This is a genomic window from Streptomyces sp. NPDC040610, assembly GCF_055594065.1.
In genome coordinates, this window is sequence record NZ_JBVIXA010000005.1 from 142,880 (window position 1) to 198,936 (window position 56,057).

The 56,057-nt window shown below is 73.1% G+C and carries 49 protein-coding genes (1 of these 49 cut by a window edge); 30 read left to right on the top strand and 19 right to left on the bottom strand.

Annotated elements, in window-relative coordinates:
* The 3 genes from ACZ6AA_RS19410 to ACZ6AA_RS19420 all read right to left on the bottom strand — a co-directional run.
* A partial coding sequence (locus ACZ6AA_RS19410) for a tetratricopeptide repeat protein (RefSeq protein ID WP_471459086.1) occupies positions 1-1,682 on the bottom strand: 1,682 nt, incomplete at its 3' end.
* A gap of 46 nt (positions 1,683-1,728) precedes the next feature.
* Positions 1,729-3,537, bottom strand: coding sequence for a tetratricopeptide repeat protein (locus tag ACZ6AA_RS19415; protein ID WP_471459088.1), 1,809 nt, complete (start codon positions 3,535-3,537; stop codon positions 1,729-1,731).
* 67 nt (positions 3,538-3,604) lie between these two features.
* Positions 3,605-4,444, bottom strand: coding sequence for an SDR family oxidoreductase (locus ACZ6AA_RS19420; protein WP_471459090.1), 840 nt, complete (start codon positions 4,442-4,444; stop codon positions 3,605-3,607).
* Between the two features lie 168 nt (positions 4,445-4,612).
* Between ACZ6AA_RS19420 and ACZ6AA_RS19425 the strand changes: the two genes are divergently transcribed.
* On the top strand, positions 4,613-5,278 hold the full coding sequence (locus tag ACZ6AA_RS19425) for a TetR/AcrR family transcriptional regulator (RefSeq protein ID WP_468457296.1): 666 nt from the start codon (positions 4,613-4,615) through the stop codon (positions 5,276-5,278).
* On the opposite strand, the gene ACZ6AA_RS19430 is transcribed toward ACZ6AA_RS19425, so the two are convergent.
* Complete coding sequence (locus ACZ6AA_RS19430; protein WP_471459092.1) at positions 5,247-5,861, bottom strand: hypothetical protein; 615 nt, start codon at positions 5,859-5,861, stop codon at positions 5,247-5,249. The two genes, ACZ6AA_RS19425 and ACZ6AA_RS19430, sit on opposite strands and share 32 nt — an antisense overlap.
* Before the next feature lie 217 nt (positions 5,862-6,078).
* Between ACZ6AA_RS19430 and ACZ6AA_RS19435 the strand changes: the two genes are divergently transcribed.
* Positions 6,079-6,552: a profilin gene (locus ACZ6AA_RS19435; RefSeq protein WP_471459094.1), complete on the top strand. Its 474-nt coding sequence runs from the start codon at positions 6,079-6,081 to the stop codon at positions 6,550-6,552.
* On the opposite strand, the gene ACZ6AA_RS19440 is transcribed toward ACZ6AA_RS19435, so the two are convergent.
* A complete protein-coding gene (locus ACZ6AA_RS19440; RefSeq protein ID WP_471459096.1) occupies positions 6,549-7,568 on the bottom strand; it encodes an AraC family transcriptional regulator in 1,020 nt (339 codons plus the stop codon). The two genes, ACZ6AA_RS19435 and ACZ6AA_RS19440, sit on opposite strands and share 4 nt — an antisense overlap.
* A gap of 135 nt (positions 7,569-7,703) precedes the next feature.
* Between ACZ6AA_RS19440 and ACZ6AA_RS19445 the strand changes: the two genes are divergently transcribed.
* Together ACZ6AA_RS19445 and ACZ6AA_RS19450 are read left to right on the top strand one after the other, a co-directional pair.
* Positions 7,704-8,618: an MBL fold metallo-hydrolase gene (locus ACZ6AA_RS19445; protein WP_471459098.1), complete on the top strand. Its 915-nt coding sequence runs from the start codon at positions 7,704-7,706 to the stop codon at positions 8,616-8,618.
* A 226-nt stretch (positions 8,619-8,844) separates the two neighbouring features.
* The gene (locus tag ACZ6AA_RS19450; RefSeq protein ID WP_471459100.1) at positions 8,845-10,056 is read left to right on the top strand and encodes a serine hydrolase domain-containing protein; all 1,212 of its coding nucleotides are present in this window, start codon (positions 8,845-8,847) and stop codon (positions 10,054-10,056) included.
* Positions 10,057-10,122: 66 nt separating this feature from the next.
* On the opposite strand, the gene ACZ6AA_RS19455 is transcribed toward ACZ6AA_RS19450, so the two are convergent.
* Positions 10,123-10,794 (bottom strand): GDSL-type esterase/lipase family protein, encoded by a 672-nt coding sequence (locus ACZ6AA_RS19455; RefSeq protein ID WP_468457286.1) that lies wholly within the window; start codon positions 10,792-10,794, stop codon positions 10,123-10,125.
* Between the two features lie 111 nt (positions 10,795-10,905).
* Between ACZ6AA_RS19455 and ACZ6AA_RS19460 the strand changes: the two genes are divergently transcribed.
* On the top strand, positions 10,906-11,943 hold the full coding sequence (locus tag ACZ6AA_RS19460) for an SdiA-regulated/phytase-like domain-containing protein (protein WP_471459102.1): 1,038 nt from the start codon (positions 10,906-10,908) through the stop codon (positions 11,941-11,943).
* Positions 11,944-11,972: 29 nt separating this feature from the next.
* On the opposite strand, the gene ACZ6AA_RS19465 is transcribed toward ACZ6AA_RS19460, so the two are convergent.
* The gene (locus ACZ6AA_RS19465) at positions 11,973-12,734 is read right to left on the bottom strand and encodes a TetR/AcrR family transcriptional regulator (protein WP_468457282.1); all 762 of its coding nucleotides are present in this window, start codon (positions 12,732-12,734) and stop codon (positions 11,973-11,975) included.
* A gap of 101 nt (positions 12,735-12,835) precedes the next feature.
* Here ACZ6AA_RS19465 and ACZ6AA_RS19470 point away from each other — a divergent pair, with 101 nt between their 5' ends.
* Positions 12,836-13,924 carry an ATP-binding cassette domain-containing protein gene (locus ACZ6AA_RS19470; protein WP_468457280.1) on the top strand — a complete coding sequence of 363 codons (1,089 nt, stop codon included), beginning with the start codon at positions 12,836-12,838 and terminating at the stop codon, positions 13,922-13,924.
* Positions 13,921-14,814, top strand: coding sequence for an ABC transporter permease (locus ACZ6AA_RS19475; RefSeq protein WP_468457278.1), 894 nt, complete (start codon positions 13,921-13,923; stop codon positions 14,812-14,814). Before ACZ6AA_RS19470 ends, ACZ6AA_RS19475 begins: the two co-directional genes overlap by 4 nt.
* 122 nt (positions 14,815-14,936) lie before the next feature.
* Here ACZ6AA_RS19475 and serC read toward each other — a convergent pair whose 3' ends face one another.
* On the bottom strand, positions 14,937-16,055 hold the full coding sequence (gene serC / locus ACZ6AA_RS19480) for a phosphoserine transaminase (protein ID WP_468481293.1): 1,119 nt from the start codon (positions 16,053-16,055) through the stop codon (positions 14,937-14,939).
* A gap of 224 nt (positions 16,056-16,279) precedes the next feature.
* Between serC and ACZ6AA_RS19485 the strand changes: the two genes are divergently transcribed.
* The 13 genes from ACZ6AA_RS19485 to ACZ6AA_RS19545 all read left to right on the top strand — a co-directional run bounded on the left by ACZ6AA_RS19485 (position 16,280) and on the right by ACZ6AA_RS19545 (position 31,507).
* Positions 16,280-19,120, top strand: coding sequence for an FAD-binding and (Fe-S)-binding domain-containing protein (locus tag ACZ6AA_RS19485; RefSeq protein ID WP_471459105.1), 2,841 nt, complete (start codon positions 16,280-16,282; stop codon positions 19,118-19,120).
* A gap of 206 nt (positions 19,121-19,326) precedes the next feature.
* Positions 19,327-20,247, top strand: coding sequence for an EamA family transporter (locus ACZ6AA_RS19490; RefSeq protein ID WP_468481428.1), 921 nt, complete (start codon positions 19,327-19,329; stop codon positions 20,245-20,247).
* A 54-nt stretch (positions 20,248-20,301) separates the two neighbouring features.
* Positions 20,302-21,504, top strand: coding sequence for a helix-turn-helix domain-containing protein (locus tag ACZ6AA_RS19495; RefSeq protein WP_468457273.1), 1,203 nt, complete (start codon positions 20,302-20,304; stop codon positions 21,502-21,504).
* 94 nt (positions 21,505-21,598) lie between these two features.
* Complete coding sequence (locus ACZ6AA_RS19500) at positions 21,599-22,105, top strand: recombinase family protein (RefSeq protein ID WP_471459107.1); 507 nt, start codon at positions 21,599-21,601, stop codon at positions 22,103-22,105.
* On the top strand, positions 22,102-22,566 hold the full coding sequence (locus ACZ6AA_RS19505) for a hypothetical protein (protein ID WP_468457269.1): 465 nt from the start codon (positions 22,102-22,104) through the stop codon (positions 22,564-22,566). The genes ACZ6AA_RS19500 and ACZ6AA_RS19505 overlap by 4 nt, the downstream gene beginning before the upstream one ends.
* Positions 22,563-22,763, top strand: coding sequence for a hypothetical protein (locus ACZ6AA_RS19510; protein WP_468457267.1), 201 nt, complete (start codon positions 22,563-22,565; stop codon positions 22,761-22,763). The genes ACZ6AA_RS19505 and ACZ6AA_RS19510 overlap by 4 nt, the downstream gene beginning before the upstream one ends.
* A 97-nt stretch (positions 22,764-22,860) precedes the next feature.
* The gene (locus tag ACZ6AA_RS19515) at positions 22,861-23,667 is read left to right on the top strand and encodes a TIGR03084 family metal-binding protein (protein WP_468457265.1); all 807 of its coding nucleotides are present in this window, start codon (positions 22,861-22,863) and stop codon (positions 23,665-23,667) included.
* Positions 23,664-25,391, top strand: a complete 1,728-nt coding sequence (locus tag ACZ6AA_RS19520; RefSeq protein WP_471459109.1) for an acyclic terpene utilization AtuA family protein — start codon at positions 23,664-23,666, stop codon at positions 25,389-25,391. The genes ACZ6AA_RS19515 and ACZ6AA_RS19520 overlap by 4 nt, the downstream gene beginning before the upstream one ends.
* Positions 25,388-26,989, top strand: coding sequence for an acyl-CoA carboxylase subunit beta (locus tag ACZ6AA_RS19525; protein ID WP_471459111.1), 1,602 nt, complete (start codon positions 25,388-25,390; stop codon positions 26,987-26,989). Before ACZ6AA_RS19520 ends, ACZ6AA_RS19525 begins: the two co-directional genes overlap by 4 nt.
* A gap of 21 nt (positions 26,990-27,010) precedes the next feature.
* On the top strand, positions 27,011-28,885 hold the full coding sequence (locus ACZ6AA_RS19530; RefSeq protein WP_471459112.1) for an acetyl/propionyl/methylcrotonyl-CoA carboxylase subunit alpha: 1,875 nt from the start codon (positions 27,011-27,013) through the stop codon (positions 28,883-28,885).
* A gap of 91 nt (positions 28,886-28,976) precedes the next feature.
* A complete protein-coding gene (locus ACZ6AA_RS19535) occupies positions 28,977-30,140 on the top strand; it encodes an acyl-CoA dehydrogenase family protein (protein ID WP_471459114.1) in 1,164 nt (387 codons plus the stop codon).
* Positions 30,141-30,149: 9 nt separating this feature from the next.
* Positions 30,150-30,911: an enoyl-CoA hydratase family protein gene (locus ACZ6AA_RS19540; RefSeq protein WP_471459116.1), complete on the top strand. Its 762-nt coding sequence runs from the start codon at positions 30,150-30,152 to the stop codon at positions 30,909-30,911.
* Positions 30,899-31,507 carry a TetR/AcrR family transcriptional regulator gene (locus tag ACZ6AA_RS19545; RefSeq protein ID WP_468457253.1) on the top strand — a complete coding sequence of 203 codons (609 nt, stop codon included), beginning with the start codon at positions 30,899-30,901 and terminating at the stop codon, positions 31,505-31,507. The genes ACZ6AA_RS19540 and ACZ6AA_RS19545 overlap by 13 nt, the downstream gene beginning before the upstream one ends.
* A gap of 152 nt (positions 31,508-31,659) precedes the next feature.
* Here ACZ6AA_RS19545 and ACZ6AA_RS19550 read toward each other — a convergent pair whose 3' ends face one another.
* Complete coding sequence (locus ACZ6AA_RS19550) at positions 31,660-32,760, bottom strand: citrate synthase 2 (RefSeq protein ID WP_468457251.1); 1,101 nt, start codon at positions 32,758-32,760, stop codon at positions 31,660-31,662.
* 363 nt (positions 32,761-33,123) lie between these two features.
* On the opposite strand from ACZ6AA_RS19550, the gene pdxH reads away from it, so the two are divergent.
* Entirely contained in the window at positions 33,124-33,771 is a 648-nt protein-coding gene (gene pdxH / locus ACZ6AA_RS19555; RefSeq protein ID WP_471459442.1) for a pyridoxamine 5'-phosphate oxidase, read from the top strand.
* Between the two features lie 102 nt (positions 33,772-33,873).
* Here the strand turns inward: pdxH and ACZ6AA_RS19560 are convergent, their stop codons facing one another.
* The gene (locus tag ACZ6AA_RS19560) at positions 33,874-34,740 is read right to left on the bottom strand and encodes an alpha/beta fold hydrolase (protein ID WP_468457536.1); all 867 of its coding nucleotides are present in this window, start codon (positions 34,738-34,740) and stop codon (positions 33,874-33,876) included.
* A 550-nt stretch (positions 34,741-35,290) separates the two neighbouring features.
* Positions 35,291-35,983, bottom strand: coding sequence for a metal-dependent transcriptional regulator (locus ACZ6AA_RS19565; RefSeq protein WP_030361523.1), 693 nt, complete (start codon positions 35,981-35,983; stop codon positions 35,291-35,293).
* Between the two features lie 191 nt (positions 35,984-36,174).
* Here ACZ6AA_RS19565 and ACZ6AA_RS19570 point away from each other — a divergent pair, with 191 nt between their 5' ends.
* Positions 36,175-36,981: an SIS domain-containing protein gene (locus ACZ6AA_RS19570; protein ID WP_468457534.1), complete on the top strand. Its 807-nt coding sequence runs from the start codon at positions 36,175-36,177 to the stop codon at positions 36,979-36,981.
* Here the strand turns inward: ACZ6AA_RS19570 and ACZ6AA_RS19575 are convergent.
* Both ACZ6AA_RS19575 and ACZ6AA_RS19580 read right to left on the bottom strand, forming a co-directional pair.
* Positions 36,969-38,276: a sensor histidine kinase gene (locus ACZ6AA_RS19575; RefSeq protein ID WP_468457532.1), complete on the bottom strand. Its 1,308-nt coding sequence runs from the start codon at positions 38,274-38,276 to the stop codon at positions 36,969-36,971. The two genes, ACZ6AA_RS19570 and ACZ6AA_RS19575, sit on opposite strands and share 13 nt — an antisense overlap.
* Before the next feature lie 122 nt (positions 38,277-38,398).
* The gene (locus ACZ6AA_RS19580; protein ID WP_468457249.1) at positions 38,399-39,067 is read right to left on the bottom strand and encodes a response regulator transcription factor; all 669 of its coding nucleotides are present in this window, start codon (positions 39,065-39,067) and stop codon (positions 38,399-38,401) included.
* 126 nt (positions 39,068-39,193) lie between these two features.
* Between ACZ6AA_RS19580 and ACZ6AA_RS19585 the strand changes: the two genes are divergently transcribed.
* The 4 genes from ACZ6AA_RS19585 to ACZ6AA_RS19600 are packed head-to-tail and all read left to right on the top strand — an operon-like array spanning position 39,194 to position 42,823.
* Positions 39,194-39,709 carry a hypothetical protein gene (locus ACZ6AA_RS19585; protein WP_468481301.1) on the top strand — a complete coding sequence of 172 codons (516 nt, stop codon included), beginning with the start codon at positions 39,194-39,196 and terminating at the stop codon, positions 39,707-39,709.
* Positions 39,706-40,773 (top strand): peptidoglycan-binding protein, encoded by a 1,068-nt coding sequence (locus tag ACZ6AA_RS19590; protein ID WP_471459120.1) that lies wholly within the window; start codon positions 39,706-39,708, stop codon positions 40,771-40,773. The genes ACZ6AA_RS19585 and ACZ6AA_RS19590 overlap by 4 nt, the downstream gene beginning before the upstream one ends.
* Positions 40,770-41,612, top strand: a complete 843-nt coding sequence (locus ACZ6AA_RS19595) for an ABC transporter ATP-binding protein (protein ID WP_471459122.1) — start codon at positions 40,770-40,772, stop codon at positions 41,610-41,612. Before ACZ6AA_RS19590 ends, ACZ6AA_RS19595 begins: the two co-directional genes overlap by 4 nt.
* Positions 41,609-42,823 carry an ABC transporter permease gene (locus tag ACZ6AA_RS19600; RefSeq protein WP_468481303.1) on the top strand — a complete coding sequence of 405 codons (1,215 nt, stop codon included), beginning with the start codon at positions 41,609-41,611 and terminating at the stop codon, positions 42,821-42,823. Before ACZ6AA_RS19595 ends, ACZ6AA_RS19600 begins: the two co-directional genes overlap by 4 nt.
* Before the next feature lie 351 nt (positions 42,824-43,174).
* Here ACZ6AA_RS19600 and ACZ6AA_RS19605 read toward each other — a convergent pair whose 3' ends face one another.
* The 4 genes from ACZ6AA_RS19605 to ACZ6AA_RS19620 form a co-directional block, all read right to left on the bottom strand.
* A complete protein-coding gene (locus tag ACZ6AA_RS19605) occupies positions 43,175-44,539 on the bottom strand; it encodes a PAS domain-containing protein (protein ID WP_468457240.1) in 1,365 nt (454 codons plus the stop codon).
* A gap of 444 nt (positions 44,540-44,983) precedes the next feature.
* Positions 44,984-46,594: a transporter gene (locus ACZ6AA_RS19610; RefSeq protein ID WP_471459125.1), complete on the bottom strand. Its 1,611-nt coding sequence runs from the start codon at positions 46,592-46,594 to the stop codon at positions 44,984-44,986.
* A complete protein-coding gene (locus ACZ6AA_RS19615; protein WP_468457236.1) occupies positions 46,591-47,382 on the bottom strand; it encodes an ABC transporter ATP-binding protein in 792 nt (263 codons plus the stop codon). The genes ACZ6AA_RS19610 and ACZ6AA_RS19615 overlap by 4 nt, the downstream gene beginning before the upstream one ends.
* Before the next feature lie 100 nt (positions 47,383-47,482).
* Complete coding sequence (locus ACZ6AA_RS19620) at positions 47,483-48,169, bottom strand: bifunctional DNA primase/polymerase (RefSeq protein WP_468457235.1); 687 nt, start codon at positions 48,167-48,169, stop codon at positions 47,483-47,485.
* 400 nt (positions 48,170-48,569) lie between these two features.
* Here ACZ6AA_RS19620 and ACZ6AA_RS19625 point away from each other — a divergent pair, with 400 nt between their 5' ends.
* Together ACZ6AA_RS19625 and ACZ6AA_RS19630 are read left to right on the top strand one after the other, a co-directional pair.
* On the top strand, positions 48,570-49,958 hold the full coding sequence (locus ACZ6AA_RS19625; RefSeq protein WP_380846090.1) for a transcriptional regulator: 1,389 nt from the start codon (positions 48,570-48,572) through the stop codon (positions 49,956-49,958).
* A gap of 246 nt (positions 49,959-50,204) precedes the next feature.
* Positions 50,205-52,304 (top strand): DNA polymerase III subunit gamma/tau domain-containing protein, encoded by a 2,100-nt coding sequence (locus tag ACZ6AA_RS19630; protein ID WP_471459128.1) that lies wholly within the window; start codon positions 50,205-50,207, stop codon positions 52,302-52,304.
* A gap of 82 nt (positions 52,305-52,386) precedes the next feature.
* Here the strand turns inward: ACZ6AA_RS19630 and ACZ6AA_RS19635 are convergent, their stop codons facing one another.
* Positions 52,387-53,823, bottom strand: a complete 1,437-nt coding sequence (locus ACZ6AA_RS19635; RefSeq protein WP_471459130.1) for an ABC transporter substrate-binding protein — start codon at positions 53,821-53,823, stop codon at positions 52,387-52,389.
* 118 nt (positions 53,824-53,941) lie between these two features.
* On the opposite strand from ACZ6AA_RS19635, the gene ACZ6AA_RS19640 reads away from it, so the two are divergent.
* Positions 53,942-54,442 (top strand): SCO4402 family protein, encoded by a 501-nt coding sequence (locus ACZ6AA_RS19640; RefSeq protein ID WP_468457229.1) that lies wholly within the window; start codon positions 53,942-53,944, stop codon positions 54,440-54,442.
* A 137-nt stretch (positions 54,443-54,579) separates the two neighbouring features.
* Positions 54,580-55,473, top strand: a complete 894-nt coding sequence (gene purU, locus ACZ6AA_RS19645; RefSeq protein ID WP_468457227.1) for a formyltetrahydrofolate deformylase — start codon at positions 54,580-54,582, stop codon at positions 55,471-55,473.
* Positions 55,474-55,690: 217 nt separating this feature from the next.
* Here purU and ACZ6AA_RS19650 read toward each other — a convergent pair whose 3' ends face one another.
* Positions 55,691-56,057, bottom strand: partial view of an MDMPI N domain containing protein gene (locus ACZ6AA_RS19650; RefSeq protein ID WP_471459132.1) — the final stretch only. It continues 1,145 nt past the right edge of the window; 367 of the gene's 1,512 nt are visible here — the last part of the coding sequence; its start codon lies beyond the right edge, outside the window; it ends in the stop codon at positions 55,691-55,693.

Consider the following 56,057-nt stretch of genomic DNA (forward strand, 5'->3'; position numbering starts at 1 on the left):
AAGAGGGCTTCGGCTTCTTCGGTGTGGCCGGTCTGGTGCAGGAGGATGGCCAGGTTGTTCGTGGCTTCGGGGTGGCCTGTGTCGTGGGCTTGGCGGAAGAGGGCTTCGGCTTCTTCGGTGTGGCCGGTCTGGTGCAGGAGGATGGCCAGGTTGTTCGTGGCTTCGGGGTGGCCTGTGTCGTGGGCTTGGCGGTAGAGGGCTTCGGCTTCCTCGGTGCGACCGGTTTCCTCCAAGAGGATGGCAAGGTTGTTCGTGGCCTCGAGGTTGCCCCTGTCGTGGGCTTGGCGGAAGAGGGCTTCGGCTTCCTCGGTGCGGCCGGTTTCCTCCAGCAGGATGGCGAGGTTGCTCGTGGCGCCGGGGTGGCCTGTGTCGTGGGCTTGGCGGTAGAGGGGTTCGGCTTCATTGGTGCGGCCGGTCTGGTGCAGGATGAGGGCGAGGTTGTTCGCAGCTAGGCTGTCGCCCTTGTCGGCCAGTGGTCGCATAGCTGCCTCCGCGACGTGGAGTACGCCACCTTCGTAGGCGCTCCCCGCGACGGCGAAGCGTTCGTCATCGTCAGCCACGTGCGCGAGCGCCACCTCCCGTACCCACTCCGGCACCGCCGACTCCACCCCGTCCACGAGATAGTCGAACGCCGACCACCACCCCTCCCTCACCGGCACCAGCGGACTCGTCACCCCCAGCCGCACCCGAGAAGCCCACGCGAACGCCTCCTCAAGCCCTTCCGGCCGCAGCACCGAACCGCCCGCATCCGCCAGGCACCGCTCGTGCACCTCCACCAGCAGCCCCCGCGAGTACGGCCCCCGCAATCCCGCCCGGTACAAATCAACGGCGGCCGTCACGAGTGCCGCCCCACGCGCATGGCCGCCACCCGCCCGCCGAGCGCGCCGCCACTCCCGCAACAACACCGGCCCGGCGGCCATGTACTCGGCGATCCCGTACGTCCCGTGGTGCACAACGGCATCCGCGATCCGCGAGTCGTCGCACTCCCCGGCGCGGGCCAACTCGCCCTCACTCCACAGCCGGTCCAGATCCACGACCTCCGCCATGCGTAGCACCCGCGCCCCAAGCCCTGCCCAGCTCTGCGCGACGCCACCGTCATCTCCGCCGACGCTGAACGTTTCGTACGGCTTCAGCCGCATCGTCGCCACCACCGGCACCCGCAGCCGTACGAACTCCGCGAGCACCTCGGGCTCAAGCCCCTCCGGCCCCAGGTACTGCTCCAAGTCGTCCAGCCACACCACACACCGCAGGCCCCTGTGGCACTCCAGCACCTCCGGAGCAGGCCGCAGCCTCGCCCCCACCGGGGGCGCCAACACCCGGTACGCGCCCAGCAGTTCCCGTACCGCCTCGAACGCCGCCCGCGTCTTCCCGGCCGTGGAGTCGCCCACCACCAGCACGAGGCCGCCCTCCTCGGCCGCCTCCCGGATCCGCTCCCGCAGTTCGGCGTCGACGTCCCGCTCGACGTACGGCGGGAGCTTGCTGCCGTCCTCGCCGGGCCGCGCCCGATGCGCCCCGGCCGTGAGGGCGTCCCAGTCGCGGGCGAGCGGCCAGCGGTCGGGGTCCTGCAAGTACGGCTGCTGAGGCGCCCCCGCCCGTTCCCCGCCGAACGTGACGGACCCGATCGACTGCGCCTGGATGACGTCGCGCTGCTCGCCGCCGGAGATGTGGTTGTCGCCCGTCATGCCTACCTACGGTAGTCGGGGGTGACTGGGGCCGTGGGGTGCGTGGTCAGTCCGGGAGGTCGTCGGGCGCGGTCTCGCGGCGGATGGTTTCCGCCTCCCGGGTGTGGCCGAATTCGTCGAGCAGGAGCACGAGGTTGTGCGTGGCCTCGGGGTGGCCCCTGTCGTGGGCGTGGCGGTAGAAGGTCTCGGCTTCGTCGATGCGGTCGAGTTCGTCGAGGAGGACGGCGAGGTTGAAGGTCGCGTCGAGGTGGCCGTGGGTGTGGGCGTGGCGGAGCAGGGACTCGGCTTCCTCGGGGCGGTCGGACTGCTTCAGGAGGATGGCGAGGTTGTTCGTGGCGGCGAGGTGGCCCTTGGCGTGGGCGTGGCGGTAGACGGCTTCGGCTTCCTCGGGGCGGTCGTTTTCGTCGAGGAAGACGGCGAGGTTGAAGGTGCCGTCGAGGTGGCCGTGGGAGTGGGCGTGGCGGTAGAGCGCCTCGGCCTCTTCGGTGCGGCCGACGTCGGCCAGGAGGTGGGCGAGGTTGTTCGTGGCGTCGAGCTGGCCGTTGTCGTGGGCGTGGCGGTAGAGGGCCTCGGCTTCCTCGACGCGCCCGGCCTTGGCCGAGAGCAGGGCGAGGTTGAACGTGGCTGTCAGGTTGCCGCCGTCCGCCAGGGGGCGCACGGCGGCTTCGGCGACACGGAGTGCGTCGGCTCTGTACGCGCTGGTCGCGATGGCGTAGCGGTCGTCGTCGTCCGCCGCGTGTGCGAGTGCCGTCTCCCGGATCCAGTCCGGTACGGGCGACTCCGCGCCGTCGACGAGGTAGTCGAACGCCGACCACCGGCCCTCGGCCACCGGCACCAGGGGACTCGTCACGCCGAGCCGCACCCGGGCGGCCCACGCGAAGGCGTCGTCGAGGCCTTCCGGCCGCAGTACGGACCCGCCCGCGTCGGCCAGGCAGCGCTCGTGGACCTCCACAAGGAGCCCCCGGGAGTACGGTCCGCGCAGCCCCGCCCGTGACAGGTCGACGGCCGCCGTCACGAGTGCGGCGCCGCGCGCATGGCCGCCGCCCGCCCGCTGGGCCCGGCGCCATTCCCGTAGCAGCACCGGTCCGGCGGCGATGTATTCGGCGATCCCGTAGGTTCCGTGGTGGGCGACTGCGTCCGCGATCCGCGCGTCGTCGCAGGCCCCGGCGCGGGACAGCTCGCCCGCACTCCACAGGCGGTCCAGGTCCACGACCTCCGCCGTGCGCAGGACCCGCGAACTCAGCCCCGCCCAGCGCCGTTCGTCGGTGCCGTCGTCGGTGTCCGCGCTGAACGTCTCGTACGGCTTGAGTCGCATCGTCGCGATGACGGGGACGCGTAGGCGTACGAACTCCGCGAGCAGCTCCGGCTCCAGGCCGTCCGGCCCGAGGTACTGCTCAAGGTCGTCCAGCCACACCACGCACCGCCGGTGCGCGCAGGCCTCGACGGCGTCCGGGGCGGGTCGGAGACCCGCGCCCGCCGGGGGCGCCAACACCCGGTGCTCGGGGAGCAGTTCGCGTACGGCCTCGAAGGCGGCGCGGGTCTTTCCAGCGGTGGAGTCGCCCACCACCAGGACGAGGCCCCCGTCCTCGGCCGCCTCCCGGATCCGCTCCCGCAGCTCGGCGTCGACGTCCCGGGCCACGTATGGGGGCAGTTTGCTGCCGTCCTCGCCGGGCCGCGCCCGATGCGCCCCGGCCGTGAGGGCGTCCCACTCCCGGGCGAGCGGCCAGCGGTCCGGGTCCTGCAAGTACCGCTGCGGCGGCGGCCCCGCCCGCTCCGTACCGAACGTGACGGACCCGATCGACTGCGCCTGGATGACATCGCGCTGCTCGCCGCCGGAGATGTGGTTGCCCGCCATGCCTCCCTACGGTAGTCCGGCCCCCCGCCCCAACCACCATGTCCCACAACAGACTAGAACGCTCTATTCAGTTGATCGCGAAGTCGGCGACATGATCGGCGGCCCATGTCGTGAACGGGCGCGCCGGGTGGCCCGTCAGCTCCTCCACCGTGGAGGTCAGAGCGACCGGCTTGCCGTCGTTGGACTCCCACCAGTTCAGGAGGGCGTCGGCGTACCTGGCGGGGATGTAGTCCGCCATTTCCTGCTTCCACTCCTCGCGGGTGACCTGCTTGATCGTGGCCGGGCTGCCCGTGACCGCGGCGAGTCGGTCGATCTGCTCGCTGAACGAGAGCGACTCGGGGCCACTCAGAGTGAACGTGCCGCCGTGGTGGCGGAGTTCCCGGATGACGGCCCGGGCCGCCTCCGCCACGTCCAGCTCGTGGATCGGGTCGCTGTGCGCGTCCGGGAACGGCAGGCTCACCGGGCGGCCGGCCTTGATGGGCCACGCCCAGGCTCCGGCGTTCGACGCGAACGAACCCGGGCGCAGGATCGTCGTCGTGATCGGCGAGGCCAACAGGGCGTTCTCCACCGTGAGATGGGACGCGGCCAGCGGGTCGTCCTCGGGGGCCGGGCCCAGCACGCTCGATGAGGACAGCAGCACGATGTGCTCGACTCCGGCCCGTCGGGCGTGGTCGACGAAGTCGGTGATGCGGTCGGGGGAGGCGTAGAGGAAGACGGTCTTGATGCCCGCCAGGGCCGCGGGGAAGTCGGCCGGGTCGGTGAGCGCCAGGCGCGTGGTGGGCACGCCGGGGGGTGGGGCGAGGTCGTCGGGGTGCGCCGAGGCCAGGCGAAGGGGGAGGCCTTCGGCGTGGAGGAGGGCGGCGAGGTGGGTGGCTACCGCGCCGCGGGCTCCGGTGATGAGGATCATGGGGTTTGGGGTCCTTTCGTGTACCGCCGCTACCAGGAGAAACGGCGAACGATTCCGCAGCGAACGATTCCCGTTCGTAACGAACGGCGTTCGCTCGGGCTCCTCCTCAAGCTAGGTAACGAACGCTGTTCGTGTCAAACGCCGTTCGCCCCGGGCTACGCTTCCCTCATGACCACCCCGCCGATCAGCCGCCGCGCGCGCCCCGCCAAGGCCCCCCTCAGCCGCGACGTCATCGTGCGGACCGGCCTGGAGATCCTGGACCGGGACGGCCTGGACGCCCTGACGATGCGCCGCGTCGCCAAGGAACTGGACACCGGCCCGGCCTCGCTCTACGTCTACGTGGCCAACCGCGACGACCTCATGACGGCGATGCTCGACGCGGCCCTCGCGCAGGTGCCCCTCACGTCGGAGGGCGCCTGGCAGGAGCGGCTTCGTACGCTGATGACCGCCGCGACGGAGGCGATGAGCCGCCACGAGGGCCTGGCCGCCGTCGCCCTCGGAGCGATCCCCACCGGCGACAACGCCCTCCTCGTCCTGGACCGCATGCTCGCCCTGCTCAAGGAGGGCGGCCTCGACGACGTCACAGCCGCCTGGGCCGTGGACCTGCTCTTCCTCCACATCGCCGCGGCGGCGGCCGAGCAGGCCGCGTACAACACCAAGGACACCGACGAGGAGGACACCATCACCGCGGCCGACCGCCGCTACGCCTCCCTCCCCGCCGACAAGTACCCCATGATCACCGGACTCCGCGAGGCCCTGTTCGCCCCCGGCGACCGCGACACGTGGCACCTGAACGTCCTGATCAACGGCATCCTTCACACGCCTGCCCGCTGAGCGCGCGCGTCCTCGCGAGCCGGGACGGGGCGCCGCCGCGCCGACGGCGGTAGTACGCGATGGCGAGGGCGATGACGATGGGCCCCCACACGGCGGTCGGTGCGACGCACACCTGGGCGAGCGTGTGCCAGGCGCTGTTGGAGTACTCGACGGTCTCGACGACGCCGAACACGGTGAGCCTGCGGCGGCCGCCGATCGGCACGTCGGTGAACAACGCGCTGAGGATCAGACCGCCGACGACAGCGGGGACGACGGCAGCCAGCGGCCGCACACGCCTGCCGCCGATGACCGGTATCCAGTCGGGTGCCACCTCACCCCACCCCCGCACCAGCCCGATGGCCAGGATCGCGGTCACCTCCGTGAGCACACTGAGCGCCAACACGTACGGAACACTCACCCAGTACGACGGCATGCCCTGCTCCTGCACCTGCCCCATCTCGAAGTGCACGGCGAACGGCAACCGCCACAGACACGACGGCAGCAGAAGCAGCGGCAGCGCGTACGCCAACCGCATCGCCCAACGCGGAACCGGCCGCTCGGTGTCACTGACCGGCGGGGCTGTGTGAAAGATCTTCGGTGCCATGGATCAAGCGTCGCGGGGCAGTTGGGACGGGGGATCAGCCGCACGGCTGGAACTCCTCCACCGTTTGGGGGAGGCGCCCATCGGCCCAGGGCGAACCGGCACTGCCGTGGCCGGGATCTCCATATCGGAACTCGGGCCGCGGACACTACGTTTCCCGGGAGAGATCCTCTCGGGGGACGCCGTCAGAAGCAGTGGAACGGTCGGCTAGGAGGCACCTGTGCGTGAGCGCTGGCAGAAGTATCTGGGGCAAGGGGACGACTTCGGGGATCAGTACCAGCGGCCCGGTGGGCAGTGGTCCGCGAAGCCCGGTGACGAGTGGCAGCAGTACATGGACTACTACCTGATGGGCAGCGGCGCCTTCGCCAGCGGCGTCATCCTCGACTTGGAAGGAAAGACCCTCGCCACCTCCTACGACATCCAGGTCACGGAGAAGGAGGGCTGTCTCCTGGGCGCCCTCGTCGACGAGCCGGAGAACCTGGGCTCCCGGTCGGTGCGAATAGGCGGCCACGAGTACGCCAACCTCGGGCACGAAGTCCGTACGCTCCATGGCTCGAACGGCTTCAACGGCTTTCTCGCCGCCAAGTCCAAGACCGCCCTCGTCGCCTGCCTCTATGTGGAAGGGCAGCCCCGCAGCGACGCCTCCAACGTCCTGGAGAAGTTCGTGGACTTCTTGGTGAAGAAGGGACTCTAAGGGCTCTCGCGGCAGGGTGTGGTGCCGGGCGTGCTCGCGCGCTTCCGGTACCGCCCCGGCGTTACCCCGAACTCCCTGCTGAACGCGTGCGACAGCGCGTACGGCGAGCCGTAGCCCACCCGGCGCGCGATCGCGTCCAAGGGCACCTCGCTGTCCCGCAGCAGCGCCGCTGCCCGCGTCATCCGCCACCAACTCAGGTACGCCATCGGCGGGCGGCCGACCAAGCCCGTGAACTTGCGGGCCAGCGTGGCCCGGGAGACGCCCGCGCCGGCCGCCAGGGCGTCGTTCGTCCAGGGGTGGGCCGGGTCCCTGTGCAGCAGGCGCAGGGCCGTCGCCACCGCCGGGTCGCCGAGTGCGCACGCCCAGCCCGGCGTCCCCGCCTCCGCACGGTCGGCCAGCCACGCCCGGATCAGGTAGACGAGGAGCAGGTCGAGGAGGCCCGGTACGGCGATGTCCGCGCCGGGGCGGGTGCCCGTCGTCTCGTGCGCCAACAGGCCCAGCGCCGCGTGCAGTTCGGGGTGGCGGTCCGGGGCCGCCGGGAGGTGGACCACGTCGGGCAGCTCGGCCAGGAGGGGGTGGGCGCGGGCCTGGTCCAGGCGGTATTTGCCGCACATCAGCTCTGCGGTGGGGGTGTGGGGTTCGAGGGTGTCGGGGTCGGAGGTGTCGGGGCCGGGGGTGTCGGGGGCAAAGGTCCCGGTTCCGGGGGCGCGCTGCTGACGCTGGGCCGACCAGCTCTCGAAGTCCACCGCCCGCCTCGCCGCCGCGGGCCCCTCCGCCGTCGCGTCCGCGAGCACGTGCTCCGAGCCGTGCGGCAGCAGCACCACATCGCCCCGGCCCAGCGCGACCGGTCGCCGCCCCTCGTCGAGGAGCAGCTGGCAGCCGCCTGCCAGGACCACATGGAAGCCCGCCCCCTCGTACGCGGACAGCCGGGCGCACCAACTCCCCGCCGCCCGCACCCGGTTCGCCGAGGGGGCGCCGACCCGTACCGCCGCGATCGCGTCGCTCACCACGTCCATGCGGTCAGCGTACGCGGAGAGTGAGACGTTCGCGTATTTGGATGAGGTTGTCGCGCATTGAGACGCTCATGAGTGGCTCCTAGCGTGGGGGTGCGGTGGTCGAAGGCCGACCCGAGTCTGATGGAGGGCGGAGTCATGGAGCGGTTCACTTTGGGGGACGTCGAGGTCCTGCGGGTCGAGGAGCTGCGCGGGCGCTTCGGGTCCGGGCGGGTGCTCGTGCCCGACTGCCCGCCCGAGGTGTGGGACGCCCACCGGGAGTGGCTGGAGCCGGACTTCTGGGAGCCCGATGACGACCAGGTCGTGGGCGTCGTACAGACGTGGGTGCTGCGCAGCGAGGGGCGGACGATCCTCGTCGACACGGGCGTCGGCAACGGACGGCGGCGGCCCGGCTCGCCGCACTTCGACCAGCTGGAGACGGACTACCTGGGGCGGCTCGCGGCCGTCGGCGTACGCCCCGAGGACGTGGACGTCGTCGTCAACACCCATCTGCACGGGGATCACGTCGGCTGGAACACGCGGGCGGAGGGCGACAGTTGGGTGCCGACGTTCCCGAACGCCTCGTACCTCATGCCCGCCGCCGACCACGCCTACTTCTCGCCGGAGGGCGCCGCCGGACGCCCCGCGCCGCGCGACGACGCCGGGCGCGCCCGGCGTGATGAGCAGCGGAACATCTTCGCGGACAGCGTGGAGCCGGTGGTCCGGGCCGGGCAGGCCGTCCTGTGGGAGGGCGGCCATCGCATCGACGGCCACCTCACCCTTGAACCCGCCCCCGGTCACACCCCGGGCTCCTCCGTCCTGCGGCTCGCCTCCGGCGCGGACCGGGCCGTCTTCGTGGGCGATCTGCTGCACACGCCGGTGCAGATCCTGGAGCCGGGGTGCAGCAGCTGTCTGTGCGAGGACCCGAAGGGGGCGGCTGTGAGTCGGCGGCGGGTGCTTGAACGGGCTGCTGATGAGCGGGAGTTGTTCGTGCCCGCGCACTTCGGTGGCTCGGGTGTGGCCGAAGTGCGGCGGGAGGGTGGGAAGTTCGGGATTCGAGGGTGGGGGGCGTAGGGCTTGGGGGTGGGAGCGCGGTGGGGGGCGTGGCGCTCAGGGGTGGGGGGCGTGGGCCCCTAGTGTGTTCCCCTGATCGATATCCGGGGGATTCCTGATGGGGCGGGGTGGGCCCGGCTGATGTGCTGGTGCCATGAACCACAGCTCGCTGCGCTTACCTTCCCGCCGTCCCCGTCCCCGTCCCCATCGCGTCCACCGTCCCCGTCGTCTGCCTGTCGCCCTCGGCGTGGCCCTAGGCGCCGTGTGCGCGCTCACCGCCGCCGCGCCGGGCTCCGCCACACCTGCCCCTGCCAAACCGGCACCCGCCCAGGCCCCCGCCGACAAACCGCACCGACCCCCGCCACCGACGCACGCGCCGACCCAAGCGGCCCTCGACCGGATCGTCGCGCAGGGCACGCCCGGCGTCATAGCCCAGGTCCGGGACGGGCGCCGGGTGTGGAACGGCCGTGCCGGGGTCCGCGACCTCACGACCGGGCACCAGCGCGGCAGCCACGAGAAGTTCCGCATCGCCAGCCTGAGCAAGACCTTCACGTCCGTGGTGCTGCTCAAGCTGGAGGCCGAGGGCCGCCTGTCCCTGGACGACAGCGTCGAGAAGTGGCTGCCCGGCGTGGTGCGCGGCAAGGGGTACCGACCGGGGGCCATCACCGTGCGGCACCTCCTGAACCACACGAGCGGGATCTTCGACTACAACATGGACGAAGGCTTCCGCGCCAAGTACGCGGGGGACGCGTTCGACAAGAACCGCCACATCCGGTGGAAGCCCACGCAACTGGTCGACATAGCGCTCGCCCACCCGCCCGACTTCCAGCCGGAGCAGGGCAGCAGGCCGGGTTCCGCCGGGGAGTGGGACTACTCGGACACCAACTACATACTCGCCGGAATGATCATCGAGAGGGCGACGGGCGACACGTACAAGGAGGCGGTCGACCGGCTCGTCATCCACCCGCTCGGCCTGCGCGGCACGAGTGTGCCAGGCCTTTCGCCCAAAGTGCCCCGGCCGCACGCGACGCACTACTCCACGCTCTTCGAGGACCCACCGCACGCGAAGGTGCGCGACGTCACCGAGTTCAGCCCCACGGTGGCCTTCGCCGCCGGGCAGCTCATATCGACCACGGGCGACGTGAACACCTTCATGGCGAAGCTGCTGCGCGGCCGACTCCTGCCGCCCGCCCAGCAGCGGGCCCTGCTCGCCGCCGTCCCCGTCGACGGCGACAAGGGACACGGCGGCCCGGATGACGTCTACGGCCTCGGCATACGTCACTTCAAGCTGAAGGAGGGCTGCTGGGCCTGGGGCCACGGCGGCATGATCCCCGGATCGGCGAGCCGCACGGTGGCGTCGGCGGACGGACGGCATGTGCTGACCCTGAACCGGAACGGGGACTGGGGCGAGCAGAAGGGGGAGGACGCGGTGGTCGAGGCGGAGTTCTGCGGGGGCTGACGGGCCCCGGGCTCCTCGGGTCGGCCGCGCCGGAGGGGCTGCTCCGGAGGCTCATCCAGAGCGGGGCTACTCCGGAGGCCCACCCAGCCCCCACGCCTCCCACATCGCCGCCGCGAACGCCGCAGCCAGCTTGCGCTCGCCGTGCTCGTTGGGGTGGGTGCCGTCGTAGGTGTCGAGGTGGATGTCGTACTCGGGCGGGGGTGAGGCCAGGAGCAGGGCGGAGGCGGAGGTGTCCAGGTCGGCGACGGTCTTGGCGAGGAGTTCGTTGAAGCGGGTGAGCTCGGCGGCGAAGTCGGGGTCGTCCTCGGCGCGGACGTTCGGTATGACGGGGAGGACGGCGAGGGCGACGCGTGGGTTGGCGCGGCGGGCCTCGGCGACGAAGCGGGCCACGTTGGCGGCGGTCTGCTCGGCGTTCGTGTAGAAGCCCAGGTCGATGAGGCCGAGGGAGACGAGGAGGACGTCCGCGCGGTCGGCCTTGACGGCGTCGGCGATCAGCGGGGTCAGGTGCTGCCAGCCCTCGCCCCAGCCCGCCAAGTGGCGGCGGGGGAAGTCGGGTTCGGCGTACTCGTACGACGTGGGGGCCTCGGTCGCCTTGTCGTACAAGGTCTCCCGGGGGCCGACGATCTTGAAGGGGGCGCCGTGGGTGGCGCAGAGGTGGCGCCACATCCAGTAGCGCCAGGTGTGTTCACCGGCGCTTCCGATGGTCATCGAGTCGCCGACGAACATGAACCTGAGCATCCGCTCATCATCGCGGTACCGGGGCGCCTCAGGCCGCCCCGCCGCGTGTGAGGCTGAGCACGCCGCACGGCCCCGGGGCCGGGTGCGCCGCGCGGATGGCACGCTTGGGCCATGCGCTCGCTTCCGTCTGTGGTCCCCGGTGTCGCCACCGCCGCCGTCGCCGTGTCCACGGCGTTCGCCCTCTCGGTCCTCACCGCCCCGGCGGCCCACGCCGACGACGGCAAGGGCGGCAAGGGCAACGACGGGTTCAGCATCAAGGACCCCCGCATCACCGAGTCCAGCGGGCTCGTCGCGTCCCGCGCGCACCCCGGGGTGTACTGGACGCACAACGACCAGGACAAGGGCGCTTTCCTGTACGCGGTCGACAGCGCCACCGGCAAGACCGTGGCCACGGTCACGATGACGGGCGTCGGCAAGCCGCGTGACGTCGAGGCGATCTCGATGGGGCCCGACGGGGATCTGTACGTGGGGGACATCGGGGACAACCTCGGCGGCAAGTGGTCCTTCGTGTGGATCTACAAGCTGCCCGAGCCCAAGGAGCTCAAGGATCAGTCGATCCGGGCGAAGCAGTACGTGGTGAAGTACTCGGACGGGCCGCGTGACGCCGAGTCGATGATGGTCCATCCGAAGACGGGGCGGGTCTACATCGTGGACAAGAAGGAGGACGGCGAGGCCAGCCTCTACCAGGGCCCGCCGCCCGCGCGGATGTCCACGTCCCGGACCAACGTCTTCCAGCGCGTCGCCGACGTCGACCTGTGGGCGACCGACGGCGCCTTCTCGCCCAACGGCAAGCAGCTCGCCCTGCGCGGCTACTTCGGCGGCGTCTCCTACCGCTGGGAGGGCGACGGCAAGATCAAGCGCGAGGGCCGGCTGAGCGTGCCACTGCAGCGCCAGGGCGAGTCGGTGACGTACAGCCCCGACGGTTCCCGTCTCATGTACGGCACCGAGGGCCAGGAGAGCGACGTCGAGCCGAGGGACGTCGAGGGGGCGGGGTCCCCCGGCGGATCGTCGTCCAACGGGGGAGGCGCCGACGGTGACGACGACGGGGGTGTGTTCGGCGGCGGGTACAAGGGCGGGGCCCTCGCCATCGCCGCCGTCCTGGTGGCGGTGTTCGGGCTGAAGCGGCTGTTCGGGAAGAAGGGGAGCTAGCTCCGGACGGGCCCCCGGCGCGGCGTCGGCTAACCCGCGGCCTCCCGCTTGCGGCGTTCCACCAGTACCTCCAGGCCGTCCAGGATTCGTTGGAGGCCGAATTCGAAGTGGTCGAAGTCCGAGCCGAAGGCGTCTTCCGAGAGGGTGGAGAGGAGGGGGAAGTCGCCGCTTTCCATGACTCGTTCGAGGACCGGGCGCTGGGCCTCCCAGAACGCCTCGTCGGAGAGTTGGGAGTCGGCCTCGGCCTGGGCCGCGTGGACGTGATTGCGGGCGACTCCCGACACGTATCCCTCGACCATGATCAGGACTGAGATCAGTTCGGGGTCGGTCAGGCCCATCGGCTTGATGTGTGTGAGGACCCGCTCCAGGCCGCCGACCGCGCTCGGGCCGAGTACGGGCCGCGCCTGGTTGACCTGGAGCAGCCACGGGTGCTTCTGGTGCAGCGCCAGCGTCGAGCGGCCGTACGCCGCCACGGCCGCGCGCCAGCCGCCGTGGAAGGCCTCCTCGTCGTCGCCGGGCGCCTGCACGTGGTTGAGCATCAGGTCGAGCAGCTCGGCCTTGCCGGGGACGTAGCGGTACAGGGACATCGTGCCCGTGCCCAGCTCCGTGGAGAGGCGGCGCATGGAGACCGCGGCGATGCCCTCGGCGTCGGCGAGCCGCACGGCCGCGGTGACGATCCGCTCCAGTGTCAGGGCCGGTTTCGGTCCGCGCGTGGGGCGCTCTCCGCCGCCCCACATCAGTTCCAGGCTGCGTGTGATGTCGCCGCTGCCGCTGGTCTCCGTGGTCGCCATGGATCTCACGATAAGCCCTTGGGGGAAAACTGGGTACGGTGTACTCTTAATTGGGTACGGTGTACTCGGTTCGGTGGGTTGGCTCGGGAAAGGGGTCGGGCATGGGGTCGGGAGTGGAAGGCGGAGGGGCAGTGAGCGGTAGTGGAATCGGTGGGCGCGACGACGTCGGCGAGTACGCGGTGCGGGCCCGCGGCCTGGAGAAGCGGTACGGCGACAAGAAGGCCCTGGACGGCTTCGACCTGACCGTGGCGCACGGCACGGTGCACGGCCTGCTCGGTCCGAACGGCGCGGGCAAGACCACGGCGGTGCGCATCCTGTCCACGCTGGTCCGGCTCGACGGCGGCAGCGCCACGGTCGGCGGCGCGGACGTCCGGCGCGACGCCCGTGTCGTACGCGGCCGCATCGGCCTGACCGGTCAGTACGCCGCGGTCGACGAGATGCTCAGCGGGCGGCAGAACCTGGAGATGTTCGGCCGCCTCTTCCACCTCGGCGGCAAGCGGGCCGCGCTGCGCGCCCAGGAACTCCTGGAGCAGTTCGGCCTGGAGGCGGCCGCCGACAAGGGGGCGGGGACGTACAGCGGCGGCATGCGGCGCCGCCTCGACCTCGCCGCGTCGATGATCCTCGCCCCGTCCGTGCTGTTCCTGGACGAGCCGACGACCGGCCTCGACCCGCGCGGCCGCAGCGAGGTCTGGGACTCCGTACGGGACCTGGTGGGCCGCGGCACCACCGTGCTGCTCACCACGCAGTATCTGGAGGAGGCCGACAAGCTCGCATCCCGCATCACCGTCATCGACCAGGGCCGCGCCATCGCCGACGACACCCCCGACGGCCTCAAGGCCACCGTCGGCGGCAGCCAGCTCGAAGTCGTCGTCGCCGAGCCCGCCGACCTGCCCGCCGCCGTCAGGGCCGTCGCCCGCGTCGCGCACGGCGTGCCCGAGACGGTCGACGCGGAGCGCCGCGTGCAGGCCGCGGTGACCGACCGGGTGGCCGCGCTCACCGACGTCGCCCGCACCCTCCAGGACGAGGGCGTCGCGGTCGAGGACATCGGGCTGCGGCGGCCGAGCCTGGACGACGTGTTCCTGCGGCTCACGGGGGGCCGGCCCGCGGGGGAGCCGGACGGGCAGACGCAGACGCAGGGCCAAACGCAGGGGCAGGCGCAGGGGTTCGACCGGACGGGAGCCGCGGCATGAGTGACGTGATGGCGACAGCGACGAGCGGGACGACGAGCGGCGGGGGCAGCGGGAGCGGCAGCGGCGTCGGCGGTGGCCTCGTCGGCGGGCCGGAGCACGGGCGGGCGTACTGGGCGGTCGCCGACACCCTCAACATCACCCGTCGCTACCTGACCCACTTCCAGCGCCAGCCCATCATGATCGCCTGGCAGCTCGGCTTCCCGATCATCAGCGTGCTCCTGTACGGCTTCGTCTTCGGCGAGGCCATGAAGGTGCCCGGCGGCGAGGGCGACTACAAGCAGTTCCTGATGCCCGGCATGTTCGTGATGACCATGGCCTTCGGCTTCATGAACACCGCGATGGGCGTCGTCACGGACGCCTCCAAGGGCGTCATCGACCGCTTCCGCTCCATGCCCATGGCACCCTCCGCGGTGTCGGCCGGGCGCGGCCTCTCCGACCTCGTCGTGGCCTGCGCGGAGCTGACGATCCTCGCGCTCACGGCCCTCGCCATCGGCTGGCGGCCGGGCAACGGCGTCCTCAACACGGTGGCCGCGTTCGCGCTCCTTCTGCTGCTGCGCTTCAGCCTGATCTGGGTGGGCGTCTGGCTCGGCCTGCTCGTGCCCAGCGCGGAGGCGGCCGGGGGCCTGTACGCGGTGGCGTTCCCGCTGACGATGATCTCCAGCGTGTTCGTGGCGCCGTCCCTGATGCCGGACTGGCTGGCGCCCGTCGCCGCCTGGAACCCGGTGTCGTCCACCGGCACGGCCGCCCGCGAACTCTTCGGCAACCCCGGCGCGGGCGGGTCCAGCTGGGTCGAGCAGAACGCGGTGCTCATGGCGGTGGTGTGGCCGCTGGTGGTGACGGCGGTGTTCCTGCCGATGGCTGTGCGGAGGTTTCAGCGGCTGAGTCGGTGAAGGGGGTTGGGTACGCGGAAGGGGGTCCGGGTACGGGGGCGGGTTCCGGGTACGAGGACGGCCCGGGTGCGCTCAGTGCGTACCCGGGCCGTCCTCGTGCGGGGTGTTCGGGGTGTGCGGGGTTACAGCTTCTCGATCACGTAGTCCACGCACTTCGTCAGTGCCTCGACGTCCGCCGGGTCGATCGCCGGGAACATCGCCACGCGCAGCTGGTTGCGGCCCAGCTTGCGGTACGGCTCCGTGTCCACGATGCCGTTCGCGCGCAGCGCCTTGGCGACGGCCGCCGCGTCGATCTCGTCGGCGAAGTCGATCGTGCCGATGACCTGCGAGCGCTTCGCCGGGTCCGTGACGAACGGGGCCGCGTACTTCGACTCCTCCGCCCAGCCGTACAGCGTCCGCGCCGACGTCGCCGTGCGCCGCACCGACCAGTCGAGGCCGCCCTGGCCGTTGAGCCAGTCCAACTGCTCGCCGAGCAGGAACAGGGTCGCGAGCGCGGGGGTGTTGTACGTCTGGTTCTTGCGGGAGTTGTCGATCGCCGTCGGCAGGCTGAAGAACTCCGGTACGTGGCGGCCGCTCGCGTGGATCCGCTCGGCGCGCTCGATCGCCGCCGGGGAGAACGCGGCCACCCACAGGCCGCCGTCCGACGCGAAGGACTTCTGCGGCGCGAAGTAGTACACGTCGCTCTGCGCGATGTCCACGGGCAGGCCGCCCGCGCCCGACGTCGCGTCCACCAGGACCAGGGAGCCCGCGTCGGCGCCCGGGACCCGCTCGATCGGGGCCGCCACGCCGGTCGACGTCTCGTTGTGCGTGAACGCGTACACGTCCACGCCCTCCTCCGCCTCCGGGTCGGGGTGCGTGCCCGGGTCGGACGCGATGACGGTCGGCTCCGCCAGCCACGGGGCCAGCTTCGCCGCCTTCGCGAACTTCGAGCTGAACTCGCCGAAGGACAGGTGCTGGGACTTGTTCTCGATCAGGCCGTGCGTCGCCACGTCCCAGAACGCGGTCGAGCCGCCGTTGCCGAGGATCACCTCGTAGCCCTCGGGGAGCTGGAACAGCTCGCGGACGCCCTCGCGTACGCGGCCCACCAGGTTCTTCACCGGGGCCTGGCGGTGGGACGTGCCGAGCAGGGACGTACCGGTCGCGGCCAGGGCGTCCAGCGCCTCCGTCCGCACCTTGGAGGGGCCCGCGCCGAAACGGCCGTCGGCGGGCTTGATGTCAGCGGGAATCTGGATCTCAGCCACGTAGGGAGCGTAGCTGTTTCTGGACGTGGGGGGTTTGGCTGGTCCATCCCGCGAGACGTTGCCCTGTGCGGGCGGTGGGTGGTTTCCCCGCGCTACCGCGCGGGGCCTGCCTCACCCGCCCACCCGTTTGCCCCGCGCCGGAAGGTCACCCGGGAGCGGGCGGGCTCGTCCTGGAGTTGATGTTCGCGGTGACTAGGGGCGCGGGCGTGGGCAACCTGTGGGGCATGGGTAACGGAAACGACTTGGAGCAGGTACTGCGGCGTGACGTCCGGGGGGACGTGGACTTCTCTGTTACGGGGCGGGCGTTGAACACCATGGACGCGTCCAACTACCGGCGCGTGCCGTTGGGCGTCGTCGCCCCGAGGGACGCGGGGGACGTGGCCGCCGCGCTGGCCGTCTGCCGGGAGCACGATGTGCCGGTGGTGGCGCGCGGCGGGGGGACGTCCATCGCGGGGCAGGCCACGGGGGCGGGGGTCGTCCTCGACTTCACGCGGCACATGGCGGACGTGGTGGAGCTCGACCCGGACGCCCGGACGGCCCGCGTGCAGCCCGGCCTCGTGCTGGACACCCTGCGGAGCGCCGCCGCCCCGCACGGGCTCACGTTCGGGCCGGACCCCTCCACCCACAGCCGCTGCACCCTCGGCGGGATGATCGGCAACAACTCCTGCGGCTCCCACTCCGTGGCCTGGGGCACGACCGCGGACAACGTCCGGGGGCTGACGGTCGTCTCGGCCGCCGACCCCACGGGCGCGCCCCGCCGCCTGGAGCGGGGGACCTGGGACGGCGCCCCCGAGGGCCTCCGCGCCCTGGTCGAGGGCGACCTCGCCCTGCTGCGCACCGGCTTTCCCGACCTGCCCCGCCGCATCTCCGGCTACGCCCTCGACGCCCTCCTGCCGGAGCACGGCCCCGACCTGCCCCGCTTCTTCTGCGGCAGCGAGGGCACCCTCGGCGTGCTCACGGAGGCCACCGTCCGCCTCGTCGAGGCGCCGCGCGCCCGCGCCCTCGCCGTCCTCGGCTACGCCGACGAGAGCGCCGCCGCCGAGGCCGCCCCCGGCCTGCTCCCGTACCGGCCCCTCACCGTCGAGGGCATGGCCGCCGACCTCGTGCGCGACCCGCGCGGCCTGCCCAAGGGAGGCGCCTGGCTGTTCGTGGAGACGGGCGGCGGCACGCCGGGTGAGGCCAGGGCGGGCGCCGACGCCGTCGTGCGGGGCGCGGACTGCCTGGACGCCGTCGTCGTCACCGACCCCGCGCGCCAGCGCGCCCTGTGGCGGGTCCGCGAGGACGCCTCCGGCACGGCCACGCGGATGCCGGACGGCAGTGAGGCCTGGCCCGGCTGGGAGGACTGCGCGGTGCCGCCCGCCCGCCTCGGGCCCTACCTGCGCGACTTCCGCGCCCTCCTCGGCGAGCACGGCCTGCGCGGCACCCCGTACGGGCACTTCGGCGACGGGTGCATCCATGTGCGGATCGACTTCGACCTGCTCACCGGCCCCGGCATCGCCCGCTTCCGCCGCTTCTCCGAGGACCTCGCCGACCTCGTCGTCGTCCACGGCGGCTCCCTCTCCGGCGAACACGGCGACGGGCAGGCCCGCGCCGAACTCCTGCCGAAGATGTACGGCCCCGAACTCGTCCGCCTCTTCGAGCGCGCCAAGGACCTCTGGGACCCCGCCGGTCTCCTCAACCCCGACATGCTCGTCCGCCCCGCCCCCCTCGACACCAACCTCCGCTTCACGCCCCTGCCCCGCGAGCCCGTCGACGTCGCCTTCGGCTATCCGCACGACGGCGGCGACTTCTCCGCCGCCGTCCGCCGGTGCGTCGGCGTCGCCAAGTGCCGTACGACGACGGCCGCTTCGGGCGGCGGCGTGATGTGCCCGTCCTTCCGCGCCACCGGCGAGGAGGAGCACTCCACGCGCGGGCGCGCCCGGCTCCTGCACGAGATGCTCGCCGGGGAGGTCGTCACGGACGGCTGGCGCTCCACGGAGGTACGGGACGCGCTCGACCTGTGCCTGTCCTGCAAGGGCTGCCGCTCCGACTGCCCGGTCGGCGTCGACATGGCCACGTACAAGGCCGAGTTCCTGCACCACCACTACGCGGGGCGGCGCAGGCCCGCCGCGCACTACGCCATGGGCCGCCTGCCGCGCTGGCTCCGCCTGCTCGCCGCGACCCGCACGGCCCGCGTCGCCAACCTCCTCGCCGCCGTCGGCCCGCTGGCCGCCCTCGCCAAGCGCCTCGGCGGGATCGAGCCCCGGCGGGCGCTGCCGCGGGTGGCGCCGCTGACCTTCCGGCAGTGGTGGCGACGGCGTACGCGCGGTGACATGTCCACCCATGGCACGGTCGGCACCGTCGCCCCCGGCGGCACCGTCGTCCTCTGGCCCGACACCTTCACCGACCACCTCTCGCCCTCCGTCGCCCGCGCCGCCGTCCGCGTGCTCGAAGCCGCGGGGCTGACCGTCGTGCTGCCCCCGGACGGCGTGTGCTGCGGGCTCACCTACGTCTCCACGGGCCAGCTCGACCAGGCCCGCGCCGTGCAGCGCCGCACCCTGGAGCTGATGCGTCCGCTCCTGGCCGCGGGCACGCCCCTCGTCGTCCTCGAACCGAGCTGCGCGGCGGCCCTGAAGACGGACCTGGTCGAGCTGGCCGCACCGGACGAGGCGGGGGCGCGGGAGCTGGCCGCGTCGGTGCGCACGTTCGCGCAGGCCCTTGAGGAGTACGCCCCCGACTGGCGGCCGCCGCGCCTGGACCGGCCCGCCGTCGGCCAGACCCACTGCCACCAGCACGCCGTGCTCGGCGACGCGGCCGAACGCCGGCTGCGCGCCGCCGCGGGCCTCGACGGCGAGCTGTCCGGCGGCTGCTGCGGCCTCGCGGGCAACTTCGGCTTCGAGAAGGGGCACTACGACGTGTCGACGGCCTGCGCGGAGGAGCAGCTGCTGCCCGCCGTCCGGCAGGCCCCGCCCGGCGCGGAGGTCCTGGCGGACGGCTTCTCCTGCCGCACCCAGCTGGAGCAGCTGGCGGGGGTGCGGGGGCGGCACCTGGCGGAGGTGCTCGCGGAGGCGCTGGACGAGGGGTGAGCGTGGGGCCGGGGCCAAAAGGTTTCACAATCCCGGCTTAGTCCATTACCTTGGACGATGAAGTCCATGAGGTTGCACTGTACGGGTGGTCGTCGTGGCGGCGACGGCGGGAAAGGCTTGGCGTGAACATCTCGCGTACGGACGGGGCGGCGGCGCCCGAGGGTCTGGCTGCCGCCGAGGCGCCGGTCACGGTCGGGCAGCCCGAGGTGGCGGGGGCGGCGGCCCTCGGTGCCGACGGAGGGGTGTCCGCCGACACCGGCGGAGGCCGTCGCGCGGCCCTCGGCCCCGTCGGCCTCGTCCTCGCGGGCTGTGTCTCCGTCCAGTTCGGCGGGGCCATCGCCGTCAGCCTGATGCCGCGCGCCGGAGCGCTCGGCGTGGTCACCCTGCGCCTCCTCTTCGCCGCCCTCGTCCTGCTCGTCGTCTGCCGCCCCCGCCTGCGCGGGCACTCGCGGGCCGACTGGGGCACCGTCCTCGCCTTCGGCGCGACGCTGGCCGCGATGAACGGCCTCTTCTACCAGGCCGTGGACCGCATCCCGCTGGGCCCCGCGGTCACCCTCGAAGTCCTCGGCCCGCTCGCCCTGTCCGTGATCGCCTCGCGCCGCCTGGTCAACGTGGTCTGGGCGGGGCTCGCCCTGTGCGGCGTCTTCCTGCTCGGTGGCGGCGGCTTCGGCGAACTCGACCCGGTCGGCGTGGCGTTCGCCCTCGCGGCGGGGGCGATGTGGGCCACGTACATCGTGTTCAGCGCCCGGACGGGCCGCCGCTTCCCGCAGGCGGACGGGCTCGCCCTCGCCATGGCCGTGGCCGCGGTCCTCGTCCTGCCCCTCGGCATCATCGAGTCCGGCTCGAAACTGACGGTCCCCAGCACCCTGGGCCTCGCGGCCGCGGTCGCCGTCATGTCCTCCGTCCTGCCCTACACCCTCGAACTCCTGGCCCTGCGCCGCCTGCCCGCCTCCACGTTCGCCGTGATGATGAGCCTGGAACCGGCCATCGCCGCCGTCGCGGGCTTCCTGATCCTCGACCAGTCCCTCACTCTCGTCGAGTCCCTCGCGATCACCCTCGTCATCGCGGCCAGCATGGGCGCGGTGCGGACGCAGGTGGGTCGGGGGAAGGCGAAGACGGCGCCCTGAGCCGGGACTTACCATCGGAAGTGCAGCAGCCTGAGCGAACGCACTGGGGTGACCGTGAGCAACTGGGCCGACTTGACGAACGGTAAGCGGATCAAGCACCTGCGGGGCTCGGATCTGACGCAGCAGCGGCTCGCCGAGGCCGCGGGGCTCTCCCTCGCGCTGGTGCAGAAGGCCGAGCAGGACCGGGGTGAGCTGTCTGTCGGTTCGTTGCTGAAGCTGGCGCATGCGTTGAACACGGACGTGTCGGTGATTCTGGGGCAGCAGGCCCCTCGCCGGGGGATGAGCCAGGACGCCAGGACTGCTGTACGACGGCTTTCCGACGCCGTGCACGACAGTGCCCTCGGCGACTGGGGCGGCATCGAGGACCCGAGCACACTCGCCGAGCTGTCGACCGCTCACGATCGTGTGTGCGCCACCTACTGGCGAGGCGAGTACGGGGAGTTGAGCGAACTCATCGCCAGGGTGCTGCTCGAAGGGAGCGCCAGGTACGGGCAAGCGACGGGCGCTGAACGCGAACGTCTGGGCTCGCTCCTGGCGAGCACCTACCAGTTCGCGTCGTCGGCCGCGGTCCTGCTCGGGCAGCGGGATCTCGCCCTGAGCGCGCTCACCTCCGCGCGCCATCTGGCGGACGACTCCGGTGACGCTGTGCTCGCTGCGCTCCTGGAGTCGACGTTGTCGTGGATTCACCTGCGGAGCGCGAGGGTTCCCCGGGCGGTTGCCGTCGCGGAGCGGGCGGCCTTGCGGATCGAGCCGTCGTTCAGCAGCGCGGACCGCCCCCAGCTGATGGCGTATGGCAGGTTGATGATCTCCGCAGCTGTGGCCGCCTCGCGGCGAGGAGACGCCGTGTCCGCGGACGACTACCTCTCGCAGGCGCACGCGGCAGCCGCCCGGCTCGGTCGTGACGAGGCGATGTACGGCACGCATTTCGGCCCTACCGCGGCGAACACCGAGGCGGTGGGCATCGCCGTGGCACTGGGCAACCACGGCAAGGCGCTGAAACTGGCCTCGCACACCCAACTGCCCTCTTCCATGCCCAAACTCGCCCGCAACCGCTACAAACTCGACGTCGCCCTCGCCCAGTGCGCCGCCGGGCTCCACGACCAGGCCGGGGACACCCTGATCGAGGTCGGCCTCGACGCCCCGGAGTGGGTCAGGCACCAGGCGCTGCCCGGCGTCATCGGCAAGCGCCTGGCGAAGGTGTCCACGGCCCGCGTGCGGACCATCAGCGAACTGATCGGCGTACCCCTGATCGCCTGAGCCCTACGGAGCGTACGAGCGGGGGCCTGGCAACCTCGCGCGGTCGCACGCCGCATCACTTCACTCCGTGTGATCGTCCGGGCACGCTTTCCGTATGGTCGGCATCGAGAGCGGACAGCAGAGGCAGGGGCGGACGGGAATCCGCCGCACCGAGGGCGAGTTGAGGCGGCGGGCGGGGCTCGCCGACGCCGCGGCGGGCCTCGCGCCGGGGGAGGCCGACGTGCCGGCGCGGGCCGCGAGGATAGAGCGGTTCCGCTGTGTGATCTACCTGTGCGGTGCCGCGTGCGTGGACATGGCGGCGCCCCGCAAGGAGTGCACGGAGTACGCCGAGGCGTTCGGGTGGGAGATCGCGGACGTGATCGAGGAGTACGCGGGGCTGCTGCCGCCGCATGGGCGTCCCGGGCTCGGGCGGGCCGTCGAGTACGTCAACTCCCGCGCGGCGGGAGCGGTGCTCACGGCATGGCGAGCGATGATCTCGCCGGTCGCCCAGGAGTACGACGAGGTGGCGCGGGCGATCGAGAGGGCCGGGGGCTTCCTGCACGTCAAGGAACCGGCGTGGGGCGGGCAGGGCGGCGCGCCGACGGGCAGGAGTGCTTCATGACCATCTACGAGAACAGGGCGATCTCCGACTGGCTGGCGCACGCCGACCCCGCCCCGGACCGCGTCCGTGCGGAGTGGGCGTACCGGGGCATCGCGCTGCTCCCGCTCGGCCGTCGCTTCGACGCCGTGCGCGTTCCCGCCCGGCGCGTCCACGCCGCCGTGGGCAGCGACGAACCGCGAACGGTGGCCGCCGCCCTGGCCGACTGGATGCAGGGCCCGGTGATCCGGGACACCCGCGGCGACGGCCAGGCGTACTACGTGCTGGTCGCCCCGTGCGCCGACTGGGACGGCGCCGAGGAACGCCTCGGCACCGGCGCCTACCTCGGCGTGCCCCGCCTCGGCGGCCCCTCGATGCTCGCGGCCTGGGTGGTCCCGCCCCCGCACCCCGGCGGCCTCTGCGACCCGGCGCACCTGCGGGCCCTGCTCTCGACCGCCGACGCCCTGAGGCGGGTCGAACCATGAGCCCGCCCCGCCCCGTCGCGCCCCCGCCCGACGACCGGGCGTCCCGCCTCTACGCCGCCTACCTGCGGCACCTCGACGCCTGCCCGCAGGACCACATCACGACCGCCTGCGCCGAGGGCACCCGCCTGCGCCGGGCGTGGCGGGAGGCGCAGGCCGCCTCCCCGTGGTCCGTGGGGGTGCGGGGAGGCGGGGCGTAGGTCCCGTCCCGCAAAAAAATAACCAAGCACGCTTGCTTGTTTCTTCTCGCGCTGCCATGCTCCCTGGCACACCGCCCTGCCCGGAGGGGAGCGCACCGTGTCCGACGTCAGTGCCGTGCTCGACGATCTGCGTGCCGAGAGCGACGAACTCGACCAGCTGGTCGGGGACTTGGGGGAGGCGAGCTGGGCGCTCGACACGCCCGCGGTCGGCTGGACCGTCGCCCACCAGATCGCCCATCTCGCCTGGACCGACCAGGCCGCGCTGCTCGCGGTGACCGACGCCGACGGGTTCGCCGCGCACGCGGCCGTCGCCCTGAAGTCGCCGGACACGTTCGTCGACGACGGTGCCCGGGAGGGGGCCGCGGCGGCGCCGGGAGAGCTGCTTGCCCGGTGGCGGGCCGGGCGGGACGCGTTGCAGTGCGTCCTGCGGGCCGCGCCCGCCGGGGCCCGCTTCCCCTGGTACGGGCCGCCCATGTCCGCCGCCTCCGTCGCGACCGCGCGGATCATGGAAACCTGGGCCCACGGCCAGGACGTCGCCGACACCCTCGGCGTCCGGCGCGCCCCCACCGACCGCCTCCGGCACGTCGCCCGCATCGGCGTCCGGGCCCGCGACTACGCGTACGCGGTACGCGGACTCACCCCGCCCGCCGAGGAGTTCCGCGTCGAACTCGTCGCGCCGAGCGGCGACTTGTGGGCGTACGGGCCGGTCGAAGCGGCCCAGCGGGTCACCGGGCCCGCCCTCGACTTCTGTCTGCTCGCCACGCGTCGGGTGCACCGCGACGATCTGGCGGTGCGTGCGGAGGGGCCCGACGCGGAGCAGTGGCTCGACATCGCGCAGGCGTTCGCGGGGCCGCCGGGGGAGGGGCGGGCGAGCGCGAAGGGCGCCGAGGAGGGCGGGGCGTGAGCGCCGAGGCGGAGGGGAGGGGCGGGCGCGGCCCCCTGCGGATCGGCAACGCCTCCGGCTTCTACGGCGACCGCCACACCGCCGTGAGGGACATGCTCACCGGCGGCCCCCTGGACGTCCTCACCGGCGACTACCTCGCCGAGCTGACCATGCTCATCCTCGGCAGGGACCGCCTCAAGGACCCGGACCGGGGGTACGCGAAGACGTTCCTGAAGCAGATGGAGGAGTGCCTGGGGGAGGCCATCGACCGGGGCGTGCGGGTCGTCACCAACGCGGGCGGCCTCAACCCGGCCGGACTCGCCGAGCAACTGCGGGAGTTGGCCGAACGCCTCGGCCTGGACGTGCGCGTCGCCCACGTGGAGGGCGACGACCTCGGCCCCCGCTTCCGCGACGCCCTCACCGCGCACGCCTACCTCGGCGGCTTCGGCATCACGGAGGCGCTGCGCGCGGGCGCCGACGTCGTCGTCACCGGCCGCGTCACCGACGCCGCCCTCGTCACCGGGCCCGCCGCCGCCCACTTCGGCTGGGGCCCCGGCGACCACGACCGGCTCGCGGGCGCCGTCGTCGCCGGGCACATCCTGGAGTGCGGCACCCAGGCCACCGGCGGCAACTACGCCTTCTTCCACGAGTTCGACCCGGCGGCGCTCGCCCGCCCCGGCTTCCCGCTCGCCGAGGTGCACGCCGACGGCTCCTGCGTCATCACCAAGCACGACGGGACGGGCGGAGTCGTCGACGTCGGCACGGTCACCGCGCAGCTCCTGTACGAGACGTCCGGCGCCCGCTACGCCGGGCCCGACGTCACCGCCCGCCTCGACACCGTCCGCCTCACCCAGGTCGGCCCCGACCGCGTCCGCGTCGACGGCGTGCGCGGCGAGGCGCCGCCGCCCACCCTCAAGGCCGGGCTCACCCGCGTCGGCGGGCACCGCAACGAAGTCGTCTTCGTCCTCACCGGCCTCGACGTCGACGCGAAGGCGGATCTCGTACGCGCCCAGATCGAGGACGCCTTCGACCGGGCCACGTCGCGCCCCGCGTCCGTCCGTTGGGAACTCGCCCGCACCGACCGCGCCGACGCGGACACCGAGGAGACCGCCAGCGCCCTGCTGCGGCTCGTCGTGCGCGACCGGGACGCGGACGTGGTGGGCCGCGCCCTCAGCGGCGCCGCGATCGAGCTGGCCCTCGGCAGCTACCCCGGCTTCCACGTCACCGCCCCGCCCGGCAAGGGCACTCCGTACGGCGTGTTCGAGGCGGTGCACGTCGACGCCGCCTCCGTACGGCAGGTGGCGGTGACGCCGGACGGGCTGCGCGTGGACATCCCCCCGGCCACGGCGGGCGGGACGCGAGAGCTCGCCGACGTCGAACCACCGGAGCTGCCCCAGCCGTTGGCGTACGACCGGACCCGGCGCCTGCCCCTGGGGACGATCGCCGGTGCCCGGAGCGGGGACAAGGGCGGGGACGCCAACGTCGGCGTCTGGGTGCGCACCGACGACGCCTGGCGGTGGCTCGCCCACCACCTGACCGCCGACCGGTTCCAGAGCCTCATCCCGGAGAGCCGCGAGCTGAAGGTCACCCGCCACCTGCTCCCCAACCTCCGCGCCCTCAACTTCCACGTCGAGGGCATCCTCGGCGCCGGAGTCGCCTCACAGGCCCGCTTCGACCCGCAGGCCAAGGGCCTCGGCGAGTGGCTGCGCGCCCGCCACCTCGACATACCGGAGGTACTGCTGTGACCGTGCTCGCGTCCGCGCTCGACCCGGCGAGCCCCGAGTACGCCGACCACCGCGCCGCCATGCTCGCCAAGCTGGCCGACCTCGACGCCGAGCAGGCCAAGGCGCTGGCGGGGGGCGGCGAGAAGTACGTCCAACGCCACCGCGACCGGGGCAAGCTCCTCGCGCGGGAGCGCATCGAGCTGCTGCTCGACCCGGACACGCCGTTCCTGGAGCTGTCGCCGCTCGCGGCGTGGGGCAGCGAGTACCCGGTCGGGGCCTCCATGGTGACCGGCATCGGTGTCGTCGAGGGCGTGGAGTGCCTGATCACGGCCAACGACCCGACGGTACGCGGCGGTGCCAGCAACCCCTGGACGCTGAAGAAGGCGTTCCGCGCGCACGAGATCGGCCACGCCAACCGGCTGCCGTCCATCCACCTGGTGGAGTCCGGGGGCGCCGACCTGCCGTCCCAGAAGGAGATCTTCATCCCGGGCGGCGCCCTGTTCAAGCACCTCACGCAGTCGTCGGCGGCGGGGATCCCGACCGTCGCCGTGGTCTTCGGCAACTCCACGGCGGGCGGCGCCTACGTCCCCGGCCTGTGCGACCACGTGATCATGGTCAAGGAGCGCGCGAAGGTGTTCCTCGGCGGGCCGCCGCTGGTGAAGATGGCCACCGGCGAGGAGAGTGACGACGAGTCTCTCGGCGGCGCCGAGATGCACGCCCGTACCTCAGGCCTCGCCGACTACCTCGCCGAGGACGAGCGCGACGCGCTCCGCCAGGCCCGCCGCGTCGTCGCCCGCCTCAACTGGCGCAAGGCGCACGCCGACCCGGCCGCCCCCGCCGAGCCGCCCAAGTACGACGCCGACGAACTCCTCGGCATCGTCCCCGGCGACCTGCGCACCCCCTTCGACCCGCGCGAGGTCATCGCCCGCGTCGTCGACGGCTCCGACTTCGACGAGTTCAAGCCCCTGTACGGGACGAGCCTGGTGACGGGCTGGGCGCGCCTGCACGGCTACCCGGTCGGCGTCCTCGCCAACGCGCAGGGTGTGCTGTTCTCGGCGGAGTCGCAGAAGGCCGCCCAGTTCATCCAGCTCGCCAATCAGCGCGACATCCCGCTGCTCTTCCTGCACAACACCACCGGCTACATGGTCGGCAAGGAGTACGAGCAGGGCGGCATCATCAAGCACGGCGCCATGATGATCAACGCGGTGTCGAACTCGAAGGTCCCGCATCTGTCCGTCCTCATGGGCGCCTCCTACGGCGCCGGGCACTACGGCATGTGCGGGCGCGCCTACGACCCCCGCTTCCTGTTCGCCTGGCCCAGCGCCAAGTCCGCCGTCATGGGCCCCCAGCAGCTCGCGGGCGTCCTGTCGATCGTGGCGCGGCAGTCGGCGGCGGCGAAGGGCAAGCCGTACGACGACGACGCCGACGCGGCCCTGCGCGCGATGGTGGAGCAGCAGATCGAGTCCGAGTCGCTGCCGATGTTCCTCTCGGGGCGCCTCTACGACGACGGCGTGATCGACCCGCGCGACACCCGCACCGTCCTCGGCATCTGCCTGTCCGCGCTGCACACGGCCCCGGTCGAGGGCGCGCGCGGCGGCTTCGGCGTCTTCAGGATGTGAGGAGAGGTGACGGAACCACCCATGATTTCCAAGCTGTTGGTCGCCAACCGGGGCGAGATCGCCTGCCGCGTCTTCCGTACGTGCCGTGATCTCGGCATCGCCACGGTCGCCGTCCACTCCGACGCCGACGCGGACGCACTGCACGTACGCGAGGCCGATGAGGCGGTACGCCTTCCCGGGGCGGCGCCCGTGGAGACGTATCTGCGCGGCGAGCTGATCGTGAAGGCCGCGCAGGCGGCGGGCGCCGACGCGATCCACCCCGGCTACGGCTTCCTGTCCGAGAACGCCTCCTTCGCGCGGGCCGTCACCGACGCGGGCCTGGTGTGGATCGGGCCGCCGCCGGAGGCCATCGAGGCGATGGCGTCCAAGACGCGCGCCAAGGAGCTGATGGGCCTTGCGGCACCGGCCGTGGACGCGGTCACGGAGGCCGACCTGCCGGTGCTCGTGAAGGCGGCCGCCGGAGGTGGCGGGCGCGGCATGCGGGTCGTACGGGAACTGGACGCCCTGAAGGGGGAGTTGGAGGTCGCGCGGGCCGAGGCGGCGAGCGCCTTCGGGGACGGCGAGGTGTTCGTCGAGCCGTACGTCGAGGGCGGGCGGCACGTCGAGGTGCAGATCATGGCCGACGCGCACGGGACGGTGTGGGCGCTCGGGACGCGCGACTGCACCCTCCAGCGCCGCCACCAGAAGGTCGTCGAGGAGTCCCCGGCACCCGGGCTCTCCGACGAGCAGGTGCGCGCCCTGCACGACGTGGCGGTCCGGGCCGCCCGCGCCACCGACTACCGGGGCGCGGGCACCGTCGAGTTCCTCCTCGCACCCGACGGCACCGCGCACTTCCTGGAGATGAACACCCGCCTCCAGGTCGAACACCCCGTGACGGAGGCCGTGTTCGGCCTCGACCTCGTCGCGCTGCAGATCCGCATCGCCGAGGGCGAGCCGCTGCCGGGCCCCCAGCCGCCGCCCGCGCACGGCCACGCCGTCGAGGCCCGCCTGTACGCGGAGGACCCGGCGGCCGGATGGGCCCCGCAGACCGGCACCCTGCACCGCGTCGCCGTGCCCGACGGGGTGCGCCTCGACTCCGGCTACGCGGACGGCGACACCGTCGGCGTGCACTACGACGCGATGCTGGCGAAGGTCGTCGCCCACGCGCCGACCCGCGCCGAGGCCCTGCGCAAGCTGGCGGGCGCCCTGGAGCGGACCGTGGTCCACGGCCCGGTCACCAACCGGGACCTCCTCGTGCGCTCCCTGCGCCACCCGGAGTTCACGGCGGCCCGCATGGACACCTCGTTCTACGACCGGCACCTGCCCGCGCTGACCGGCCCCGGCACGGGCCCCGACGTCCGGCACGCCCCGCTGGCCGCCGCACTCGCCGACGCCTGCGGCCGCTCCCGCTTCGGCGGCTGGCGCAACCTCCGCTCCCAGCACCAGGTCAAGCGGTACCGGACCGTGGCGGACGGCGCCGAGCACGAGGTCCGGTACACGCACACGCGCGGCGGCCCGGCCGCCGACGGTGTGCGGGTGGTGCGGGCCGCGCCCGACGCCGTGGTCCTCGAAGCGGACGGCGTGCGGCGGGAGTTCGCCGTGGCGTCGTACGGCGAGGGGCGCGTGTACGTCGGGAACGTGGCCCTCGACGTGCTGGTGCCGCTGCCCGAGCCCACCGTGCGGCAGGAGCCGGGCTCGCTGCTCGCGCCGATGCCGGGGACGGTCCTGCGGGTCGCGGAGGGCCTGGCGGAGGGCGCGCGGGTCGAGGCGGGGCAGCCGGTGGTGTGGCTGGAGGCGATGAAGATGGAGCACCGCGTGGTGGCCCCGGCCGCGGGCGTCCTCGCCGCGCTGCACGCCGTGCCGGGGCGGCAGGTCGAGGTGGGCGCGCTGCTCGCGGTGGTCCAGGAGGACGCGTAGCCGACGGCGGCCCCACGGGACGTACGGACGCGGCGGTGCAGGAAGACGTACAGCTCACTGTGGTCAAGGAAGACGTACAGGAGGAAGAACTGTGAACGCTCCCGTGCTCGAAACCGAGGAACACCAGGCGCTGCGCGCGGCCGTCGCGGCGCTCGGCAAGCGCTACGGACGGGACTACATGACCCGTGTCGTACGGGACGAGGGCCACCCCGACGAGCTGTGGGCGGACGCCGCCAAGCTCGGCTACCTGGGGGTGAACCTGCCCGAGGAGTACGGCGGCGGGGGCGGCGGCATCGCCGAACTCTCCATCGTCCTTGAGGAGTTGGGGGCGGCGGGCAGTCCGCTGCTGATGATGGTGGTGTCCCCGGCGATCTGCGGCACCGTGATCGCCCGCTTCGGCACCGAGGCGCAGAAGCAGACGTGGCTGCCGGGGCTCGCCGACGGCAGCCGCACGATGGCGTTCGGCATCACCGAGCCCGACGCGGGCTCCAACTCGCACCGCATCACCACCACCGCCCGCAGGGACGGCGACGGCTGGATCCTGACCGGCCGCAAGGTCTTCATCTCCGGCGTCGACATCGCCGACGCGACCCTCGTCGTGGGCCGCACCGAGGACGCCCGCACCGGCAAGCTGAAGCCCTGCCTGTTCATCGTCCCGCGCGACGCCCCGGGCTTTGCCCGCCACCGCATCGACATGGAACTCCAGGCCCCGGAGAAGCAGTTCGAGCTGGTCCTCGACGAGGTGCGGCTGCCCGCCGACGCACTCGTCGGCGACGAGGACGCCGGGCTGCTCCAGCTCTTCGCCGGGCTCAACCCCGAGCGGATCATGACGGCAGCGTTCTCCCTCGGCATGGCCCGCTTCGCCCTCGCGCAGGCCGTCGCGTACGCCAAGGAACGCAGCGTCTGGAAGTCCCCGATCGGCGCCCACCAGGCCATCGCGCACCCGCTGGCCCAGTCCCACATCGAGATAGAACTGGCCCGCCTGATGATGCAGAAGGCGGCCCGGCTCTACGACGACGGGGACGACCTGGGCGCGGGGGAGGCCGCGAACATGGCGAAGTTCGCTGCGGCCGACGCCTGTGTGAAGGCCGTCGACCAGGCCGTGCACACCCTCGGCGGCAACGGCCTGACCAAGGAGTTCGGGCTCGCCTCGCTGATCGTGGCGTCCCGGGTGGCGCGGATCGCACCGGTGAGCCGGGAGATGATCCTGAACTTCGTGTCCCACCAGAGCCTCGGCCTGCCCAAGTCGTACTAGGGAGTTCTGATGGAAAACCGGACAGGTCCCGTCCTGGTCTCGGCTCCCGACCGGGGCGTCGTCACCCTCACCCTGGACTCGCCCGCCAACCGCAACGCGCTCTCGGCGGCCCTCGTGGGCGCACTGGCGGACGCGCTCGCCGCGGCGGGTGCGGACGACAGCGTGCGCGCGGTGGTGCTCTGCCACACCGGCACCACGTTCTGCGCGGGCGCCGACCTGCGCGAACCGCCGGACCCCGGGGCGTTCGTGGCGCTGCTCCGGCAGATCGTGGAACTGCCCAAGCCCGTCGTCGCGCGGGTGCGCGGGCATGTCCGGGCGGGCGGGCTCGGGCTGCTCGGGGCCTGCGACATCGTGGTGGCGGGCGGCCCGGACGTGTCGTTCGCGCTGACCGAGGTGCACATCGGGGTCGTACCGGCGGTGATCTCCCTGACGCTCCTGCCCCGCCTGGACGCGCGTGCCGCGAGCCGCTACTACCTCACCGGGGAGCGCTTCGGCGGGGCGGAGGCCGCGCGGATCGGCCTGGTCACGGCCTACGCGGGCGCCGACGACGGCCTCGGCGTGGTCCTCGACCCGGTGCTCGAAGGGCTGCGCAAGGCCGCTCCGGGGGCGCTGGCCGACGCGAAGAAACTCGTCACGGCTAGGGTTCTTGACGCATTCGACAAGGAAGCGGACGCCCTCGTCGCCCTCTCCGCCCACCGCTTCGGCTCCGCCGAGGCCAAGGAGGGGATGGAGGCGTTCCTCGAACGACGGGAGCGTTCATGGGCGCTGTGACCGAGGACGACCGCGCGCCCAAGCAGGACCGCAGCCGGGTCACCCGGCAGCGGCTCCTTGAGGCGGCCGTGGCCTGCCTGGCCGAGCACGGCTGGGCGGGCTCCACGGTGTCCGTCGTCGCCGAGCGGGCCGGGGTGTCGCGGGGCGCCGCCCAGCACCACTTCCGCACCCGCGAGGAACTCTTCACCGCGGCCGTCGAGTACGTCGCCGAGGAGCGGTCCGCCGCGTTGCGCGGGCTCTTCCCCGAGGGCGCGGCGGCCGGGGCCGACCGGACCGCGGTCGTCGCCGCCCTCGTCGACCTGTACACCGGGCCGCTGTTCCGGGCCGCCCTCCAGCTGTGGGTCGCCGCCTCCAACGAAGACCAACTCGGGCCCCGAGTCGCCGAGTTGGAGGCCCGCGTCGGCCGGGAGACCCATCGCATCGCCGTGGAGCTGCTCGGCGCCGACGAGAGCGTGCCCGGCGTGCGCGAGACCGTCCAGGGCCTCCTCGACATGGCGCGCGGCCTCGGCCTCGCGAACCTCCTCACGGACGACGGGGGTCGGCGCAAGCGGGTCGTGGTGGAGTGGGGACGCCTGGTGGACGAGGCGCTGCGCTGAGCCTTCCCCAACCCCGCCCCTTCCCGAAACCGGGGCTCCTGCTGTATTTCAGCCCCTCCGGCGTTTGAGGAGCGGGGTCTGGGGCGGAGCCCCAGTTTCGGGAGGGGGTGGGATTGGGGAGCCCCCGGCAGGGCCCCCACCCCACCCACCCCTCAGCCCTTGAGGTCCCCGTACCCGCCGATCTCCTGCGGCCCCCGCGCGGCCGGCCCGACGTAGCGCGCGGACGGCCGCACCAGGCGCCCGGTCCGCTTCTGCTCCAGGATGTGCGCCGACCAGCCCGCGGTACGGGCACAGGTGAACATCGAGGTGAACATGTGCGCGGGCACCTCGGCGAAGTCGAGGACGATGGCCGCCCAGAACTCCACGTTCGTGGCGAGGACGCGGTCCGGGCGCCGGGCGTGCAGCTCGTCCAGGGCTGCCTTCTCCAGCGCCTCGGCGACCTCGAAGCGGGGCGCGCCCAGCTCACGGGCGGTGCGGCGCAGGACACGGGCGCGCGGGTCCTCGGCGCGGTAGACGCGGTGCCCGAAGCCCATCAGGCGCTCGCCCTTGTCGAGGGCGTGCTTGACGTAGGCGACGGCGTCACCGGTGCGCTCGATCTCCTCGATCATGCCGAGGACGCGGGAGGGCGCCCCGCCGTGCAGCGGCCCCGACATGGCGCCGACGGCCCCGGACAGGGCGGCGGCGACATCGGCGCCGGTGGAGGCGATGACGCGGGCGGTGAAGGTGGAGGCGTTCATGCCGTGCTCGGCGGCGGACGTCCAGTACGCGTCGACGGCCTGGACGTGACGCGGATCGGGCTCACCGCGCCAGCGCCGCATGAAGCGCTCCACGACGGTCTCGGCCTTGTCGATCTCGCGCTGCGGGACCATCGGCAGGCCCTGGCCGCGCGCGGACTGGGCGACGTAGGAGAGGGCCATGACGGCGGCGCGGGCCAGGTCGTCGCGGGCCTGGGCCGCGTCGATGTCCAGGAGCGGGCGCAGGCCCCAGACGGGGGCGAGCATGGCGAGCGCGGACTGGACGTCGACGCGGATGTCACCGGAGTGCACGGGGATCGGGAACGGCTCGGCCGGGGGCAGCCCGGGGTCGAAGGCGCCGTCGACGAGCAGGCCCCAGACGTTGCCGAAGGAGACGTTGCCGACCAGGTCCTCGATGTCGACGCCCCGATAGCGCAGGGCACCGCCTTCCTTGTCCGGTTCGGCGATCTCCGTCTCGAACGCGACGACTCCCTCAAGTCCGGGTACGAAGTCGGACATCAGGCGGCTCCTCATGATGTGGGCGACACGGTGTGTACGGCGGTGTGTGTACGACTGGCATGTGTGCGACCCGAGGCCTTGGCCCTGGGGTCGGGGTAACCCGGTGATGCCCCGCGCGGCCGGAGGTCACCCAACCGACACGGCTTCGGAACGATAACCCTTGGTGCCACCCTTGGCGATGGACCGCGGCACCCAGTGCCACACATCACCTTCAGGTGGTCCGTGCGCCCGCCGACTGCCGCTGTGGGGCGAGGTGTTCGTATACGGCAAGATGACCGCGTGACCGACTTCCGTGCCACCGCCCCCGACGCGCCCGGGCCTGCTGCTTCCGGCCTCGGCGGCGCCCTTTCCGACGTGGCCGCCATGCGGGCGCAGTACCGCGCCGACGGCATCGCCGAGGCCGAGTTCCCCGCCGATCCCGTCGAACAGTTCGGGCACTGGTTCGCGGCCGCGGCCGCCGAGGCCGCCGCCGGGGACGGGGTGATCAGGGAGCCGAACGCCATGGTCGTGTCGACCGCCGACGCGCAGGGGCGGCCCAGCTCCCGCACGGTCCTCCTGAAGGGCTACGACGCGCGGGGCTTCGTCTTCTACACCAACTACGAGTCCTGCAAGGCCCGGGACATCGACGCCAACCCGCATGTCTCGCTGCTCTTCCCCTGGCATCCGATGGCCCGGCAGGTGATCGTCGCCGGTACGGCGGAGCGGATCGGGCGGGACGAGACCGTGCGGTACTTCCGGGGGCGGCCGCACGGCTCGCAGCTCGGCGCCTGGGCCAGCGCGCAGTCCTCCGTGATCGCGTCCCGGGACGAACTCGATGCCGCGTACGCGGAGTTGGCGGCGCGCTATCCCGAGGGCGAGCAGGTCCCCGCCCCGCCGAACTGGGGCGGCTACCGCGTCACCCCGCTGACGGTCGAGTTCTGGCAGGGCCGCACGAACCGGCTGCACGACCGCCTCGTCTACGGCCGTGCCACGCCGGAGTCGTCCTGGACCCTGCAGCGCCTCAGCCCCTGACCGGGCGGCGCGGCCTCGCGGGGCGGGCGGCGCCGGGCTCCGGTGGGGCCGGTGGCGGCGGGCTCCGGCGGGGCTAGGACTCCCGGCGGGATCCGGCGGGGGCTAGGACCCCGCCAGGACTCCGTCCAGGAACGGCTCGATCGCCTGGCGCCAGCCCTCCGGCTGGTCGTAGTGGACGAGGTGGCCGGCGTCGGGCACTTCCGCGTACGCCCCGCGGGGCAGGACGCGGACCATCTCCTGGGACTCGGCCCGGCCCAGCTCGCCGTCGAGCCCGCGCACGACGAGCGCGGGGCACTGGACCTGCACCAGCTCCTCCCAGTGCGCGTCGTACACCCAGGTCTCCCGGGACTTCAGCATCTGCGCGGGGTCGAAGACAGGTCGCCAGCCGTCCTCGCCCTCGGCCATGACCTCGGAGAAGAACGCCCCGCGCGAGGGGTTCGGCCGCTCCACCCACGGATCGTCCTCGCCGAACCACTTCCGCACGTCCCCGAGCGTCGCGAACGGCACCGGCCACGACTTGAACCAGTCCTCCCACTCCCGCTGGGAGGCGGCCCCGAGGGCCGACGCGCGCATGTCGCAGATGATCAGGCCCCGGACCAGGTCCGGGCGGCGCGCGGCGAGCTGCCAGGCGGTGAGCGCGCCCATGGAGTGCCCGATGAGCACGGCGGGCGCGAGGCCGAGCTGCTCAAGGGCCGCCTCGGCGTCGTCCACGTACGCCTCGCGGTCGTACGGTCCTTCGGCCGGCTTGTCGCTCTGGCCGTGGCCCCGCTGGTCGAGCGCCACCGCGCGGTGGCGCTCGGAGAGCCAGCGTGCCGTGCCCGCCCAGTGCGAGGCCCGGCCCATCAGGCCGTGCAGTAACAGCACTCCGCCCGGGGGCGAGTCGGCCTCCCTGGATTTGGGAGGGTCGGCGTACTCCCAGGCGGCGAGGCTCACGCCGCCCGCGCCGGTCACGTCGATGCGCCGCACCATGGTCCCAGGCACCCCCCTTGACTCCGCTCGGGTTGTTCACTCACGCACCCCGGCACGCTATCGAACTCTCATTCGGTAGCGGCCGTCTTGCCGCCAACACCCCTCGTTCGGGTGACCATGCTCAAGGATTGACCGCCGCCGCCGAGGGGAGATCTTCAACGGGGGGCGGGCCGCTAGGGGAAGCCGGTCCGAGGGGGGTGACCCTGGGAGCTCGGGGCTCCGGGTCAGCACAGGGGAGGACAGGCTCCGGCGCTCAAGGGCGCCGGGGCCCTCTGTGTGCGCGGCGCGCGAAGCACCGCGCCCCGCGCGCCCCAGTTCACCTGCCGGGCACATCGTCTGTCCCCTCTCCGGCCGCCCCGGTACCGACGCGGTCAAGAGCCCTCAGGTCATATGCCTCACGCGACAGCCTCGCACGCAAACCGCCTCGGCGCTGCGATTCGGCACACTGAATCTTGGACTCCGGCGGGTCTCGGACTCGCCTCAACTGCACCTGTGGTAACGGGAGTTGACGCCAGTGACGGGGCCCGCCGGGGTCCGGAGCCGGGCGCGGTCAGCGCTTGGCGACGAACACGTGCGACGCGACGTCGGCCGCCAGCTCGGCGGCCTCGCCGCTGCTGCCCACGAGTACCCCCCCGGCGGACTCCGTCACACTCACGACCGAGCCGGGCTGCACGCCCGCGCGCCGGAGCGTGTACATCAGCTGGGCGTCCGTCTGGATCGGCTCGCCGATCCGGCGCACCACGACCGTCTTGCCGTCCGTGCCCGGGTCGAGGTCGATCAGGGAGACCATGCCCTCGTCCAGGAACGGGTCGGCGCCGTCCTTCTCGCCCAGCTCCTCCAGGCCCGGGATCGGGTTGCCGTACGGCGACTCGGTGGGGTGGCGCAGCAGCTCAAGGACGCGGCGCTCCACCGCCTCGCTCATCACGTGCTCCCAGCGGCAGGCCTCGGCGTGCACCTGCTCCCACTCCAGGCCGATCACATCGACCAGGAGACATTCGGCGAGGCGGTGCTTGCGCATCACGCGCGTGGCGAGACGGCGGCCCTCCTCGGTCAGCTCCAGGTGCCGGTCGCTGGCGACGGCCACCAGGCCGTCGCGCTCCATGCGTGCCACCGTCTGGCTCACCGTCGGACCGCTCTGGTCGAGCCGCTCGGCGATCCTGGCGCGCATGGGGACGACACCCTCCTCCTCCAGCTCGAGGATGGTGCGCAAATACATCTCAGTGGTGTCAATAAGCCCCGACATGGGTGCCCCTCAGATTTCGCTCGTGCGCTGGCCCTGCCCTCAATTCTGACGCATACCACTGACAACCGGGTTGCGCCGGGAAAAGAGGCGGCCCAGGGCCGTATTGACAGGGCGCTGGTCCAGACCGCACCGTGATCCGCGACACGACGGGACGACGGCGGGACGAAGGGGTTTCGCGGATGAGCGACGGCATGCGTGACGGCGGGACCGGCGGCACCGGTGGCACCGGTGGCGCGGGCGCGCCCGGCGACCACGACCTCGCCGGGCGGTATCTGGACGCCGCCATCGGCCTCCTGCAGCGTGTACGCGACGAGGAGGCGGGCCGCATCACCGCCGCGGGCGAGCTGATCGCCGACGCCGTCGCCGCGGACGGGCGCCTCTTCGCCTTCGGCGCGGGCCACTCCTCGCTCGCCGCCCAGGACGTCGTCTACCGCGCGGGCGGCCTCGCCCTGATGAACCTGCTCTCCGTGCCCGGTGTCGTCGGCGTCGACGTGATGCCCGCGACGCTCGGCTCGGCCCTGGAGCGCGTCGACGGGCTCGCGGGCGCCGTCCTCGACTCCAGCCCGGCCCGGTCCGGCGACGTACTCGTGATCATCTCCCTGTCCGGGCGGAACGCGCTGCCCGTGGAGATGGCCATGAACGGCCGCGCCCTCGGCCTGAAGGTCATCGGCGTGACCTCCGTGGCGTACGCCACGGAGACGAGGTCCCGGCATGTCTCGGGGACCTTCCTCAAGGACCACTGCGATCTCGTCCTCGATTCCAAGATCGCCGTGGGGGACGCGGAGCTTGCCCTCGACTCCGTGGACGCGCCCTTCGGGCCCGCGTCCACGATGGTCGCCAGTGCGCTCATGCAGGCCGTGATGGCCACGGCGGCCGCTGCGCTGGCCGAGCGGGGGATTCAGCCGCCCTTGTTGCGGTCCGCCAATGTCGACGGGGGGCACGACTGGAACGGGCGGGTCTTCTCCGAGTACGGGGATCGGATTTTCTACCGGCACTGAGGGCTCCGCTGGGTGGGGTGTCTTTTGTCTGCGGGGTGGTGGGGGCTTGTCGCGCGGTTCCCCGCGCCCCTGCGGGGCGCGCCCTCCTCGGGGTCTTGCGGGAATCGCACGCTGACCCGGAGGCCGCCCCCTGCCCCGTTCGCCTCCGCCTCCGCCGTGCCCCCGTGTGCCCTCGCTATCGCCGTCACTATCGACAGGCCAAGCCCCGCGCCCTCGCCGCGCGCGTGGGTGCGGGGGCGCAGGCGGTGGAACGGCTCGAAGAGGTGGGTGACCGTGTCGGGCGGGACGGCGGGGCCGGTGTTGGTGACCGTGATCGTGTCGGAGGCCGTGGTCACCTCGGCGTGGCCGCCGGGGACGTTGTGGCGTACGGCGTTCGCGACCAGGTTGTGCACCAGGCGTTCCAGGAGCACGCCGTCGCCGTGGACGGTGAGCGGCTCGGCCCGCACGGTGACCGTGACGTCGTGGCGGGCGGCCTCATCGGCGAGCGCCCGGGCCACACCGTGCGCGGTGACGTCGAGGGCGACGGGCTCGTGCCCGCCCTGCCCGGCGCCCCCGGCCGCCTGCTCTGTCGTGGCGAGCAGCAGCAGGCCCTCGATGAGGTGCTCGCTGTCGTCGGCGACGGAGATGAGCTTCGTACGGATGCGGGCGACGTGCTCGGGCGGCGGGTCCCCGGCGAGCCCGATCTCGGCGGCGGCCCGCTGCACGGCCAGGGGCGTACGCAGCTCGTGCGCCGCGTTGGCCGCGAACCGCTGCTGCGCGCCCACCAGCCGCTCGATGCGGTCGAGCATCGCGTCGAAGGTGTCGGCGAGCTGCTTCAGCTCGCCCGGGGGCGCGTCGAGGGCGATGCGTTCGTGCAGGTTGGAGCCGGAAAGGCGGCGCGCGCTCTCGGTGATCACGGCGACGGGCCTGAGCACCCGCCCCGCCATCCACCAGGCCAGGGCGATGGACAGGACGGTGTACGCGGCCAGGACGATCACGGACACCGAGAGCAGCCTGCCGAGCGCGGCCTCCCCGGCGGCGTCGCTCACCCGCGTCACGGCCTGCGCCGGGACCGTGTCGGCGGGGAGCAGGGGCCGTGCGGGCACGGCCACGCCCGCCGTCGGCTGGATCGCCCACGGCGGGCCGAAGTAGTCCCGGTCCATCCGGGTCCCGGGCACGGCCGTGGTGACCGCCGTGCTGATCGACGAGTACAGGCCCTGCCGCACGAGGACGTACACCACACCCGTGAGCAGCGCCCCGGCCAGGACGAGCAGGACGCCGTAGAGCACGGTCAGCCGGACCCGCTCGCCGCGCATGCCGAGGCCGCGGGGCGCTCCGGGCCGACGGGGGGCGCCCCGCGCACGGAGGGCGCCGAACACGCGGAGGCGGTGGCCGCCGGGCAGGCGGGGCACGGCGGACGCGCCCGGGGCGGCGGGCCTCACAGGGCCACTCCCGAGATCCGGTAGCCCGCCCCCGGCACCGTCTCCACCACCCCCGGCTCCCCGAGCTTCGCGCGGAGCTTGGAGAGGGTGACGCGGACGGCGTTGGTGCGGTAGCTGGTGTCCTCCTCCCAGACCTGTTCGATCAGGTCCTCGCCGCTGACCACGGCGCCGTCGGCGCGAAGGAGCGCCTCCAGGACGGCGAACTCCTTGCGGGACAGCGACAGGTGGCGGCCGTCGCGGCTGGCCTGGCGGCGCGCGGTGTCCAGGACGACGCCCGCCCGCTCGATGACCGGCGGCAGCGCGGGCCGGGCGCGCCGCCCGAGGGCGAGGACCCGGGCGAGCAGCTCGTCGTACGCGAACGGCTTGGTCAGGTAGTCGTCGGCGCCGAGCCCGAGGCCCGCGACCCGGTCGCGCACCGTGCCCGCCGCCGTGAGCATCAGGACGCGGGTGAGCAGGCGCTGGCGCACGACACGGCGGCACACCTCGTCGCCGTGCACGCCGGGCAGGTCCCGGTCGAGGACGAGGACGTCGTACTCGCCGAGCTGGAGCTTGCGCAGCGCGGTCAGGCCGTCCGCCGCCACGTCGACCGCGAGCGCGTCGCGGCGCAGCCCGACGGCGATCATCTCGGCCAGGAATTCCTCGTCCTCCACCAGCAGTACGCGCATGCCGCCCTGTGTACCCGAGGGCCACCTTTCGCCGGTGTAAAGGTTTGCCGTGAGAGAGACGAAACCCCGCTTCCCCCGAACCTGGGCCGGGACACCACCGGACACCACCGGACACCAGGGGAAGCCATGACCTCACGTACGCGCACCACGTCACGTACCCGTACGCACCCGCGCTCCGCCGCCCTCGCCGCCGCGGCCGCCGCCCTCGCGCTCTTCGCGACCGCTTGCTCCGGCGGTGACGACGGGGGCGAGGGCAAGAAGGACACCGGCGGCAAGGAGAACGCCGCCGACAAGGCCTTCAAGGAGCGCGAGTGCCTGCGCAAGCACGGCCTGAAGGTCCCCGAGCCGAAGTCGGGCGAGGACGGCAACGGCATCACGATCGGCGGGGACCTCAGCAAGGAGAAGATGCAGAAGGCCCTCAAGGAGTGCACGGGCAAAGGCCCGGGCTCGGCGGGCGGCGGCGTCTCGCAGGCCGACAAGGACAAGATGGTCAAGTACGCGCAGTGCATGCGCAAGAACGGCTTCAACATGCCGGACCCGGAGTTCAAGGACGGCATGGCGCGCGCGTTGCCCGCTCCGAAGGGCGCCGAGATGAAGAAGATGGAGAAGGCCGCCAAGGCGTGCAAGGGCATCGTCGGATGAGGCGGCGCACGGCAGTCGTCTCGACGGTCGTCGCGCTGCTCGCGGTCACCGGCGCCGGGGTCGCGGTCACCGGAATCGGTGGCTCCGGCGATGGCGGCGGATCGACGCGGAGCGCGGACCTGCCGCCCGCCACCGCGGCCGTCGAGCGCGGCGACCTCAGCAGCGGCACCCAGGTCGACGGCACCCTCGGCTACGCCAAGGAACGCAAGGTCAACGCGGGCGGCGCGGGCATCCTCACCCGCACCCCGGGCACGGGCGACACCATCCGGCGCGACGGCCGTCTGTACGAGGTCAACGGCGTGCCCGTCCGCCTGATGTACGGCACCGTGCCCATGTACCGCACCCTCAAGCCCGGCTCCGAGGGCGAGGACGTACGGCAGCTGGAACTGAACCTCCAGGCGCTCGGGTACGCGGCCGGGCTCGCCGTCGACGACGAGTACACGGCGGGGACGGCAGCCGCGGTGAAGCGCTGGCAGAAGGCGCACGAGCGGCGGCAGACCGGGCGGGTCGAGCCCGGCGACATCGCCTTCTCGCCGTCCGCGGTGCGCGTGAAGTCCGTGGCCGCGGCGGTCGGCGACCAGGTGGCGCCCGGCCGGCCGGTGCTCACGACGACCGCGTCCGAGCGGGTCGTGCGGTTCCGGCTCGACGTGTCCGACGGGAAGCTGGCGAAGGTCGGCACGAAGGTCGAGGTGTCGCTTCCGGACGGCTCGACGGCGTCCGGCCGCGTCGCCGCCGTCGGCCGGACCGCGAAGCCCGGCGACGATCCGTCCGACAAGACCCCGAAGATCCCGGTGACGGTGTCCTTCAGCGACCCCTCGGACGTCCGCGGCTTCGACCAGTCCCCGGTCACCGTGAACCTCACCGGCGAGACCCGCGAGGGCGTCCTCTCCGTCCCCGTCAACGCCCTCCTCGCCCTGCCCGGCGGCGGCTACGGCGTCCAGGTCGTGGCCGGGGACAAGGCCCGCCAAGTCCGCGTGAAGCTCGGCATGTTCGGCTCCGGCCGGGTCGAGGTGAGCGGCGGGGGGCTGCGGGCGGGGATGAAGGTCGGGGTGCCGAAGATATGAGCGCGCGGCGTGCGGAGAGCACGCACGAGAAGTACGCAGAGTACGAGGAGTCCGCGAAGTACGCAGAGCCCGCGAAGTTCGCAGAGTACGGGGAGGGGGCACCCGGGGACGGCGGCCGCCCCGCTCCCCGGCCGGTCGTCCGCCTCACCGGAGTCACCAAGGAGTACCCGGGCGGTGTCGCCGCCCTGCGCGGAGTCGACCTCGACGTCAAGGAGGGCGAACTCCTCGCCATCGTCGGCCCGTCGGGCTCGGGCAAGTCGACGCTGCTGCACATCGTCGGCACGCTGGACCGGCCGACGGCGGGGACGGTGGAGATCGCCGGGCACGACGTGGCGTCCCTGTCGGACCGCAGCCTGTCCGCGCTGCGCGCCCGCCGCATCGGCTTCGTCTTCCAGGCCTTCCACCTCGTCCCCGGCGTCAGCGCCCGCGACAACGTGGCCGAGGGCCTGCTCTACTCCGGCCTGCCGCGCGCCGTGCGCAGGGCCCGCGCCGCCGAGGCCCTGGACCGCGTCGGCCTCGCCGACCGGATGCGGCACCGGCCGCACGAGCTGTCCGGCGGCCAGAAGCAGCGCGTCGCCATCGCCCGCGCGGTCGTCGGCGAACCGGACCTGCTGCTCGCCGACGAACCCACCGGAGCGCTCGACTCCGCCTCCGGCGAGGCGGTCATCGAACTCCTCCACGGTCTCAACTCCGAGGGCGCGACGATCGCCGTCATCACCCACGACGGGCAGATCGCCGACCGGCTGCCCCGGCAGGTGCGGATCCGCGACGGCCGGGTGGTGCACGACGGCGTCCGCGCGGTCCAGGACGTACCAGCACAGGGAGCCGTGGCGCGATGACCGCTGACCGTACGCAGCCAAGGCGGCTGCGCGCCGCCCGGCTGAGCCCCCGCGACATCGCCCACGTCGGCGCGTCCGGGCTGCGCAGCCGCCCGATGCGCGTGGTCCTGTCCGCGCTCGGCATCGCGATCGGCATCGCCACGATGGTCGCGGTGGTGGGCGTCTCGGCCTCCAGCAAGGCCCAACTCCTCGAAAAACTCGACAAGCTGGGTACGAACATGCTGGTGGCCGCGCCCGGGGACGCGCTGTTCTCCGGCGAGGAGCCGAAGCTGCCGAAGGACGCGGTGGGGCGGGTGTCCCGGATCGAGGGCGTCGAGGACGTCGGGGCCACCGGCGACATCGACCGCACGGTGCGGCGCAGCGAGAAGATCCCCGAGGGCGAGACCGGCGGCATCGCCGTCAAGGCGGCCACGGAGGACCTCCTGAAGGTCCTGCGCGGCCGGACGGCGAGCGGCACCTGGCTGAACGCGGCCAACGCCCGCTATCCCTCGATCGTCCTCGGCCATGTCGCCGCCCGGCGCCTCGGCATCACCTCGCCGGGGCAGCAAGTGTGGGTGGACGACCGGTACTTCACGGTCATCGGCATCCTCGCGCCGCTGCCGCTCGCGCCCGACGTCGAGCGCTCGGCGCTCACCGGGTGGGCCGCGGCGAAGTCGCTGCTCGGCTTCGACGGGCATCCGACGTCGCTGTACGAGCGGTCGGCGGACGACGCCGTGCACGACGTGCGGGCGCTGCTCGCCGCGTCGATCTCGCCCGAGAGTCCGCGCGACGTGAAGGTCACCGATCCGTCGGCGGCGCTCCAGGCCAAGGCCGACACGGAGGGGGCGTTCTCCACGCTGCTCCTCGGCCTCGGCGGCATCGCCCTGCTCGTGGGGGGCGTCGGCGTGGCCAACACCATGATCATCTCGGTCCTCGAGCGGCGCTACGAGATCGGCCTGCGCCGCTCCCTCGGCGCCACCCGCGGCCAGATCCGCGTCCAGTTCGTCACCGAGTCCCTGATGCTGTCCGGCCTCGGCGGCCTCGCGGGCGTCGCGCTCGGCGCGGCGGCGACGGCCGCGTACGCGGCGTCCGGGGGGCTGCCCTGGGTGGTCCCCCTGTGGTCGGTGTCGGCAGGCTTCGGCGCGACCCTGGCCATCGGCACGGTGGCGGGCCTGTACCCCGCGGTACGGGCGGCACGCCTGTCCCCGACACTGGCGCTGCACGCGGCGTAGGCGTGGCCTTGCGGGGGGCTCCCCAATCCCACCCCTTTCCCGAAACCATGGGCTCCGCCCCTGGACCCCGGGGGTGGGTGTCCCGTCCGGCTGGGCCGGGCCCCCGCCGGATCGGCGCTCCGCGCCTCGTCCTCAGACGCCGGACAGGCTAAGACTCCGCGGGCGGGCCGAAACGCAGTCGCACATGCCCACCCGCCCCGGCAACTTTCCAGCCCGTCATGGGGGCGCCCCCTGCTCCTTAAGAGCTTGGGGGAGTTTGAGGACGAGGCACGGAGCGCCGACAAGCGGGGGTCCGGGGGCGCAGCCCCCGGTTTCGGAGAAGGGGCGGGACTGGGGCGCCCCCGCGAGGACCTACCCCCGCACCCCCGCCAGATCCAGCGCAGCCGCAACCCTCGCGGCCACACTCTCCGCATACGCGGCATCGGCCCGCTCGAACTGGGCCCGGGCCGCCCCCCGGAGAAAGGTGACCACCCCCAGGGTCCGCCCCCGGCTGCGGAGCACGGCGCACAGCGCGTGGACGGACGACTCGGGCCACTGCCGGGCGAGGGCCCACTCCCGGGCCCGCCCGGCATCGGCGGTGGCCGCGGTGGCCCGCACCGACCCGACCCGCTCGACGCACTGCGACGCGGGGTGCCCCTCCAGATACCGCAGAGGCAACCGCGCCTTGCCCGCGGGCTGACAGGGCCCGGGCGCCCCGGCCGGCGTGACGGCGGCCCGGACGAGCCGCAGCTGGGGCTCCTCGGCCTCGACCACGTCGACGAGGGCGTGGTCGGCGAACCCGGCGAGGGCGAAGTCGAGCTGGACGGTGGCCGCCTCCATGGGGTCCTCGCACTCGGCGGCGGCCCGCGCCGCCCGGTGCAACTGCTGCGACCGGAAGCGCAGCTGGGCCGCCTCGGCCTCCGTCTGCTTGGCCTCGGTGACGTCGAGGAACAGCCAGCCGACGCCCAGCGGCACGGGCTCCTCGGCGAGCGGCGACCCGAGCCGCAGGAACCCGCTGCGCCAGCAGCGCCGCTCCGGCTCGCCGCCGTCCCCCCGGACGGCGAGCCACATCTCCGCCGGGGCGGGCGGCGCGCCTTCCGCGAGCACATGCGTGAGGGCGCTCTCCAACTCCTCGACGCCCTGGGAGAGGACCTCGCCCAGCGGCCGCCCGAGGAGCGCCGTGCGCCCCATGCCGAGGGCACGCGCGGCGTGGGCGTTCACCACGGCGGGCCGCAGATCGGCGTCGACGAGCACCACGCCCCACGAGGCGTTCTCGAACAGCGCCTCGCTCAGGGCGATGGACCGCTCCAGGTCGATCTGGGTGTGCACCTCGCTGAAGGCGCAGTACACCCCGCTCGGCTTGCCGTCGCCGCCGCGCACGGACGAGGTCTGGGTCCGCACGAGCACCCGCCCGCCGTCCTTGGTCAGGAGCGCGAACTCGTCGACCTGCCGCCCCGGCGCGTGCATGGCGGAGAGCAGCCGCCCCTCGACGTCCTCGGCGTCGGCGCTGCGCACCGCCCAGCCGGCGAACCCGCGCCGCCCGACGGCCTCCGCGGCCGACCAGCCGAGGATCCGCTCCGCCTCGCGGTTCCAGTGCGTCACGACCCCGTCGGCGTCGAACGCGCACAACGCGGCGTCCATCCCGTCGAGCAGCGCCGCGAGCAGTTCGGCGCCGCCGGGCTCGGGCTCCTCGGGGCCCAGTTCGTCGGTGGTTCCGCTCTGTCGGGAAGCACTCACCCGGACCCCCCTGCAGGCTGTGTCCTCATCGTCCTCGTCGCCAGATCATTCAACTTGAACGTGACACAGCCCACAGTAAGTTCCCGGAAGTTGAGGCAAATCGTTGCCGTACCAAGGTCTCAGAAAAACAGTTGAACGGCTCGGGCGGGCTTCCTAGGGTGGGTGTCACTTCGGAGAGGAGGTGGTTCGGCAGATGTATGAATACCGGACGGAAGAGGTGGCTGCGGGCTAGCGGCCCGCCACCACACTGAGTGCGGTGCCGGACCAGCGTGCGATACGAGCACGCAGCCGGCCGTAATTCCAAGCAGTCACCCGACCCGCGAGCCGCCGGTACGTCCGGCCGGCTTCCCCGGCCTCACGGCAGGGGAACCACGGCTCGCGGGTCGCTCCGTGTCCGGGACGGGACCAGCACCTACGTCCCCCGGAACCCCGGGGTCGCCCGCCTCACCCCTTGCTCACCGCCGCCAGGATCTCCGGCAGCCGCCGCGCCACCCGCGGCGCCGCGATCCGCAGGCCCGCCGCCGTGAGGGCGGCCCCGTAGGCCGCGCCGAGGGGCAGCAGGACCCAGCTCCAGGAGCCGTGGTCGGCGCTGTGCAGCCAGATGGTGAAGGCGAGGACGGGCGCGCAGAGGACGGCGGCGGCGATCATCCCGCCGAAGATGGAGATCCAGGCGAGGCCCGCCTGGCCGGGGGCGACGTTCTTGTAGCCCTGCTGCGGGATGGAGTAGGGGAAGCGGGCCGACGACCAGGCGCCGGTGGTCAGCATGGCGCCGAGGAGCGCGAAGGACAGACCGAGCGCCTCCGGCAGGGCGCGCCACTCGCCGAGGAGCACCGCCGTCAGGACGGTGACGAGGGTCGCGTACGGCAGCGTGATCACGAGCAGGGCGAGCGCGCGGGCCCGCAGCTCCTCGTACGCGTCCCGGGTCGAGGAGATCGTCATCGCGACCATCCAGAACGCGGACGTGTCCTGCCCGAACTGGTTGTACATCAGGATGCCGAGCATCCCGGAGGAGAAGCACGCGAGGTAGAGGGAGCCGGTGCCCTGGAGGGCGTTGAAGAGGGGCACGATCAGGCCGATGGCCAGGTACGTCACCCAGGCCGCCTTGGTCTTGGGGTCGCGCCAGACATAGCGCAGGGTGCGCTCCATGACGGGCCCGGTGCGGCCCGCCGGGAGCAGGGCGAAGAAGCCGCCGCCGCGGCCCTTGCGGGACGGCTCCGCCGCGGCGAGCGTGGAGCCGTCGGGCGAGGTCATCAGGCGGGTGAGGCTGCGCTGCCAGAGGTGCAGGAGCAGGACGAGGGCGGCGCCGGACAGGGCGAGTTGGGCGGCCGCCGTGGCGTACCGCGCCTCGCCGGTGGCCTGCACCGCCGAGAGCGCCGACGACGGCGGGATCCAGCCGAGCACGTCCGCCGCCGGATCCAGCTCGCCGAGGCCCGCGTCCGACGAACCGAGCCGCTGCGCCCCGAAGTTGACGACCTGTGCGCCGACGGCGATGACGAGTCCGCTGAGGACGGCGAGGTCGCGGCCCTTGCGGCTGGTCAGCAGGCGGATGTTGGCGGCGGCGACGGCCCGCGCGAGCGCCACGCAGACGAGCAGCGTCAGCGGTACGGCGACGACGCCCACGGCGACCGCCGCCCCGCCGTCCGCCACCGCGACGACCGCGCCGAGCGCCAGACAGAGCGTGAACAGCGGCCCGATGCCGACGAGCGAGGCGACCAGGAGGGCGCGTACGAGGGGCTGCGGGCGCAGCGGCAGCATCACCAGACGGGTGGGGTCCAGGGTCTCGTCGCCGCTGGGGAAGAACAGCGGCATCACGGCCCAGCCGAGCGCCAGGACCGCGACGAGGACGATCGACACGGTGGCGGCGTGTTCGTTGCCGCGCAGCAGGATCAGGCCGAGGAGCTGGAGCGCGGCGAACAGGAGCGTGACGACGGCGGACGCCACGTACGCGGCGCGGCGTCCCGAGGACTGGCGCAGGCCGTTGCGCAGCAGGGACAGCTTCAGGCGTACGAAGACGGGGGTCAGGCCGGTGCTGGGGGCCGCGGCGGTGGCCGTCATCGGGCGCCGCCGCCCAGCCAGTCGAGGTCCGAGCCCGCGTCGCGGCCGTTCGCGCCGACGAGTTCGAGGAACGCCTCCTGGAGCGTCGCCGCGTCGCCGCGGACCTCGGCGAGGGGGCCCTGGGCGCGGATGCGGCCCGCCGCGATCACGGCGACCCAGTCGCACAGGGACTCCACCAGCTCCATCACATGGCTGGAGAAGACCACCGTCGCCCCGGATGCGGTGTAGCGCTCCAGGACGCCGCGGATGGTCTGCGCGGAGACCGGGTCGACGCCCTCGAACGGCTCGTCGAGGAACAGCACTTCCGGGTTGTGCAGCAGGGCCGCCGCCAGGCCGATCTTCTTGCGCATGCCGGTGGAGTAGTCGACGACCAGCTTGTGCTGCGCGCCCGCGAGGTCAAGGACGTCCAGGAGCTGGGTGGCCCGCTTGTCGACCTCCTCGCCGGGCAGGCCCCGCAGCCTTCCCGTGTACGCGAGGAGTTCGCGGCCGGACAGGCGCTCGAACAGGCGCAGGCCCTCGGGGAGCACGCCGATGCGGGCCTTGACCTCGGCGGGGTCCCGCCAGACGTCGTGGCCGACGACCTCGACCGTGCCCTGGTCGGGGCGGAGGAGGCCGGTGACCATGGAGAGGGTGGTGGTCTTGCCCGCGCCGTTCGGGCCGACGAGGCCGATGAACTTGCCCGCGGGGAGGGTGAGGTCGATGCCGGCCACGGCCAGTTGCTGACCGAAGGCCTTCCACAGGTTGTGCACGCGCACCGCTGCCGCGGGGGATTCCGTCGGGTCGGCCACCGTTGCCCCTTGTCCTTGCCGTCGTCCTGTCTGCGCACGATACGTCGGACGGATGGCTGTCGGACTGACGGTGGCCGTTGAACGTGAAGCCCCGGAGGGGCTACTTCCTGCGGGCCTCCCTGCCGCAGGCGTAGGACAAGGGGGAGATGACTTCCTCGGCGTCGGGGAGCCAGCGGTTGGCGGGGGTGGGGCGGTTGGCCCACTGGACGGCGCCGGAGGCACCGAAGCGGGTGGGGGGCGCGGCCACGTAGCCGCCTTCACCGAGGGTGACGAGGTCGAGGGCGGCGGGCGGCCAGCCGAGCTTGCGGACCAGGTCCGGGACCTTCGCCGCGGCGCCGGGCAGGACGAGGAACTGCATGCGCCGGTCGGGCGTGCACGTCACGGGGCCGAGCGTCAGCTCCATCCGCTCCATCCGGGCGAGGGCGAGGAAACCGGCGGTCTCGGGCACGTCGATCGCGTCGAACGTGCGGCCGGTGGGCAGCAGGATCGAGGCGTTCGGCTGCTTGGCCCACATCCGCCGGGCGACCGTCGCACTGCCCGTGGCCTGCGTGGGCCAGTCGTCGCGCACGGGGTGGGCGCCGGGCGCGGGGCAGGCGACCTCGCCGCACGAGCAGCGCCACGTGCCCTCGACGGACTCGAGCCAGGCGCCGGGGAAGACATCCCAGTGGCGTTCCTCCGCGTACCGAACGGCCGTGTCCTGCAGGGCCTCTCCGCGCTGCTTCGGGATCTGCGCGGCTGACGTGACTCCGATGGTCTCTTCCACGAACCTCTCAACTGCGCGCGTCATGTCGGGTTACGGGGTGTCATGTGCGCGGGGGAGGAGCATCGATCCTGCGGCGGGGCGCATGGGTGCACGGGTGGGGGCGCGCATGGGCAAGGGGGGCCGGGCGCGGGTAGCCACGTCTGGGGCAGTCGGAGTTCGACCGAGTTCATCCTTGCTACATCGGGGTCATCGGGCAGCCATGTTCACCCGGCTCGCTGACGTGTGCGGCACTCTGCCGTGTCGAAGTGCGAAACATCAAGTTTCGGCAGGTTGCTGTTCATTTGTGGTGTATGTGGTGCATCTTCCGGTTGTTCCCAGGGCATTGATCATCTGGGCGATGCGGGCAAACCGGCCCGGACCGTTCCTCATTCGACATCCACATCCGAAGTTCCAGATGGTCCACGGTGCACACAGGGGGTACGCCATGGCCGCCAGGCCTCTCGTCGCACGGCAGCCGAACGAACGGCTGCAGGCGCTCATTCAGGAAGCCGGCTGTTCCAACGCCGGACTGGCCCGTCGCGTGAACATGTGCGGCGCGGAGCACGGTCTCGACCTTCGATACGACAAGACGTCGGTGGCTCGCTGGCTGCGCGGCCAGCAGCCGCGCGGGCGCGCGCCGGGCATCATCGCCGAGGCGCTCGGCCGCAAGCTGGGGCGCACGGTCACGATCGACGAGATCGGCATGGCGAACGGCAAGAACCTCGCCTCCGGCGTGGGTCTGCAGTTCTCGCCCACCGTGCTCGGCGCGATCGAGCAGGTCTGCGAGCTGTGGCGCAGCGACGTGGGCAGGCGGGACTTCCTGTCCGGCTCGTCCGTCGCCGCGTCCGCGCTCGTGGAGCCGAGCAGGGACTGGCTGATCTCCTCGCCGGACGCGCAGGTCGGCCGCACGGCCGGGCCGCGCGTCGGGCTCTCGGACGTGGCCGCCGTGAAGGCGATGACGGAGGCCCTGACGCAACTGGACCACCAGTACGGCAGCGGGCACGTGCGCCCCGTCGTCGTGCACTACCTCAACTCCGTCGTCTCCGGGCTGCTCGCGGGCTCCTACCGCGAGGCCGTGGGCCGCGAACTGTTCGCCGCGGTCGCGCGGTTGACGGAACTGGCCGGATACATGGCCGTCGACACGGGCCAGCCCGGCCTCGCCCAGCGCTACTACATCCAGGCCCTGCGCCTGGCCCAGGCGGCGGGCGACCGGGGGTACGGCGGGTACGTGCTCGCGGCGTCGATGAGTCACCTCGCCGCGCAGCTCGGCAACCCGCGCGAGATCGCGCAGTTGGCGCGGGCGGCGCAGGAGGGGGCGCGCGGGCGGGTCTCGCCGCGCGCGGAGTCGATGTTCTACGCCGCGGAGGCGCGGGGCCACGCCCTGCTCGGCGACGCCCGGTCCACGCAGATCGTGGCGGGGCGCGCCGTCGAGGCGATGGAGCGGGCCGTGGGCGAGGAGGACTCGGGCGACGACCCGGTGTGGATCCGCCACTTCGACCAGGCGTATCTCGCCGACGAACTCGCGCACTGCCACCGCGACTTGGGTCAGGCCGACGCCGCGGCCCGGTGCGCGGAGGAGTCCCTGGCCGGGCATCCGCCGACCCGGGCGCGCCGCCGCGCCATCGGCCTGGTGCTGCTCGCCACGGCCCAGGTGCAGCGCCGCGAGATCGAACAGGCCTGCCACACCGGCCTGAAGGCGGTCGAACTCCTCGGCACCCTGCGGTCCAACCGCGGCGCGGAGTACCTGGACGACTTCCAGCAGCGGCTCGAACCGTTCCGGGAGGAGCCGGTGGTACGCGAGTTCGGGGCGCGGCTCGACCTGCAGGCGGCGTGACGGTCGCCACGGCGCGTACGGCCGCTGACGGACTGTTGGGGGGCGTGTGGCGTGAAAGGGGCGTAGGAAACCCCCGCGCCGGGACGCACGCCCCCTTCAACAGCGTCTGCCGTACTACATCTGTTACTCAAGTGACACCTGCGTCAGGGGTGGCGTCCGGCGTGCTCTGAGCTGCGTGGCCGAGCGCCACGGGGACCCGGTAGCGTGAGCCGACGTTCCGAAGGTCCCCCATTCGTAGGAGTCCCGGTGACGCAGCAGAGCGGGCAAGGCGCTGCTTCCTCCGAACCGCAGCAACCCGCGGCGCGGCACGCGCACGAGGGCATCGTGCTGCCCGCGGACGGCAGCGAGCCGCTGATGCCGGGCACCACCGGCGACCACGCCGCCCCACCCGTCGGCAGCCCCTGGGGCGACCCCTGGGGCCCCGAGACCGCGTCACCCGCACCACCCGCACCGGGCGCGGGCCAGGCCTGGGGCACGCCGCAGCAGCCCGCCGGGGGCTACCAGCAGGCCCACCAGGAGCCCGCCGCGCCCTACCAGCCGCCGTCCCAGCAGGAGCCCGCCGCGCCGCCGCAGGGCCGGGCCGGGGTGCCGCTGCCGCCGGAGGGCACGCCGCTGCCGCCCGCGGGGCCGCCGGAGGCCGCGTCGTACCCGGACTCCTCTTCGTACGGGGGCGCCGGTTACGGCGGGTCGTACGGGGCGCCGCTGCCGCCCGAGGGGGCGGGGCAGGGGTTCGCGCCCGGGGCGGGTGCGATGCCCGGCCAGGGCGCGGGGGCGATGCCCGGGGCGGACCGAATACCGGGTCAGGGGCAGGGTCCGACACCCGCTGAGGGGCATCCGATGCTGCCTCAGGGGTACGACCAGTTCCAGGGGCAGGGTCGGCTCCAGAGCCAGGCGCAGGGCCAGTTCCCGGGGCGCAACCCGAGCCAGGCCCAGCCGGAGGCGCAGCCCCCCTTCCAGGGTCAGCCCCCGATGCAGGCCCAGCCGCAGGCGCAGGGCCCGAACCACGGCCGGCCCCAGCCGCCCGGCCAGTTCCACCCCCAGGGCGCCCACCAGAGCCACCCGCTCCCCCCGGCCGGGCACGGCCAAGAGCACGGCCAGGGGCAAGGGCACGGGGTGCCCGACGCCTCGTACGGCGGGCACGCCCCCGCGCCGCTTCCGCCCGCCGTGCCGGGAGGCATGCCGCTCCCGTCGGCGGGACAGGGCGCCGGGGCGCACGACGGTGGCTACGGGACGCCGCCGCCCGCCGCCGACGCGGGTGGACGGCACGCGGCGCCCGCGCCCGCACCCAGTGGGCCCGACGCCGAGGCCACCCAGTTCATCGCCCCCGTCGGCGGCCCCGCCTCCCCCGGCGCGCTGCCGCCCGAGATGCCCGCCGACGGCTCCACCCAGTTCCTCGGCCGGGCCGGGGACGTCATGCCCGCCGCCCCGGACGACAACGCGCCCACCCAGTTCATCGCGCCGATCACGGACGGCGGCGCCCCCGCGGGCCCGCCCGCCGCCAACGCCTCGTACGGCGTGCGCCCCGGCGAGCCGGGGGACCGGCAGCCGCCCGCCGAGTTCGACAGCCTCTTCCGCCGGGAGCCGGAGCCCGACGAGGGCCCCGCGTCGACCCAGCAGATGCCGCGCTTCCAGACGGCCGCCGCCGCGCCCGCCCCGGGCCCCGTGGCCGAGCCGGAGCCCGCGGCCGGGCGCAAGGGCCGGGGCCGTACCGGCTCCAAGACGCCGCTGCTCGTGGCCGTCGGCGTCGCCATCGCCGTGCTCGGCGTCGGCGCGGGCGCGATGCTCTCCGGCGGGGGCGACGACGACAAGAAGGACGACGACAACCAGCCGCTCGCCGCGACCGCCCCGGCCGGGGACGAGGAGTCCAAGAAGCCGTCGCCGAGCGCCGACCCCGCCAAGAAGCAGGCCGTCGCCCTGGACAAGCTCCTCGCGGACAGCAACAACAGCCGCGAGTCGGTGATCGGCGCCGTCCGCGACGTCGGCAGGTGCGACAACCTGCGGCAGGCCGCCACCGACCTGCGGGACGCCGCCAAGCAGCGCAACGGCCTCGTCGGCAGGCTCTCCGGCCTCACCGTCGACAGGCTGCCCTCGAACCAGCGCCTGACCGCCGAGCTGAACAAGGCGTGGAAGGCGTCCGCGTCCGCCGACAACCACTACGCCGCGTGGGCCGACCAGGTCGCCCGCAAGAAGGGCTGCCGCAAGGGCCACGCCCGCCAGACCAACCACTCGGCCGCGGGCAACCGCGCGAGCGGCGAGGCGACCCGCGCGAAGCAGCAGGCGGCGACGCTGTGGAACGCCATCGCGACGCGGCACGGCCTCACCAAGCGGAGTCCGACGCAGCTGTGAGGCACCCAGCCGTGAGCGCGCGGACGCGGACGTGAACGGCCGGTGCCCCCGAGCGATTCGGGGGCACCGGCCGTTCGGGCGTTCAGCGGGCCGACTCCAGGGTCTTCTCCACGTTCACGAACTGCTTGCGGGCGAGGATCAGGCGCCCGTCCCGCACCACCTGGAAGGTGACGTCCGCGTTCACCAGGCGCGGATAGTCGCCCGCCGCCAGCATGTCCTCGAAGCGCCAGCTCAGCATCGGCGTGAGCCCGCCCGTGTCCACGCGCAGGCCCTGGTCGAGGGTGCGGCGCAGCGAACGGGCGGTGACGGCGTCGCCGTTCAGGGACTCGACGGCCTGCCGCAGCACGGTGAAGGCGATCCATGTGGTCTGGGTGCCCGCGTCCGTCGCGTCGACGCGGTTGTCGCCGAAGGCGTGCTCGCGGATGACCTCGCGCATCTTCGACCAGCGCGCGTCACTGGAGGCCGGGTACCAGCCGGTGACGTACGCCCCCTCGTACGGGCCGTTCGCGCCGCCCGTCCGGTCGACGAGGGACTGGTCGACACTGCCGAGCACGGAGGCGGTGCGCACCGGCGGGTACGCGTCCTCGGTGCGCCGGAACGAGTCGAAGAAGGTGTCAGTGCGGGCGCCGAGGGCGGCCGCGACACAGCCCGCCTTGCCGCCCGCGCGGGGCCCGGCGGCGTCCCGCGTGCCGATGGCACCGGCACTGCCGGAGCCCGAGCCGGACCCTCCGCTTCCACCGGAGCCGGTCCCCGAGCCGGAGCCCGACCCGGAGCCCGCCCCCGCCCCGGAGCCCGTGCTGCCGGACGCCCGGTTCAGTGCCTGCTCGGCCTGCGCCGTGTAGTCCGTGCCGTCCTCGGGCGCCCGGATGTCGGCGGACGCCGACCGGTTGCCCTGGGCGAGGCCGGAGTCGAGGAGCTTGGAGAGGTTGTCGCCCGCTATGGTGTCCGGCCGCACCAGCGAGACGCGGTCGCAGACGTCGGCGAGCTGGCGCCCGTTGCCCGCGAGCAGCGCGGGCTGCCCGCCGTTGACGGGGTACGACAGCGGGCTCGAGAACTCCTCGTCGGTGAGGCCGTAGCCCCCGATGTACGGAATGCCCGCCGCCTCCAGCGGCCCGAAGAACGCGCGGCCGTGCGGGCTGTAGGAGCCGACGACGGCGGCGACGTCCTCCTCCACGGCCCGCCGGGCGCAGTTGCCCGCGCCGACCGGGTTGTTGCGTTCGTTGCAGGTGATGACTTCGAGCTTGCGGCCGTCGAGGCCGCCGCTGTCGTTGACCCAGCGGGCGTACGCCTTGGCCATCGCGGGCATGCCGGGCTTGTTGGTCGCCCGGGTGTGCTCCGGCGCCCAGGTCATGACCGTGACGGGGTCATCCTCGGAACCCCCCGTGGTACCGGGGATGACCCCACAGCCGACGGCCAGGGACGCACACGCCGCCACGACCACCGCGCCGAACAGCGCTTTTCTCGCTCGGGGCGCGGTCTGGTCGGGGCGGGGAGGGAAGACGCGTCGCAAGGCGGTCATGGACACGCACGATTCCGGCAGCGGACCAACCGCGGAGTGACGCGTATTCAACGGTTGGTGACCAGAGAGTGAACTGGTGGGGCCGTAAGCGCGTAGGGGATGTGGGAACGTACGATCGATGACCGTGCAAGGAACGGAGAAGTCTTCCCGTCGCGGCCGTCGGTCGACGACCATAGGCGGCATGCCAACGAACGACATGCCGTGGTGGCGCTGGCGCAGCAACGTGCGCTCGGCGCTGCACATGCTCTCCGACCCGGTCTTCCAGCGTGAGTGCTGGCTCGCCGGGCGCGAGGAGTACGGGGATGTGACCGACGCCGTGTACCGCCTGGTCGAGGACACGTGGCTGGACAACTGGTCCGCGGAGAAGTACGTCGGGACGATCTTCAGGGACTCCCAGGAGGCGGCGCTCGTCGACGCCGCCGTGCTGCGGGTGCTGCGCATCATGCACGAGGCGGGCCCGGACGCGGCGGTGTCCGTGTATCTGGACCACCCCGGCTGGCCGGACGCGGTGCGGGCGGCCCGGGACGCGCATGTGCGGCTCGCGACCGCGGACGGGGAGGACCCGGACGGGGCGCCGCGGACGCTCGAGGTCCTGCGGATCCTCACGCGGTCGGGCTGACGGGTTCTCGTACGCGCTCGGGCTGACTCGATCTCGTACGCCGGGCCGGTCGATCGGCTCCGGTACGTGGCCCGGGGCGGGCGCGGGGGGTTCGGCGGCGGTCCGTGGGGTGCCCCCGGGTATGGGACCCTGGGCGGATGAACGAGCAGTCCGCCGTCGCCAGTGACCAGCGCGCCGACCGCGCCGAACAGTACGTCCTCACCCTCTCCTGCCCCGACAAACAGGGCATCGTGCACGCCGTGTCGAGCTACCTCTTCATGACCGGCTGCAACATCGAGGACAGCCAGCAGTTCGGCGACCACGACACCGGACTCTTCTTCATGCGGGTGCACTTCTCGGCCGAGTCGCCCGTCACCCTCGACAAGCTGCGCGCCAGCTTCGCGGCGATCGGTGACTCCTTCCAGATGGACTGGCAGCTCCACCGCGCCGACCAGAAGATGCGGATCGTCCTGCTGGTGTCGAAGTTCGGGCACTGCCTGAACGACCTGCTGTTCCGCTCGCGCATCGGCGCGCTGCCCGTCGAGATCGCGGCGGTCGTCTCCAACCACACCGACTTCGCCGAGCTCGCCGCCTCGTACGACGTTCCCTTCCACCACATTCCGGTGACGCGGGACACCAAGGCCGAGGCGGAGGCGCGGCTGCTGCAGCTGGTGCGGGACGAGGAGGTCGAGCTGGTCGTGCTCGCCCGGTACATGCAGGTCCTCTCCGACGACCTGTGCAAGGAGCTCAGCGGGCGGATCATCAACATCCACCACTCGTTCCTGCCGAGCTTCAAGGGGGCGCGGCCCTATCACCAGGCGCATGCGCGTGGTGTGAAGCTGATCGGTGCGACCGCGCACTATGTGACCGCCGAGCTCGACGAGGGGCCGATCATCGAGCAGGAGGTCGAGCGGGTGGGCCACGGGGTCACCCCCGACCAGCTTGTGGCCGTCGGCCGGGATGTGGAGTGCCAGGCGCTGGCGCGGGCCGTGAAGTGGCACGCCGAGCACCGCATCCTCCTCAACGGCCACCGCACCGTCGTCTTCGCCTAGCCCCGGCCTCCGGCCCGGGCCGCGCCACACCTCCGGTGCCGGGTCCGGCCGTTCGGCGTCGCCAGGGCCGGTGGGCGGTTTCCCCGCGCTGCGCGCGGGGCCTGCCCCATCCGTTTGCTCCGCACCGGACGGTCACCCGGGGCCGAACGCTCTCGCCCCCGGTCGACGGTCGCGTCAGCGTCGGCCTTGAGGTGACGGGCCTCCGGGGGGCGCCGGGCTACAGGCGGCTCAGCGACGCCGCTGCGAACAGGACGTCGCGGATCGCCTCGCGGTCGCCCAGCTGGCCGGCGGCGGCCTCCTCGGGGGCCACGTGCCCCGCCGCCAGGCGGCAGAACTCCACGCCGTCCAGGGCGATGTGCGCGACCTCGGACTCGGCGGACCCGCTCGCCCCGGGGGAGTCCAGCGGGATGAACCATTCGCCGCCGCCGACCCCCTCGACCTCCAGGCGCAGGCTGCGCCCCGGCGCCCCCGCCGCGACCAACTCGCGGGAGGGCGCGGCCCGGCCGGAGCGCCGCCGCTCGGCGAGGGTGGTCGGCAGCATCCGGGCCGCCAGGTCGATCATGTGGTGGAGGTGCCGGGGCGAG

Excerpts from the sequence above, each read along its gene's own strand:
- ACZ6AA_RS19500 (WP_471459107.1), top strand. The coding sequence starts at position 21,599 with ATGGTCGGCATCGAGAGCGGACAGCAGAGGCAGGGGCGGACGGGAATC.
- ACZ6AA_RS19540 (WP_471459116.1), top strand. The coding sequence starts at position 30,150 with ATGGAAAACCGGACAGGTCCCGTCCTGGTCTCGGCTCCCGACCGGGGC.
- ACZ6AA_RS19600 (WP_468481303.1), top strand. The coding sequence starts at position 41,609 with ATGACCGCTGACCGTACGCAGCCAAGGCGGCTGCGCGCCGCCCGGCTG.
- ACZ6AA_RS19485 (WP_471459105.1), top strand. The coding sequence starts at position 16,280 with ATGGGTAACGGAAACGACTTGGAGCAGGTACTGCGGCGTGACGTCCGG.
- ACZ6AA_RS19620 (WP_468457235.1), bottom strand. The coding sequence starts at position 48,169 with ATGACGCGCGCAGTTGAGAGGTTCGTGGAAGAGACCATCGGAGTCACG.
- ACZ6AA_RS19585 (WP_468481301.1), top strand. The coding sequence starts at position 39,194 with ATGACCTCACGTACGCGCACCACGTCACGTACCCGTACGCACCCGCGC.
- ACZ6AA_RS19455 (WP_468457286.1), bottom strand. The coding sequence starts at position 10,794 with ATGCTCAGGTTCATGTTCGTCGGCGACTCGATGACCATCGGAAGCGCC.
- ACZ6AA_RS19610 (WP_471459125.1), bottom strand. The coding sequence starts at position 46,594 with ATGACGGCCACCGCCGCGGCCCCCAGCACCGGCCTGACCCCCGTCTTC.
- ACZ6AA_RS19550 (WP_468457251.1), bottom strand. The coding sequence starts at position 32,760 with ATGTCCGACTTCGTACCCGGACTTGAGGGAGTCGTCGCGTTCGAGACG.
- ACZ6AA_RS19595 (WP_471459122.1), top strand. The coding sequence starts at position 40,770 with ATGAGCGCGCGGCGTGCGGAGAGCACGCACGAGAAGTACGCAGAGTAC.
- ACZ6AA_RS19530 (WP_471459112.1), top strand. The coding sequence starts at position 27,011 with ATGATTTCCAAGCTGTTGGTCGCCAACCGGGGCGAGATCGCCTGCCGC.
- ACZ6AA_RS19415 (WP_471459088.1), bottom strand. The coding sequence starts at position 3,537 with ATGGCGGGCAACCACATCTCCGGCGGCGAGCAGCGCGATGTCATCCAG.
- ACZ6AA_RS19590 (WP_471459120.1), top strand. The coding sequence starts at position 39,706 with ATGAGGCGGCGCACGGCAGTCGTCTCGACGGTCGTCGCGCTGCTCGCG.
- ACZ6AA_RS19510 (WP_468457267.1), top strand. The coding sequence starts at position 22,563 with ATGAGCCCGCCCCGCCCCGTCGCGCCCCCGCCCGACGACCGGGCGTCC.
- ACZ6AA_RS19475 (WP_468457278.1), top strand. The coding sequence starts at position 13,921 with ATGAGTGACGTGATGGCGACAGCGACGAGCGGGACGACGAGCGGCGGG.
- ACZ6AA_RS19640 (WP_468457229.1), top strand. The coding sequence starts at position 53,942 with ATGACCGTGCAAGGAACGGAGAAGTCTTCCCGTCGCGGCCGTCGGTCG.
- ACZ6AA_RS19625 (WP_380846090.1), top strand. The coding sequence starts at position 48,570 with ATGGCCGCCAGGCCTCTCGTCGCACGGCAGCCGAACGAACGGCTGCAG.
- ACZ6AA_RS19635 (WP_471459130.1), bottom strand. The coding sequence starts at position 53,823 with ATGACCGCCTTGCGACGCGTCTTCCCTCCCCGCCCCGACCAGACCGCG.
- ACZ6AA_RS19505 (WP_468457269.1), top strand. The coding sequence starts at position 22,102 with ATGACCATCTACGAGAACAGGGCGATCTCCGACTGGCTGGCGCACGCC.
- ACZ6AA_RS19460 (WP_471459102.1), top strand. The coding sequence starts at position 10,906 with ATGCGCTCGCTTCCGTCTGTGGTCCCCGGTGTCGCCACCGCCGCCGTC.
- ACZ6AA_RS19565 (WP_030361523.1), bottom strand. The coding sequence starts at position 35,983 with ATGTCGGGGCTTATTGACACCACTGAGATGTATTTGCGCACCATCCTC.
- purU (WP_468457227.1), top strand. The coding sequence starts at position 54,580 with ATGAACGAGCAGTCCGCCGTCGCCAGTGACCAGCGCGCCGACCGCGCC.
- ACZ6AA_RS19465 (WP_468457282.1), bottom strand. The coding sequence starts at position 12,734 with ATGGCGACCACGGAGACCAGCGGCAGCGGCGACATCACACGCAGCCTG.
- ACZ6AA_RS19425 (WP_468457296.1), top strand. The coding sequence starts at position 4,613 with ATGACCACCCCGCCGATCAGCCGCCGCGCGCGCCCCGCCAAGGCCCCC.
- ACZ6AA_RS19470 (WP_468457280.1), top strand. The coding sequence starts at position 12,836 with ATGGGGTCGGGAGTGGAAGGCGGAGGGGCAGTGAGCGGTAGTGGAATC.
- ACZ6AA_RS19580 (WP_468457249.1), bottom strand. The coding sequence starts at position 39,067 with ATGCGCGTACTGCTGGTGGAGGACGAGGAATTCCTGGCCGAGATGATC.
- ACZ6AA_RS19570 (WP_468457534.1), top strand. The coding sequence starts at position 36,175 with ATGCGTGACGGCGGGACCGGCGGCACCGGTGGCACCGGTGGCGCGGGC.
- ACZ6AA_RS19575 (WP_468457532.1), bottom strand. The coding sequence starts at position 38,276 with ATGCGCGGCGAGCGGGTCCGGCTGACCGTGCTCTACGGCGTCCTGCTC.
- ACZ6AA_RS19545 (WP_468457253.1), top strand. The coding sequence starts at position 30,899 with ATGGGCGCTGTGACCGAGGACGACCGCGCGCCCAAGCAGGACCGCAGC.
- ACZ6AA_RS19430 (WP_471459092.1), bottom strand. The coding sequence starts at position 5,861 with ATGGCACCGAAGATCTTTCACACAGCCCCGCCGGTCAGTGACACCGAG.
- ACZ6AA_RS19440 (WP_471459096.1), bottom strand. The coding sequence starts at position 7,568 with ATGGACGTGGTGAGCGACGCGATCGCGGCGGTACGGGTCGGCGCCCCC.
- pdxH (WP_471459442.1), top strand. The coding sequence starts at position 33,124 with ATGCGGGCGCAGTACCGCGCCGACGGCATCGCCGAGGCCGAGTTCCCC.
- ACZ6AA_RS19445 (WP_471459098.1), top strand. The coding sequence starts at position 7,704 with ATGGAGCGGTTCACTTTGGGGGACGTCGAGGTCCTGCGGGTCGAGGAG.
- ACZ6AA_RS19420 (WP_471459090.1), bottom strand. The coding sequence starts at position 4,444 with ATGATCCTCATCACCGGAGCCCGCGGCGCGGTAGCCACCCACCTCGCC.
- ACZ6AA_RS19560 (WP_468457536.1), bottom strand. The coding sequence starts at position 34,740 with ATGGTGCGGCGCATCGACGTGACCGGCGCGGGCGGCGTGAGCCTCGCC.